Genomic DNA, 51,099 nt, shown 5'->3' with positions numbered 1-51,099 from the left:
CCCCAGACCTCTATGAGAGTCCGGGGCATATATTTAAGATCTATCTGTTTATGTCATTACTGGGCTTTGACTCCTTAACTTACGATATGATCTTGTAGTTCACTCACAAGATGTTCAAATTCTGGATCCGCTGATATCTTGTCTTCTACTCTCCGGCATGCGTGAATAACTGTACTGTGATCGCGGTTTCCAAATTGCAAACCAATCGTCTTGAGAGGAGCACCTGTAAGAGATTTGCTCAAATACATACTCACATGACGGGCTGTTGTCACATCCTGCTTCCGCGTTGTACCAACCAGTTTATCTAAAGGTATTTCAAAAAAGTGGGCTGCTGCTTTTTGAATGCTTTCAATAGTAACAGTCGGTTTGGTCTTTTGAGGCGGGCTTAACAGGGTCTTTCGCGCTGTTTCAATCGTGAGTGGATAGCGTTGTAATTTGGTATAAGCGACCAGGCGTTTTAATGCGCCTTCAAGTTCGCGTATGTTGGTATCGATCTGCTCAGCTAAGAAACTGGCAATTTCGTGGGACAATAAAACACCCATCTCTTCTGCTTTTTGCATTAAAATAGCCACCCGCGTGGACAGATCAGGTGCTTCGATATTTGTAACTAAACCCCATTGAAATCGAGAAATCAACCGATCCTCAAATCCCTTGAGGTGAGATGGTGGGCGATCAGAACTGATGATAATCTGCTTATCTGCTTGAAATAGGGCATTAAATGTATGGATAAACTCTCTTTGGCAACCTTCTGTTTTCACATAATACTGGATATCATCCACCAGCAACACATCCGCTTGGCGATAGGTTTGATGGAAATTAGAGATTGTTCCGCGATTGATTCCTTCTAAATAATCTGTGAGAAACTGTTGTGCAGTAACATAAACCACGCGTTGACCTGTTCCCATTTCGATACAGTGTGCACCAATGGCCTGGAGCAGGTGGGTTTTTCCCAATCCAACGCCGCCATAAAGGACAAGCGGATTAAAAGCCGTTTGTCCAGGCGACTCTGCTGTGGCTTTTGCCGCAGAAAACGACACTTCATTGCTTTCACCAACAACAAAATTATCAAACCTGTAGCGTGGATTGAGGGGAAATACTGGTTGGACAGGTTCTGGATGGATAGATGGCGCAGTAGATACAGAATCGAGAGGTGCTCCCTGCATGAATCCGGGAGCATCTTTTACATGGGATGGCATTTGTTGGTGAGTATCACCAACCGCAAAAGTTATGCGTGGATTCCATGTGAAGACTTCCTGGATGGTCGTTTTGATCAACCCGATGTAATTTTGTTCTAACCAATCGGCATAAATCCTCTCGGGTACCACCAGAATAACTTCTTCGGAGGTAAACTGCCGCGCCTTGATTGGAGCGAACCAGGTTTCAAAACTCTGATCCTGTATTTTTTCCTGGATGGCGTAGAGACACCGGTTCCATAAGTCAGAAGAGCGTTCATCCATAGGGCAATATCCGTCTATGGCTGGCAAACACGCGCCAACTAAGGGAATATCAATAGGATACTTTACGTGCTGGAAACCGTTGTCTGAGAAATCCGAATATAAGGGAGGCCTGATTTCGCTTCAGGAAATGGGGGACTCTCAATTGGAGGAAGGAAAATTGAAAGTATTCTGAAACTTTGAAATCGAAATACTTCGGTTATTTTTAACAGCAGACCACGGTGGGGGAATCCACTTCAAAAGTGGATTTCAAAAGATTCTGAAAGCTAATCGAAAACTAAGCAATGAAATGAGCGATGTCAAGAGGGTTTTCTCAAAGGAAAATATTAGTAAACATTTGAAAAATAGTAAAATAATAGTAAACAGTCAAGATATAGTGTACAAAAAAAATGTACACCATATATAGTAGTATAGTCACAGGAGGCTCCAGTCAAAGGGAAATAGCTTGACAAAGGAGGTATGCACCTCTATATTCCAAAATCTTTGTCGATATAGATAATTGAAATTTTTGTAGATACGAGGTGGTTTGATGAAACGCACGTTTCAACCACATAATCGCAAGCGCAAAAATAAACATGGTTTTCGCGCTCGCATGAGTTCTCCTGGTGGTCGCCATGTGCTGAATCGACGGCGCCGAAAGGGTCGCAAGCAGCTATCGCATTGATATGTAGGTGTGTTATGGGAACACCCAACCTGCGTATTCGACGCGAGATTGCGAAAATTCGACAGCACGGCCAGATCTTTCGTGGGCGTTGGGTTCATGTTCGGATAGGTACTTCCGAGATGGATCTAACGCTCATTTCAATTCGGAAAAAATTTGGAAACGCCGTTCGGCGCAATCGCATCCGCCGGCAAGTACGTGCAGTATGTTCCGAACTAATACCTTCAGGCCATCCTCACCGTCTGGTACTTATCTCCATAGGAGATTACGCCTGCGGTGTCTCTTATACTGAACTCCGCCTTGAACTACACCTCGCATTTCAAAAGCTCGGTCTTATCGACTCCTGATCCGTTTTTGCAATCCCTTCCTTTATTATTTTCTGTGCAGAAAGACTGAATTTATGGATAGACGTACAGTAATTGCGTTTGCGTTAATCGGCCTGATCTTGATACTGATGCCGTATTACATGCAATTCTTTCAAGGTGACGAACCTCAGTCGCCAGATCCTGTAAAAAAAGCCGCCCCTCGCGAGATTGATCCACCCCATATTACTGATACACATCCCGAACCTCAACCTACACAACAACCCAAACCCCAACAACCTCCTGTACAGGACAAAAGTCCAGCCACTACATCGACCTTCCAGGCTCGTGATGTTGTCATAGACGCGGAACTTTACCGCGCTGTCATCTCCACGCGCGGTGGCGTAATTACCAGTTGGCAACTCAAGAGCTATTTTGATCGCAATGGCAATTGGCTGGAATTGATCCCATCTAACGGTGCTGGACTTGGAGCTACTGTTGCAAGTGAGTCTCTCAATGGTCTCGAATTTATCCCCGATCGCGACCGCCTTGACATTTATGGTGATACGCAAGACTTGATTGTATTTCGCGCTCAATCTCCGCGTGGTCCAGTTGAGAAACGTTTCCGTTTTCAGGGCAACCGATATCGCATTCACGTTTCCGTCATAGCTGAGGGGCTTGCTCGAGATGATAAATTGGCGATAACGTGGGATGGTGGTCTCGCTGATACAGAAGATAAGCGCGGGACTTCAGAGAGTTTTTACGAAGGTGTTTACGAACAAATCGTCACCTACATGGGAGGGGAAGTTGAAACATGGGATACGGGTCGCCTTCAGGAGAAAGAGACACCCCCGAGCGGTCAGCTAACCTGGATTGGCATAAGAAATAAATACTTCCTCGCCGCGGTTATCCCCCACGAAGGTCGTTATGACCTCGCGCTATACGGTGATAATAAGACTGATCCTTTTGGCTTTTCTTATCGCGATTTTGCTTTTGATATGTATGCTGATTCTGGACTTAATATTATCAATTACTCCGCATACATTGGTCCAATTTCTTATGACATTTTGCGTGCACAAAACCGCGACCTCGATGGGCTTGAACGAGAACTGGACCTCGATGACTTTGTCGATTACGGTCCTTATTTTGTTCGCTCCATTCTCAAGCCAGTTACAATTTTAATACTCAAAGCCTTCCTCGCCATGCATGCTCTGGTTCCAAATTACGGCGTGGTCATAATTCTTTTTTCTATTCTCGTCAAGGTCGTTGTTTTCCCACTCACGCACAAGAGTCTTGAATCTACTGCCAAGATGCAGACTCTCCAACCCAAAATTGCCGAACTTCGCGAACGTTATGCCAACGACCAGCAAAAAGTAAATCAGGCGATGATGAAACTCTACCGGGACGAGAAGATCAATCCCATCGGTGGATGTTTGCCCATGCTCTTACAGATGCCCATACTGTTTTCTCTTTTTTCTCTGTTTCGCGGTACTATTGAACTCCGGCAAGCTGGATTCGCTCTCTGGATCACCGATCTTTCCCAACCAGATACCATTCCTATTGGTGGTTTTGACCTGCACCTCTTGCCTCTTCTAATGGGCGTGTCGATGTTTATTCAGCAAAAGATGATGATGAAGGATCCCAAACAGGCTATTCTCGTTTATATCATGCCCGTCTTTCTCACCTATATTTTCTGGAGTATGTCCTCTGGCCTCGTCTTTTATTATACGCTCTACAATGTGTTGACTCTCGCCCAGCAGATCATCATGGAAAGAACCAAATCGATGTTGGGCACGTCCTGATTGGTTTATTTCTATGTCTGACAAAGATACCATCGCGGCAATCGCCACTGCGCCAGGCGAAGGGGCAATTGGCATCATTAGACTCAGCGGACCTGATGCCATCTCAATTGGAGAACGTTTCTTCAGAAGCAAAACCCCCCTCAGCCACCTTCCTTCTCACCAACTTTCTTTTGGACATCTCTACATTCAGGACCGAGATTTTGACAAGGTCCTGATCTCGGTCATGCGTGCTCCCAATTCCTTTACCGGTGAAGATACAGTTGAATTTAACTGCCACGGGGGACCATTTCTCCTCAGACGGATTATGGAAGCCGTTTTTCGAGAAGGTGCTCGACCGGCTGGACCTGGAGAATTTACCAGACGAGCTTTTCTCAACGGTAAAATGGACCTCTCACAGGCCGAAGCAGTGTCTGATATGATCACCGCGAAATCCGATCTAAGCCTCCAATCAGCTTTTTTTCAACTCCGCGGTGGGCTTCATCGCCATTTCGTAAAAATGGCAGAGTCTATTCGTCAGGCAGCTATGCTTCTTGAAGCTAATTTAGACTTTTCCGAAGATGTAGAGATAGATTTCGAGATGATTAAGCCACCGCTCTCGCAGGCTTTAGAGCATATTGAAGATCTCATTCTTTCGTATGATCGTGGAAAAATTATTCGGGAAGGTGCTGTCATCACCCTTGCAGGTCAACCCAATGTGGGAAAATCCAGCCTTCTTAACCGGCTCCTTGAAGAAGACCGTGCGATTGTTACAGATATTCCCGGTACAACGCGAGACACAATTGAAGAGCAAATTGATCTCGATGGAATTACTGTTACACTGGTTGACACTGCTGGTATTCGCGACACTGATGACCCGGTGGAAAGAGAGGGTACGCGTCGGTCTCAACGATTCATAGAACGCGCAGCCATTGTTCTCTATATTGTGGATGGATCGCATCCCCCGTCTTGCGCGGATCTGGACAACATCAGTCGTTATGATCACGCATTTCTCGTTCTCAATAAGAGCGATTTGAATATTCATACCGGTTGGCAAAGCATTCAGTCTCTCCACCCCCAGATCGTTCTTTCAGCCAAAACAGGCGATGGTATCTCCTCTTTGCGGGATCGCCTTCGTGAGAGTCTCCTGGGAAAGAGCGACCTGCCCGAAGAAATCGTTACCAGAGAACGGCATGTTCTCGCACTTCAACAGGCTTCAACGGGACTCTCCCAGGCACTTCAAAGCCTTGAATTCGGCAATCCGGGGGAAATTATTGCCATGGATCTCCGCGTTGCACTGGACGCGCTTGCCGCGATTATTGGGGAGACTACCCCGGATGATGTTCTCGATCGAATCTTCAAAACCTTTTGCATAGGCAAATAATGTCGAACTGGTCTGAACCAGTTGTACCCCGTTGAACTGGTCTGAGATACGATCAGTTGTAAAACGTTCCACGTGAAACATGCAAAGAGGGGCTGGTGCGTTGAACTGTGTACTCTCCTCTTGCGTATTACCTCTTACTCCCCCTTCTAAAGGTATATCCAATGCAACCCGATGAAGCAATTGAGCTTGCGGAGAAGTCCTTTGATCTTTCACTTTCCCCTGAACAGGTCGCGTTGCTCGTTCAATACGTCGATTTGCTTACCGATTGGTCGGCTCGCGTTCGATTGGTCTCCCGCAATGACCGCAATTTTATATGGGAACGTCATATTCTCGATTGTCTTTCGCTGGTACCGCACCTTCCAATAGATGGCCCTCTCCTTGATTTGGGTTCCGGGGCAGGTCTGCCGGGTATTGTGATCAAGATTATGAGATCCGACCTCGAAGTTTATCTCCTCGAACCCGCCCGCATGAAAACCCTTTTTCTCAAGGAAACTATCACAACGCTCGACCTTCAAGACGCCTTCGCTATTAGAAGTCGTGCTGAGACACTTGTTGGAGATTCCTCGTTCTCGGGCAAATTTCTAATTGGTACAGCGCGCGCAGTTGCAAGGCTTCCTCAACTCTGGAATTGGGTTGAACCTCTTCTCGCCCCCCCCGGTGTACTTATTGCAATGAAAGGTCCAGGTTCTCTCAGTGAGTTTGCGAACGGTGTTCCAGACCACATCTATGCCGCTGAAACCACTTTGAGATTACCATTTTCACGACGAAAGCGCTCCTTTGTCTTTCTTAAAAGATGTTGAACTGCTCTGGGATACGACCAGTCATGCGCGATTGAACTGCTGGCGCAGTTGTACACCGCTCACTCGCCTTCATACATCGTTCCACGTGAAACGGGGTACAACTGGTCGCCTCTCAGGCCAGTTCAACATAAGTTAGTAAATAGAAGATTATATTAACGAATTATTTATCATATAACCAGAGAGAAAGCCCGCTTCTCTACGCGAGAAACGGGCTTTTTTTCATTTTAAGGTGCTACACAAGGGGAGCGCACCGCCCCAGTCCCCAACCCTCTTTTTTATTTTATATCAGCAAAAGCTTTTGCTGTACTGAGCAATACCTGCCATTGTTGGACGGGGATCTGGGTGATGATCTTAATGAGTTCGGGAATATCCCGGTCTGTGGTTGCTGCACTCGCGCTCAGGGCTTCGCACCATTGCTTGTTCTTGAGCACCTTGCGAATATCGGGACTCTGAAGTGCTTTGACAATGCCTGCATCGAGCATTTTAGGGTTGACAATTACCTGGCTGATGACAGGATCTGTCATCAGCTTTTCCATCTGAGAAAAAAGTCTGCGGCCTTCGGGCGTTTTTTGTGCGCGTTCTTTATATGCTAAAAAAAGAAGCCTTTGAGGATCGAGATCGAGTGCTTTTGCAAGATACGTACACACGTCGTCGGATGGTATGCGTTCGCCTTTTTCTATTTGATAGATATAAGTGCCCCACACCCCAATAGTTTCACCCAAAGCCTGCTGGCTAAATCGCCCATTACGAGCGCGTTTAATTATTTCACCAAACCTCATACACCTCTCCCAATGGTCAGTCGCGTTCAAAAATTTGATGCCCTAATATGAATTGAAAAGTGCCGTGTGGCAAGCTAAATCCTTGAGAAACAGATAGGTTAAATGAATATATTTACTCTTGACAACACAAACTTGAGAGTGTATATTTAGGCAATTGCATTCTGGAACTCCCCACACAGAACGCAATACACACACACTTGTTTGTGTGTATTAAGGACTTAACGTCCTGAAAAATAAAGAGAAACGAGATTCAGTTACATTCTATTTCTCCTGGATTCAAGTCTCTCTTTATTGGGTGGGGAGGGTAAACCGATCTTGCTCTGATTCCCCTTTCTCCCCAGATCGTCAGGCTTATCCTCCCCATTTCCCCACCTTCTCCTCCTTTTTTTCGTTTAAGTATTGCTATTTTTCGGACTCCGTCTGCCTTTTTCAGGAATTCGCCCATGGCCCTTGATGGTGGCGAACTCGACCTTATTCGAGAAGCCGTTCGCGATGCTATTGAGTCTTCGCAAGAAAAATTCGCTCAAATGGTCGTCAAGCAGTTTGTCGATATTCGATCTGATATTCAGAATGTACAGGATGAGATTCGCAAAATAAGCACACGCCAGACTCAGGTCGAGGCCGATATATCTGAAGTCGGCCACATCTGCGAACAGCTCAAGCGCAGGCTTTCGATCATACACGATAGTATGGGTACCGCTGATCGGTTCTTGCACGAGCGTGAAGTTTCACTCAGATTGGATCATCTCGAACGCGAATTGGCAGAATTGCGGAGCCGTTTGCCTTCCGTTTAATATTCCTCCCAAACGCCAAGTCCCTCCAAGAGTCCTCCCATTGACTTTGGGAGATCTCAATCTGAAATAACTGGATTTTCGAGCCGCCCTAACCCATCAATTTCACATATTACATGATCGCCGTGTTTGAGCCAGAGTTGTGGCTCACGTCCCATACCCACACCGTGTGGTGTGCCGGTAAAAATCAAATCTCCGGGGGTAAGCGTGAATACATGTGCGAGATAAGCAATGAGTTTGGGTACGCCGAAAATCAGTTGAGAAGTATTGGACTCCTGTACTGTTTCGCCATTGAGAATGCAACGAATGCCCAGGTTATGAGGATCGGGCACATCGGCGGTTGTGACCAGGTCAGGTCCTATTGGAGCAAATGTGTCAAAGGTCTTGCCCATCATCCATTGTGCACCTGGCTTTTCGAGTTGGTAATCACGAGCACTCACGTCGTGTCCAACCATGTAGCCTGCAACGTGGTCGAGGGCATTTTCTTCCGAGATGTTGCGACCGCGTTTGCCAATAACGACGACAAGCTCGACTTCGTAGTCAACCTGGGAACTCGCGCTGGGAGCCACGATATTCTCATCGGGGCCGATGATGGATGATGCATATTTGGAAAAGACAATGGGTTCGTCGGGAATGGGCATACTGCTCTCGGCGGCATGATCGGCGTAGTTGAGACCTATGCAAATGATTTTTTCTGGATTGTCGATGGGCGCCTGAATGGTGACATCGTTTGCTGAAATAGCATGCGTTCCTCTATCAATCGCTGCTTGAGCCCTGGAAATGGCATTATCGCCCGCTTCGAGAAATTCTTTCATGGTGGATGGAATTGAGGGATCGGCAGCACTGAGGTCAATGATTGAATCGCCTGATCGGGCACCGAGCCGACACTGTCCCCGGTGCGTAAATGTAACGAGTCGCATAATGATGTTGTCCTTGGGAATGTGGAGGTTTATGTTGTTCTGCGCGGCGGTGTTTCAGCCCCGCGATAGGCGCAATGAGATTGACCGGCGTTGTGTTGCGCCTGTATCATCATAGCGCGAACAATAAAGCGTGGAGAAGAACCACTGTCAAGGGAGATTTGGGGGGTATTATTTTTGTAAGGAGAAATGTCTATGAAACGATTTGTTTTTTTGGGATTATGTCTCTCGATAGCGAGCTGTGGAGGTAGCGGAATGGAAGATTTAAAACAAGCCAATGAGAAGTTGAACAATGAGAATCGGTCGTTGAAAAGCTCCTTGAGCAAGGCGCAAAACCAGATTAAGCGAGCCGGTGAGATCGGCGGCCGAATGCTATTTCTGGTAAATCAGATTCGGGGTGTGACGGCGCGTATCGCGACAAATATGGGCGATATCGAATTGAAGTTCCATCCCGAAAAAGCACCTGTTCATTGTTTGGCTTTTATCACCAGAGCAGAAAGCGGGTTTTACGATAATACCAAGTTTCATCGCGTAATTAGAAATTTCATGATTCAAGGGGGCGATCCCAATTCAAAGGACGATGATCCGTCTGATGATGGGATGGGGGGACCGCTCGTGCATATCCCTCATGAATTTAATGATACAAACCATGTACCGGGAATTCTTTCCATGGCTCGCGTTTCGGATGTGTCGGCTGGTGCCGGGTCACAATTTTTTATTATGCATGGGTCTTCGCCCAATTTGGACAATCAATATACTGCTTTTGGAGAAGTGACAAAGGGAATGGATGTGGTTAACAATATTGCAATGGTCGAAACTGCGCCGGGGGATCGACCTCTAAAACCCGTGGTGATCAAGCGCATAGATGTGTTTCGATAGATAGATGAGAAGATATGGACACTCAAAGGGGTGTCGCATTGAATGTGGAAAAGTGGATAATATTATCAACAATTTAAGTAGTTGATTTTATTGAATAAAAGTACTAAATTTATGCGACTTGCCCAAAGTTATCCACATACTTTTCCACATTATCTCTCGGGTTTTCCACCACTGAAATGCAGGCTGTTCAGGCTGTTTTTTCACCTGTTTTGAAGGGATATTTCGCTTGCAACACCTACAGAATTGGCCTATATTTGGATTTGTTCTAACATTAGAAAATTCAACCAAAAACTTCACTCTCTGTGGGTTTACAGTGATTGAAAAAGTTAAAGATGATGTCGCCGAAATTTTGGGACCATCTACAGAATTTCTCGTAGAAAAGCGCTTTACGCCCGATTTGTTGACCATGATCGGGTTTGTTTTCAATATAGGTGCCGCAGTGCTCTTCGGCTTTGCCTCGCCTACTTCGGCACCATTATTGTATATGTGGGCGGGGTTGACGGTGCTTGTCGCGGGTGTTTTTGATTTTCTCGACGGGCAGGTGGCGCGCAAGGGCAAGACAGAGTCCAAATTTGGTGCGCTTCTCGATTCCACTGTTGACCGATATTCCGAAATTTTCATCTGGTTTGGCATTGCGATCAGTTTTATACGGGCGGATGATCTCTGGACAAGCGCGGCGGTCTTTTTTGCACTGGCAGGATCTTTGATGGTGAGTTATGTGCGCGCGCGCATTGAGGGGCTTGGGGCGGAGTGCAAGGTTGGATTTATGCAGCGGCCCGAGCGCGTTATTGCCATTGGCGCTGGCGGGGTGATCGTTCCTTTGATTGGGGATATTGGTCTGATCGTTGTGGTCTGGGCAATTGCTCTGTTGGGAAATTTTACTGCGATGGAGCGGGTAATTCACTTTCGAAAGCTGACAAAATCATAGGGACCGATTGTCCAATGCTGGATGATAAAACCCGGGGGCATATTGCCGGGTTCTTTTTTTCTTTGTAGAAAAACTGGGAACAAATGTCTGGTTTTTTTATTTCATTTGAAGGCATTGATAAAAGCGGGACGAGTACCCTGGCCAGATTGCTGGTTGATCATCTGCGGAGTAGCGATCACGAAGTTGTGTTTACTTATGAGCCGGGCAGCACACAACTTGGTGGAGAGATTCGCCACCTGGTACTCGACTGGAAACCACAAGGCGAGATTGATGCAACTGCCGAGATGTTTTTATTTGCAGCAGATCGCGCACAGCATGTCAACGAAGTGATTCGACCATCGCTGGATGCAGACAAAGTGGTGATTTCGGATCGGTATGTCGATTCTACACTGGCTTATCAGGGCTATGGTCGCGGTTTGAATCTCAATGACCTGAGAATGATTCAAAATGTGGCCACGGGTGGTTTGATGCCAGATATCACGATCTGGTTAGATGTCGATTTACAGACTGCGCGAAAACGCGGTTGGGGAATCGGGGCAGATCGCATTGAGAAGGAAGATGAAGCATTTTTTCAAAGGGTTCGACAGGGTTTTGCCGCGGGATATAAATCGGAACCCGATCGCATTTTCAAAGTTGATGGCTCTCAGCCCATAAGCGATGTGTTTGATGATGTTAAAAAGGTGGTTGTCGATCGAATGTCGGGGACGAAATAATCGCGATATGATTTCATGTGAATTTGCCGTTTATCAAAAATGAACTGCTGATGCAGTTGTACACCGCCTGGAGGCGCCCCATGTTTGTCCGAAGAAGATTCGCCATTTTTACAACTTTAATTGGTGTTTTGTGTGTTTATCTTGTGCTTGATTCCCGGTTGGTGACCGGCGAAGATACTTATGAACAATTGGGGCGCGGCTTTGAGGCGATTAACGAAGCCTACCAGTTGCTCTTCAACGAGTATGTCGATGAGCTAAAGGCAGAGGATTTGAGCAAGGCTGCCATTTCCGGCATGTTGTGGGATCTGGATCCCTATACCACCTTTTTTGATAGCAGAGACCTCAAACAACTCCAGATTGAAACGCAGGGCAAATTTGGTGGGCTGGGGATTATGATCAGCAAGCGGGGGAAGGAAGAAGGCCCTCCAGTTGTGATGAATGTTATTGAAGGCACGCCTGCGGACACCTCGAAGCTCGTTGTAGGAGATCGCATCATCGCCATTGACGGAGATCCGACTTTTGACAAGGATCTGCGCGAAATTGTCGGTACCTTGCGAGGTGATCCAGGTGCTGGCGTGACGATTAAGATTGAACGACCAGGCCTGGAGAAACCATTTGATCAGCCAATTATTCGGGCGCGCATTGACATTTCAAGTGTCCAAATTCCGGGCGAAGTCGATCCCGATATCGGGTATATTTCCATGTCCTGGCTCAGTTCTTCTCGATTTACTGAACGCACGGGTAGGGAGTTGCAACGGGCACTGATCAAATCGCTCAATAATGGTGCTACGGGGATTATCCTGGACCTGCGCGGCAATCCGGGCGGTTTGCTCAACGCAGCGGTTGATGTGGTCGATAAGTTTTTATCATCCAATCATCTGGTGGTGTCAACCAGAGGTCGCCTTGCAGAACAGAGTCGCAGTCACAAGACGCGGTACGACCCCATATTACCCGCCGATATTCCACTTGTGATCCTGGTTGACGAGCGCAGTGCCAGTGCATCAGAAATTGTCGCAGGGGCAATTCAGGATTGGGATCGGGGTTTGATTGTGGGCACACAAACATTTGGGAAAGGCTCTGTACAAACCGTGCGTCCATTGGGACGTGATGGCGATAAAGCTTTGAAGTTGACGACAGCAGCCTATTATACGCCGAGCGGGCGCAGTATTCACAATGCTGAAAAACGCCGATATCGCGGCGGTCCCATTGAGATTACAGTGGGAACTTCAACCAAGGTCTCGGCCTATGAACTCTTTGGCATTATTGGTCAGGCTGAACGGCGAGACGATGTTATTATAGAACTCGAGGAAAGATTTGGTCTGGAAAAGGACCTGGCCGAAGAGGTCCTTGGAATGCGATTGGAAGGGTTGTTGGGTTTGGCTTCCAGCGAGCATAACGGACCCGAAGATATCGATCCTGAAAAGGTATTTACAACGCGCGTGAATAAGCGCAAGGTTTATGGTGGCGGTGGGATTAAACCCGATGTGGTGGTGCAACAAGAGCGCAGGCCGCGGCTGGTGCTGGCGTTATTGCGCGCAGGCCTGATTTTTGATTTTGCGGTTGATTTTGCAACGACGCAAGCGTTCCCCAGTCGATTTGAAGACTACACATTGCCTGAAGATATTGTCGATCAATTCTGGACTTTCATGGCAGATTCAACTAATTCCGGTGGTTTTTCATATCAAACGGATACGGAGATTAAGGTACAGGAGATCAAAGAAGCACTGATAGAGAACGATGTATTTACAGACGATACTATAACCTCACTCACTCAATTGTCACAGGCTGCAGAGCGCGAGCGCGAAGCCGATTATGACAAGGCCAGGCCGTATATCCGGCTGGAGATTGAACGGGCATTGGCCAATCGCGTGTGGGGCACTAATGGCAAAATTTTAGCGACGCTGAAGGGTGATAAGCAGTTTCAGGAGGCTGTTCGCCTGTTAAAGGATCGGGCTGTTTACGCTCAAAAATTGGCGTTGGTGAAAGAGTAAGTCATCGGGAAATATCACATGATGTCATTGCCCAACATTATCTTCATCCTCTGCGATGATATTGGCTATGGCGATCTGGGTTGTTATGGGCAAAAGGTTATTCCCACACCCCGATTGGATCAGCTTGCGTCAGAATCTATGCGGTTCACGCAGTGTTATACCGGGTCTTCTATCTGCGCGCCATCTCGGTCAGTTTTGATGACGGGTTTGCACAGTGGGCACACGAGAGTGCGCGACAATATGGGCATTGTGGGCGGTGTGGGAGAGCAGAAACGGGTGCCGCTCGAGCCGGAGGATTTTACGGTTGCCGAGATGCTCAAGGAGGCGGGATATACCACTGGGATAACCGGCAAATGGGGGTTGGGTGAGCCCGATACGACGGGTATTCCCACCCGCAAGGGATTTGATGAATGGTTTGGCTATCTCAATCAGCGCAATGCGCATTCGTATTATCCGCCTTATTTGTGGCACAACGAAGAGAAGGTTATTCTCAAAGGCAATCTGGATGGCCAGGAAAACGACTATTCTCACGACATGATTTTTGACTTTGCCTGTGACTTTATTCGCAACAATAGCGATGGTCCGTTTTTTTTGTACTTGCCGTGGACATTGCCGCACGGGAGATATGAAATCCCCGATGCGAGTGCCTGGGACGATAAACCCTGGACGGATGATGAGAAAGTTTATGCGGCGATGATTACAAAAATTGATACGCAGGTTGGACAGATTGCGGATTTATTGCGCGAGCTGGAGATAAAGGATAATACGCTTTTGTTTTTTGGTTCTGACCATGGGGCCGCACGCCGGTGGGAACCGTTTGGCAGTTGTGGTGATTTGCGCGGGCAAAAAGGGACGATGTACGAAGGTGGTTTGCGCACGCCTATGATTGTGCATTGGCCGGCGCGCATTCCGGCAGGTACTGTGAGCGATCAGGTGTGGTATTATACCGATTTTATGCCTTCGGTTGCAGACGTGATCGGCACAGATGCGCCGGAGAATATGGATGGCGTGAGCATATTGCCGACGCTTTTGGGTGAGTCACAGGATATTGGAGAGCGCTTTTTGTACTGGGAGCGCTTTGGCGGGGGCTTCAAACAGGCTGTGCGCTGGAAGAATTGGAAGGCCGTGCGCAATCCGTCGCCCCTGTTGCTCGACGAACCGCTTGAGTTATACGATCTGGACAGGGATATTGGCGAGGAAAACGATGTCGCAGCAGATCACCCGGATGTGATCGCTGAAATTGAGAACTTTATGAAGGATGCGCGCACGGACTCCTACAACTGGCCGATTGGTGTCAAAGGGTCTCATGGGTGATTTATAATTATATACCCAAAAATAATTTGACATTGCTGCTTATATAGGACAATTTGTTTATCAACATGACCCATCGAACCGTCGCCCGTATAGGGAATTAACGTGTGTTCGATTATTGCTACCCCAGGGACGCCAGGTGCGTCCCTGTTTTTTTGAGAATACTATGCAGATGACAATATTGGGCTGATTATTTTCCAAAATAAAAAAAGGAGAAAGAGGTGATTACCATATCACATCAATTGAATACTCCTGAAAGGGTTTGTCTCTGCTAACCACTGGTATGTCTTCTACCATAGCCTGTGCAATGATCAAGCGGTCAAACGGGTCGCGGTGATGAAATGGAAGTTCGGTATATCTCGCAAGATGAGGTAATGAGATAGGTAGTACATCTATTTGGTTTATCAGAAGTTGCTCTGGGATGAACTCGCTGAAGGTACGCGACAGGCTCAACTTACCGATACCATACTTAATGGCTATCTCCCACAGACTTCCTATGCTCAGCAGCACCTCATTATCTATATTAGAGATCATTTGCTCTGCTCTCTGGCTGAGCTTGTCATCGTCTTCTATATACCATAAAAAACTGTGCGTATCGAGTAAAAGGCGCATTACATATATTCCCGGAAATCTTCAAGCGGTTCATCGAAATCATCGCTAATATGAACAAGCCCTTTGGCACTTCCGGGTCGCCGTCGCCGCTTCGTTGGAACTGCTGGTGCAGTTGCATCCTGCTCAACAGCCACAAATTTGACTACGGGTTGATTACGTTCCGTAATAATGACATCCTCGCCACGTCTGGCTCGCTCAACGAGTTCAGGGAACCGTTGCTGTGCTTGATCCAACTCAAAACAATTCATTGCAAAATTCTCCATAAATCAGGATATGGTGTCCAGTAACGCCAGGTCCTCGGGATTATGGTTCATAAGCCGCTACTCGATCATACCCGCCAATCAGGTGGGACTTATGCGTCGCAAACACGATTTCTTTGTCTTTGCACGCCTTTCTGTGCTGGGTCTGTTCCCGTAAACTATCAACCATCTTCTGTAACCAGATGGTATATTCATCGGGCAAGCCTCGCACATCGAGTGTATCCATCATTTTCTCCTTTGGAATTGATTGCAAGGGGCATGAACCGCTTATATATCGAAATTACTATACCCAACCATAAAAGTCAACCAACCGCGTTTTTTTATATCAAAATACCGGCAACACAGGCGGTCATCATCATTGCAAGCAGGCTGATTACGCACTCCATAGACCCTTCTTTAACGGTTGTTGATGTCTGTAAATGCCCGTAAATTAATTCGGTGTCTTTTGTTCTCGTCTCCATTTCTATGCGGTCTAAAGGCGCATAAGGAGGTCGCTCATGGCAGCAAAACTCGCTATATATGGTGGTAAAGGGACTGTCCCTGATGGATTAATTCAGCCGTGGCCACAGGTTACCCCATCCGACAAAGACGCGATTGCCGAGGTTATCGCCTCCGAAAAAATTACGGAACAGCAACGGATCCAATCCGAAGGTCTCGCGAAGGAATGGGCGGAATATATGGGTGTCCAGTATTGCATCCCAGTCAACAGCGGAACCGCTGCGTTGCATCTGTGTGTCGCAGGTGTTGGCATTGAGCCGGGTGACGAGGTCATTATCCCTGCCTTCACTTTCTGGGCAACGGCAGCGGCTGTTCTCCATCACAACGCTATTCCCGTCTTTGTTGACATTGACCCAATAACCTACTGTATTGACCCAAACGACATCGAAGCGAAAATCACGGAGCGAACACGTGCGATTATGCCGGTTCATATCCACGGTATGCCCGCCGATATGGATCCGATTTTAGCGATTGCGAAGAAGCATGACCTGAAAGTTATTGAGGATGTCGCTCAGGCACACGGGGCATATTATAACGGCAAGCTTTGTGGGTCATTTGGCGATGCGGCGGGTTACAGCACGCAAGCCTCAAAGACGCTGAGTAGTGGGTGTCAAGGCGGTTTGTTCACAACGGATGATGAGCAAATCTACAAACGCGCAGCGTTATTGCAGTATTTCGGAGAAATCGTCGTGCCGGGTAGGGAACGCGAGGAACAGGAGTACAATGCTTACGGGCTTGGGTGGATGTATCGTGGGGATATGTTCAGTCAAGCGTTCATCCGTAGCCAGCTCAAACGGCTTGATGTGAACAACGCGCTGCGGATCAGGAATTGCCACTATCTTACCGAACATCTGGATGAAATTGATGGCATTGAAACGCCTGTTACGCCAGAAGCGTGTGAACCGGTGTATTACAACTATGTTATCGGTTTCGATCCAGAGGCGTTGGGGTTGGATATTCCCGCACGAACCTTGCGTGAGAAGGTGCAAGCGGCACTACGCGCTGAGGGGGTGCCGACCGGACAGTGGCAACGGCTCCCCGTGCCGTCTCAAAAGATTTTCCAGAATCGGATTGGTTACGGGATGGGCTGTCCGTGGCGATGTAATCAGTCGACGGTTGAATATAAGACAAAGGATTATCCTCGAACTGTTGAATTCATTGATTCTCACTGTTATATCTTCGATGTCAACCCACCCAACGATTTCGAGTTGATGTCCTGTTACGTCGAAGCGTTTCACAAAGTGATGGATCAGCTTGATGCCGTGCTTGATGTACCTGATAATACTTAGGTTTTCAGTACTTCATTTAGGAATGAAAAGCAAAAGGAAATTTGGAAACCAGATCATCCCTTTCTGAGGTGGGGAGCATCCGAAGCTTTTTGAGATTGAGCGTCGGTGCAGGGATAAAGTATGAATACAAAAAGGGCGGAACACTTCGGTGTCCCGCCTTTTACCAATTTCTATTCATCTGACTCGTCAGGATAGTCGATCGACCATTTGCCGCGTCCGTCGCCGGAGGGTTCTTCCTTCCAGAGATCAAGGAACTTCTCAGGCGCATTATGCTCCGTGAGATGCGCCATAAAGAGTTCATGCAATTCCTTGACGAGTTCCATGTTATCCGCAGCGATGTTGTTCTCCGCTATGGGGTCTGCGGGCAGGTCGAACAGTTCCGGTCTACCGTATTCACCGACAGGTGCGTATCCCCAGCGTTCGGTGACGAGGAACGGCGTTGTTGCTCGACGTGGTACACTCCCATCCGGTGCGCCGATATGGCAACCTGTTACGGCGTATTCCCTGTGTTGTGTATCACCGTTAAGGAGAGCCTGTGTGAAGGAATGTCCCTCAAATGGTTTGGGTGGATCCAGGGTAACACCAGCCAATTCACAGAGTGTCGGCATAATATCCATCGGTTGCGCGATAAGATCGAGGCGTTGCCCGCACGGAACATCTCCACCAGCAATCAGGAACATCTCATGGTTAATCTCTGGATACGTGGGCCAGTAGCGTGAATCGTCTGGATCGATGTTGGATTTGCCCGTTCTACTGTGTTCACCGATGGACATGCCGTGGTCGGAAAGCACAACGACGAGGGTATCATCCCATAATTCCAGATCTTCCACTTTCTGCAGAACCCGTCCGATGTGTCGGTCAATGAGTTCTGCCTCTGCTGCGTAGTGTGCCCAGAGGTTGTGCAATTCCGCATCCGTAAAGAGGGACGACAGACCGTAGTTCGGATGTATCATCGGTGGACCGGTATAATCTGGATCGTATCGTTTGACGAGGTATTCAGGTGGGTCCCACGGTTCGTGTGGATCGAAGAAGTCAACCCAGAGGAAAAAGGGACCCGAGCGGTGGTTTTCCTCCAACCATCGAATTGTAGTCTCGGAAGTCCTACTGGAGAACGTTTCCGCCTCGTACTGGTAGTAGCGGTTCGTCCAGCGGTGCGTGTTCGGTAGGGTGTGTCCGCGGTATGATGGGTGTGGTCGCGTCTTTTCATTCGGCATAACGATTTTTATTTCATCGTTGAGGTGGAGAAGCGGTTTGTCTCCTTCCTGTCCACGATGCTGGAAAGCGGCATCGAAACAGTGCTGGAACCGTGTGTTAAACAGGTGCGGGGTGTCACAGATGAGTTGCGTTGCGTATCCCTGCTCACTCAGAAGTTGCGCGGTGATGTTCCGTCCGCTCAGATCGATTGGCTGCCACGGGTAGTGGGGCCACCCGACTGTTCCCGTCATAATATCTGTGCGGTGCGGTACCGTCGGGAAACTACTCATATAGAATTTGTCAACAGCAGTCGCTCGTTCTGTCTCAAATTTATCGAGCATTGGCGTGCGAATCGGACGTCTCGCCCGCGCGCCGAGATTGTCATACCGAAAGGTATCGGTGATAAGTAAAACAATATTTTTCATTTTTTACCTATTAACCTCTCTATGATCGCCCCTTGGACGACCATCGGTTTCTAAGTCGTCGCTTCGTCGGAACTGCCGGTTATGTTCGAAGTTACTATACCCAACCATAAAAGTCAACCAACAGCGTTTTTTTAGATCAAAATACCGGCAACACAGGCGGTCATCATCATCGCAAGCGTGCCGCCGATCATGGCGCGTATGCCGAGGATGGCTAACTCTGTGCGGCGTTCTGGGGCAATGCCGCCGATGCCGCCGATTTGAATGCCCACGCTGCCAAAGTTGGCAAAGCCGCACAATGCATACGTCAGTATCAAGGTGCTCCGTTCGCTCAAGACCACGCCGGAATCGGGCTGGGACCATTCCATCATTTGTGCATAGGCGATAAATTCGTTGAGCACCATCTTTTTGCCCAGTAATTCACCGGCATAGAAGCAATCGGACCACGGAATGCCCAGCAAATAGGCAAATGGTGCAAAGACATAACCGAAAAGTGCGGCAAGGGACCAGTGCCAGTTGTATCCAAGGAGCGCGCCAATCCACCCACCAATCAATCCGAGAATGGCATCGCCCAGCGCGACAAGGGCAAGGAAAGCGATGAGCATTGCGACGACGTTTAGGGTTAGTTTCATGCCGTCTAATGCTCCGTTGGTGGCTGCATCCACGATATTGGCGTGTTTTTCATCCACGCTTAATTCAACGTGTCCCAGAGTCACGGATTGCTCGGTTTCGGGAATCATCAGTTTGGAGATTAGCAATGCTGCAGGTGCGGAGATGACCGACGCGGCTACGAGATGTCCCGCGTCAATGCCCATACCCACATAGGCGACCAGGACGCCACCGGCGATGGTTGCAAAGCCTCCGACCATCAATGCCATGAGTTCCGATTTTGTCATGCTGCTTATGTATGGACGCACCATCAGCGGGGCTTCTGTTTGTCCGACAAAGATATTGGCTGCTGCAGAGAGTGTTTCCGATCCCGATGTTCCCAGTGTGCGTTGCATGACATAGGCAAATGCTTCGACGACTTTTTGAATGATGCCGAGGTAGTAGAGGATGGACATCAGTGATGAAAAGAAGATGATGGTGGGCAATACTTTGAAGGCAAAGAAATGGTGTACGTATTCTTCTCCAAATACCAGGCTTGTGCCCGCATCGACAAAGCCCAATGTGGCGGTGAAAAAATCTCCAATACTCTGAAATATGGCCGCACCTATTGACGTTTTCAAAATGAATACCGCGAGGACAAACTGCAACAACAGCCCGCCCCAGACCACGCGAAGGCTCACTTGCTTTTTATGCTCACTCATAGCCCAGGCCAGGCCCATCATGACGACCAGACCCAGCAGGCTGATTACGCGCTCCATAACCCCTCCTTTAACGGTTGCCGATGTGTATGAATGCCCGTAAATTAATCCATTGCCATCAGTGTCGTTCTGAATTTTAGGCGATCTAAATGAAAACAACCGAATATTTCAAACACACTCGCAAGCGACCTGATCGCATCAATATTACAGACGAATGGATTCAATATACAATCAATAATCCTTTGAGAACAGAGATACAGACCGATGGCAGAATGCGAATGTGGGCTAAAATATCTGAAGCCGACAAATATCTAAGAGTCGTTTTATTAGAAGACGGAGAAACGGTTCACAATGCTTTTTTTGATAGAGATTTTGAAGAGGAGAATGAGATATGAAAGTACGATACTTTTCCGATACCGATACGGCACTGGTTGAATTTGTAGATAAAAAAATTTTTGAGACCAGAGAAATTAATGAAAACATCTATGTCGATCTCGATGAAGAGGGGAATCTGGTAAGTATGACAATTGAGCACGCCAAAGCCAATGCAGGACTCCGGGAATTTTCATTTCAGGAAGTGACCGCATAACCATTTTTTGTTTTTTACCACTTTTTATGAAAGGTTCATACAATGGGTATTGAAGTTATTCGGGACGAGATGTCCGATCTGGTCGATCCCGCGGCAGAACCCGAATTGGTTGCAGATGGGTTTCAGTTCACCGAAGGCCCGGTCTGGGACCCCGCACAAGTCTGTTTGTTTTTTTCGGATATTCCGGCAAATACCATTTTTAAGTGGACGCCAGAAGGGGGGATAGTCGCATATCGTCAGCCGAGTTATCATTCAAATGGATTGACATTGGATGGAGAGGGACGGCTTCTTTCGTGCGAGCATTCTGGCCGGCGGGTGAGCGTTGAGGCAGATGGCGAGTTGAAGACGCTGGCGGATTCCTATCAGGGCAAAAAACTCAATTCGCCCAATGATCTGGTTGTATGTCAGAATGGGGATATCATTTTCACGGATCCTCCGTATGGTCTGTCGAGCAGCCACGGCGTGGTGGCAGAACAGGAATTGCCGTTTCTGGGCGTGTATCGCCTGCCTGTAGGCGAATCAGAGCCCATTCTTTTGATTGACGATTTTGAACGCCCCAATGGGTTGGCGATAACAGCCGATGAAAAGACCCTGTACGTCGATGACACGCATCGGGGACATATCCGCGCATTTGATGTGCAGGATGATGGCTCTCTCGCAAATGGCAGAGTATTGGCGGAATTAAAAGGCGATGAAGATGGTGCACCCGATGGTATGAAGCTGGATCGCAATGGGAATATTTACTGCACGGGACCTGGGGCTGTGTGGGTGTTTAATCCTGCGGGTGATCTCCTTGGGAAAATTAGACTGCCTCTTCCCGCTGCCAATTTGAACTGGGGCGGCGAAGATCGGAAGACGTTGTTTTTTACAGCGCGAACGGATGTTTATCGCGTGGCGTGCAAAGTGGGAGGATAGATATGAAGATTACAGCGATCAAGACGTTTATGGCGAGCATGGGGCAGCGGTCTCGTGCGCTGGTGAAGGTCGAAACTGACGAAGGCATTTACGGATGGGGAGAGTGTTATAGCCCCGGTCCCGATCTGGCAATTGGTCCAACGATGGATTATATTTTTGAGCTGGTTAAAGGCGAAGATCCGCGGCGGATTGAATATATCATGCTCAAGCTGTTTCAGCAGTTCAGATTTCCACCCGGGGCAATAGGTCTTTCCGCTATGTCGGGGCTGGACCACGCGCTGTGGGATATCAGTGGCAAAGCAGCGGGATTGCCGGTTTATATGATGTTGGGCGGTGCTGTGCGCGATCGCATTCAGGTTTATCGGAGTGTTGGTGGAAAAGACGGCAGGGAAGCAGCAAGAGTTGCGCGCCAGCTAAATGAAGAGCACGGCATTACGGCATTTAAGACCAGTCCGTTTCGCCTGGATCCCAGTGCGGATCGGTGGGGTCGGGTATGCGCGGCTGCCGCCGATTATTTCGAGGCATTGCGAAAGTATTCAGATGACAATTGGGAATTTGCATTTGATCCACATGCCAAAATTTTTGAGCCAATTCGCGCATTGCAACTGGCCAACGCCCTTACGCCTTACGATCCGCTTTTTTATGAAGAACCGTTAAGGCCCGAGAACAGCGATGCGTGGGCGCGCTTGCGTTCACAAATGCAGGTGCCGCTGGCAACGGGTGAATCTCTGTACACGAAGTTTGAGTTTTTGGATTTGATGTCGAAAGATGGCGCGGATATTATTCAGCCAGACATTTGTATATGCGGTGGGTTGTTGGAGATGCGGAAGATCGCTGCGATTGCACAGGCGCATTATGTGTCGGTGGCACCGCACAATCCGATGGGACCGTTGGCTACAGCGGTCAATGTCCAATTTGCCGCGGCCACGCCCAATTTCAAAATTCTGGAATATCACCTGCCCGATGAAAACAATGCCCTGAACTGGTTGGACGAACCCTATTGGCCCGTAGATGGATATTTGGAACTGAGGCCAGACCGCCCCGGTTTGGGTGTGGAAGTGAATGAAGAGGTCATCAGGGCTGGTGAATACGTCCACTGGGAACGGGGGAGTACTAAAGCGCCTGATGGTTCGACGAATTATATTTAAAGCGGTTAGCAGTCAGCTATCAGCAGTCAGCAAAACAAGTAGGGAGCTAAAAGCTGACCGCTGATCGCTGATCGCTTGTTTTTAGGAGGGAGCAATGACACCAGAAGAAAGGTTTATGTTTGACCTCGAGGGGTATTTGATAATTAAAAATGTGTTGACGCCCGAGGCAGTCAAACGGCTCAATGAAGTCGCTGATGCGACATTTGTGCGCGATTACGACGACCCGGGCAAGGACTCAAAGGGGCGAGTTGGTCGCCGACAAGTGGGGCGCGTGTCTGCGTGGTCGCCAGAGACACAGGCACTGATTGATCACCCGCGTATTTTGCCGTATTTAATTGAATTGCTCGGTCCAGCTTTTCGGCTCGATCACGATTATTGCATCTTTATGAGGCCGGGGGCTGCATGTGGTCGCCTGCACGGTGCGCCCGGAGGACATACGGGCAGCCAGCGCAAGTACCTGTATCTGGAAGGTGAGATGTTGAATGGGTTGAGTGTGGTGACGTTCTTTTTGGCGGATGCAAAGGCGGGAGATGGCGGCTTTGCCTGTATTCCCGGGAGCCATAAGACCAATTTTGGGCAAAATGTGCCGCACGAGGTGAGAAATTTTGAACGCGTTCCCGATTATATGGTTCAACCAGAAGTGGAAGCAGGCGATGCATTGATTTTTACAGAGGCGCTGATGCACGGTACGATGCCGTGGAGAGCAGGCCATGAACGCCGCGCATTTCTGTATAAATACGCGCCGGGCCATCTGGCGTATTCCAATAAGTTTTACAATGCGGATGACTACACCAACCCATCAGATCAACAGCGGCGTGTCTTAACGCCGCCATCTGCGGGAAGGCGCCCGCCTGTGGTTCAGGAAGTGTGAAGGAGATTCCATGAATATTGTCCTCATTATCATTGATACGATGCGCTATGACTATATTGGCGCAAACGGAAATGACTGGATCGAAACGCCCAATCTCGACCGTCTATCTGCGCAGTCATGGTGTTTTGATCGGGCTTTTGCCGCCAGCTTTCCCACCATTCCCTATCGCACGGATGTTATGACCGGGAAATACGGCAGTCCGTTCCACACCTGGAAACCCTTGCCTTTTGATACTCGGTCTCTTCCCTCTGTTCTGGGGGAAGCCGGATACGCGACACAGCTCATTCACGATACGCCTCATCTCGTCAACGGTGGGCACGCATTTGATTATCCCTTCCACACGTGGACATTTATCCGCGGTGCAGAAGTTGACCGTGCATGGATGGACGATGAAGCGCAGTGGCCCAGCAACTGGTGCAGAGATCCTTTATTCGATGTTTTGGGCGAAGATGCGGATCTGACAAAACACAATTACACGTATGCCCGTACCAATCGGGGACGCACAAATTTAGACGATTGGAATTGCGCGAAGCTGTTCAATACGGCAGCTCAATTCTTGCGGGATAATGCGCGGCGAGAAAATTTCTTTCTTTGGATTGACTGCTTCGACCCTCACGAACCGTGGGACGTGCCCCCGGCCTTTATGCTGAAATACGACAAGACCCCCGGTTATGATGGGCGGCTTGATCCCCGCGCTTTTCAGGGTGGGGGACGCAACAATCCCAATTTGCCTGATGAAGCCAGAGCGCGCCTCAAAGCGAGTTACGCGGCCAAGGTCACCTGGATGGATCATTGCTTCGGGCGGTTTCTCGAGGCTTTTGATGCCACGGGTCTGAGCAAAAATACCGCGATCATTGTCGCTGGGGATCACGGTACCAATGTAGGTGAGCGCGGGCGCTTTGGCAAGTACGCGCCCGTGTACGAGCAGGAAATCCACATCCCGCTCATTATCAAAACGCCCGAGGGCGACGCGGGACGCAGTTCAGCTATTTTCCAACCCCAGGATTTTTTTGCTACTGTCGCCAACCTGGCCGGTGCGCCAATTCCGGGGGATATAGACAGCCAGGATATTATCGCCGCCGCACGGGAAGGGAGTACGGGGATGCGGCAACTCGCGCTGGCTGGCACTGCCCGGGGATGGGCACCACAGCGCGGATTTTTCACTGTGTTTGACCAGGAGGGGTACCTGGAATGGCAACCCAGGACCGAAGATTGTATGCTCACGCCTTATGGGTCGCTGGACAACACGGAACATCCCGACCGCGTCCAGAAGCTGCATGCCGCTGGTCTTTCTGAACTCGAGCGCCGGGGTGCTGATCTACTCTTGATTGACTGGCTCAAGAACGGTGCAGAGGGCCAGGTGCCCGAGAATTGCCGCCTTTTCGATGGCTGGCCCGGTCCAGAAGGGTTTCAGACCTATTTTGCAAGAGCTTATGGCGGTGCTTGATGGTGGGTTTTCACACGCACGGTCACGATATCCGTGTCGTGATATTGCTGGTGGCGAACAGATGACGCGAGGTGCTGCAACAGCCGAAGTGAAATTTCTCGCTCACTGGACAATTCATCCGTCTGTGCATTGAGTAGCGCGAGTCGATCCTGAAGATTTTCCTCTCCGGATGCGGCAATGAACTCGAGGACTGCGTCGCCTTCTTCTTTGTGCGCAGTAAGGCGCAAACGCCGTCGGTCGCGGTTTTCTTCATCTTGTGGGATGAGTGTCAGCAATGTCTCCTCAGCAGCGGCGTCCAGACGGTTCGACATTGCCGTGTCCCAGCCGTTGCGGGATGCAAATGCGCCGAGAAAGTCTCTGATTTTTGGCAGGGCGGAAATATCGAATTCCGTTTCTATCCGACTGCGACGAGGTTCTGTTAGTTCCACGAATATGGTCATGAGGATGGCTGTGAAACCGCCCGCGCTCATTCCATTCTGCAACAGACCGCCTGCAAATTCCGAGATGTATTCGGGAAATATCAGGCCGCTCTGGAAGCCAACCCCTACAAAGAACGCGATGCCGACGATCATGCCGTTGCGATAGTCGATTCCATCCTGAACGACTATCTTCAGGCCGACTACGAAGAGGGCTGATAGCAGTACGGTGAGATAAGCTGCAATGACCGGACCCGGTATCGCCAGGATTGAGGCGAGTACTTTCGGAAGAAACGCCATAGCAATGAACACTGCCCCGGTGGCAACCCCGACGCTGCGGGCACCGACCCCGGTGAGTTCAGTTACCGATACGCCTACCGTATAGGCTGTGTTTGGCATTGTTCCCACGAGGCCGGAAATCAAGGTGCTCATACCATCTACGGTTACCGCACCCTGCACTGCCCGAAAATCCACTGCCCGGCTCTGGCGCCACGATATGCGCTGGATGGCGATGGCACTGCTGATCGTTCGGATGGTATTGATTACGGCGACGAGCAAGAATGCCGGAAGCAGTGCCCAGAATGTCGGTCCAAAATCGAGATCAAAGCCCGGCCATTCGTTCGTGGGTATGCCGATCCACGAAGCCTCGGCGACGCGGCCCGTGTCGTATAGACCGAAGAAGCCGCCAATTACCGAGCCGACGACAACGCCGATGACAGGTGCCCACAGGCGCAGTGCTCCTGTCGCCTTTAGCGCGATGCCGCTGATGATGATTATTGTTGCAAGCGCACTCAGCGGAGCAGATAAGACCAGGGTCCCGGGCGGTGTGGCTGATAGCAGGTTCAAGATGGCTGGCATTACCGTGATTGGTATCAGCATGATGACAGTTCCCGCGACAGTAGGCGTCAAGATCCGCTGGAACAGCGAAAGCCGATAGGAAAGTACAAGGGGGACGAGCGATGTGATGACGACCAGGGTGGCGAGCATTGCCGGGCCGCCTTCGGCAACCGCTGTGATGCAGACCGCGATAAAGGCCGCAGAAGGTCCCATAGCGAGTATGTAACCCATGCCAATTCGGCCGATGCGGACCGCTTGTAGAATTGTGGCTGCGCCGCCGACTGCGACAGCGGTACAAACGGCCCATGACAGATAGGCTTCGGTCGCATCCGCAGCACGCATCACGACTGTTGGGATCAATATGATGCCGGCGATACTGAGAACGGCGATTTGGAAGCCAAGGCCAAGGGAGAGAGTGGCCGAGAGCCTGTCGTCAGGCTGGTAGCGGATGCGTGAAGCACTGCTGGGGTTATTGGTGCTCATTGTGAAGTGTGAAATGGTGTATGAAGGCGAGTAAATCGAGCATGACTGGTCGCAGTCCAGACCAGTTTACAGTGAAAGGTTGAATAAGTGGAATCCCCATAAACCAACAGGCCCCGAATTTCCATCCGGGGCCTGTTCTGTAAGAAGCGTACGTTCTCCGGTTGGAGAAGATTTTAGCTGGCTGCGTCCAGCCGCTCGACCAATTCCTGTACGCTTTTGACATCACCACAATCTTCAAGCGTAAATTCAACGTCGAATTCCTGTGCGACTACTTTCGCGAACGCGACGAGATCTACGGAGGAAATTCCAGCCTCCTGGAGGCTGATGTTCAGATCATCGGGTAATGCAATTGGCTGTCCATCGACTTCCAGATTTTCCGCGATGAGGTTTCTGATACGTTCTGCGGTTGAAGCCATTGTTACGCTCCTTTCGTAAGGTAGATGGTTTGAACCGAAAAGATAGTGCTCGGCAGGCATAAAGTCAAATTTTTTTTGTGGTCGTTTTGGCTATTGAATCCAGTAGTGCTGGTGCTGGAATGGATAGCTCGGCAGCGAGATGCGGCGGCGCGTTTCTCCCGCAAATAGTCCGGGAAATGATACCGAGAGGCCCGCTTCATACGCTTTTGCTACTGCTTGTACAAAACCGCCGTCTTCCAGACTCGACAGCACAACGGGTGGATTCGCGTCGCCTTCTATCGGTCCCGGCGCCGCGTTCGGGCCAATCTCGATGAGTACATCGACCCCCAGATTCACAAGCTTCTTCGCGCATTTGTCCAATACCGCCGGTTCCTGTGCTTGCCGACGCCAATACGCCGCGTCGAGGACTTCGACGCCCCCTGTCACACTGCTCACAAGGACCAGAGATGGCGATGCGATTGTGACGTCTGTGAGGGTGGCTTCCAGATTGTCCGTATCCCATTCCAGCGCAACCCGCAAGCCATCCTCCAGGCTAAAGACGCCCGCCGCCTGTGCCGCTGCAATTTCCCCTATACCGTGCCCGACCACCACGCTGGGCTGAATCCCCATGCTTGACCACAGTGCCGTAAGCGCGGACTCCAGTGCGTAGATGGCAGGCAGGTCAGATAGATCACCGTTCTGGCCGAACATCGCGTCCAGCAACGAGGTGTCCCGCTCTTCCCGAATTACTTTGTCGCAGCGATCCAGAACGGCTCGGACTACCGGCTCGCTTTCGTAGAGGTCTTTCCCCATGCCGATCCACTGGCTGCCCTGTCCGGTGTACGCAAAGGCGATTTTTGTCGCGGTACGCGGTTCTTGCCTTTCACCTGTCTCTGCGAGTGCCTGTAGTTTTTCTCGCAAGGATTCGACGTCCTGGAATACGATGCCTGCGCGGTGGTCGAAATGGCTGCGTCCCACACCCGCTGTCCACGCCATGTCGGCAAGCAGGTCCACATCTTCGGAGGCAAGCTCGTCGAGCCACGACAAATAGCGTTCTGTCAGATCCCGGAGAGCTTCATCGGATTTTCCCGACAAGGGCAGGAGCCGGGTCTGGCGCGGAGCGAACGCTTCTTCCTCGTCTGGGAGTTCCACAACGGATAGGGAAACGGGTTGTGCTGAACCCACAGGCGTTGTATCCGGGCTGTCATATCCCTCTACGACAACATGGGCATTCGTTCCCGATATACCGAAGGCACTTACCCCGGCCCGCGGCGGTCGGTCGGGATGGCTCGGCCAGTCCGTCAATTCGGAAGTCACCTGTACCGGCAACCGATCCCAGTCTATATGCGGACTCGGATTCTCAAAGTTCAGGTGCTTGGGTATCTTTTCCCGCTTCATCGCCAGGACTGCCTTGATTAGAGCCGCAATTCCGGCAGCTGGCTCCAGGTGGCCGATATTGGTCTTCACGGAGCCGATCAAGAGCGGGCGGTCTGCTTCGCGGCCCTTGCCGTAAACAGCAGCCGCTGCCTGAACTTCGATCGGATCGCCCAATTCCGACCCTCCTCCGTGGGCTTCCAGATAATCTACGTCCGATGGTGCAACGCCCGCTCGCGACAGCGCTTCTTCGATCACCCGCTCCTGTGCCGGTCCATTTGGCACGGTGGGTCCCGCGCTGGCTCCGTTCTGGTTGACCGCAGACCCGCGGATCACGCCCCAGATGCGGTCGCCGTCGGCTTCTGCCTCGCTCAGCCGCTTGAGGACGACTATCCCACAGCCCTCGCCGCGCGTGAAGCCGTCTGCAGAGGCATCGAAGGGCCTGCCCTTCCCCTCTCGTGACAACATGCCCAGGTCCGCCATTTCTCTGGTTAAATCAGGTGATAAAACTGCGTGTGTCCCTCCAACCAGAGCCATATCTACTTCGCCCTGCCGCAAACCCATCACTGCCTGGTGTACCGCGACCAGTGACGACGCGCAGTTGAGTTCCACCGGTATCGTCGGTCCCTCCAGACCAAGGAGGAAAGCAATTCGCCCGACCGTCATGCTCGCGGCAGTGCCCAGATAACTGATGCCGTAGTCGCTGGCTGTCATCAGGTCCCGGTATTCGCTGGTGGCGATGCCGGCATATAGCCCGGTGCGGCTACCTCTCAATTCGTCTGGATCCATCCCCGCATCCTCAATCGCTTGCCAGGTCGTCTCCAGCATCATGCGTTGCCGCGGATCCATAATGCGCGCCTCAATCGGCGAAATCCGAAAGAATCTCGCGTCAAATTGATCAATGCCCTCCACAAATCCACCCCGGCGATAAGCTGCGTACTGGGGTGGAAGGTCTTTGGCGAGATTGTTCCATGAACCGGGATCCTGGCGTCCGTCGGTCACTGCGTCCGCACCTGCTTCGAGCAGGTGCCAGAAGGTGGAAAGATCCGGAGCGCCGGGGAAGTGGCACGCCATACCCACGATCGCAATACCGTCATCCTCGCGCTGCACTGTCGGCTGCGGTTCTGGTTCGGGTTGCACCTGAGGCTGAGGGGCGGGCGCATCGCTGACTTCGCCGAGTTCCTCGACCAGATGGCGGGCGAGACTGGCGATGTCCGGGTAGTCAAATACCACGGTGTTGGGGACCACGTACTCATCGGCAAATGCCCGGTTCAGACGATTCCGCAACTCTACCGCCATCAGCGAGTCCATCCCCAAATCGAAAAATCCCACTGTGGGTTCCGGCGCTGTCGGCAACCTCAGCACTGCCTGTACCTCCTGCTGCAGGAAGGATACAAGCAGGTCCTCGGGTGCCGCTGCAGGTGCCTCTCGCAGTTGGGAAAGCAGGTCCTTTGACGAGGCGGAGGCGTCGGCTTCGTCGTCCGCATCGGCGGACAGCAAGTCCTCCAGGAAGGGAGGACGATCTTCGACCGCCTCTTCGAACACTGACCAGTCCATCGACATCACCACGGAAGTCGTGGCGTCCTGACGCACCAGTTGATCGAATGCCCGGATACCCTGTTGCGGGGTAAACCAGCGGCCGCCAAGCGCTGACCGCTGTTGGTCAATCCGCTCCCGCTGTTCCGCTGCTTCGCCGATCTCCGACCACGCTCCCCAGGCTATGGCCTGTCCAGGTAGCCCCATCGCGCGGCGGTGACCGGCGAGTTGATCCAGAAATGCATTGGCTGAGGCGTGGTTCGCCTGGCCCGGATTGCCCATGACGCCAACCCGGCTCGAGAAGAGGACAAACATATCCAGGTCGCGATCCAAAGTCGCCCGATGCAGATGCCATGCGCCCAGTACCTTTGGCCAGAGCACGGTTTCGAATCGCTCCCAACTCTGGTTGGTCAGCGCGCCGTCCGACAGCACGCCCACGCTGTGGATCACGCCTCCGAGCGGCGGTAGCGTCTCATCTATCCGCGCCATCATCTCATCTATTGCGGCGGCATCTGTCACGTCTGCGATCTCTACCTGCACTGTCACGCCGCGTTCTCGCAGCCTGCGGATCACCTCCTCAGCCTCGGGGTCCGGTGCCCGGCGCCCGTTTAGTGCTATTGCGCCCGCACCGCGATCCGCCAGCCAGTCTGCTACGGCGCATCCGATCCCACCCAGACCACCTGTTACCAAATAGGTGCGGTCCTGTCGCAACTTGTCCTTCAGGATCGGTGGCGTCGTTACGACGATCTTTCCTATGTGCCGGGCGGCGCGCATGAAGCTCAGCGCGGCTCCGGCTTCGGCGAGCGGCCACCTGCTGTGGGTGATTGTTTTCAGTTCTCCCGACGAAAGGCGCGCCATGATGTCCCGCAGGACTCTTCCCACCCACGCCGGATCGGTTTTTTTCAGAACATCTAATTCCAGGATGTCGTAGGCCACATCCGGACGTACAGCCGCCATCTCTTCCTCGCTCAAGATGTCCCGCCTGGCCAATTCCACGAACCGACCGCCGTGCTTGAGGCAGGACAGGCTCGCGTCGATGAAGCCCTCTCCTGTGAGGCTGTTCAGCACCACATCGATGCCTTCTCCATTTGTAGCTTCGAGGATCTCTTTCCCGAATGCTGTCTGGCGGCTGTCGAATATGTGTTCCACGCCCAGTGATCGGAGATAGGCCTGCTTCGGCGCGCTCGCGGTGGCAAAGACCTCTGCGCCCGCGGCTTGCACCAACTGAATGGCCGCCAATCCCACGCCGCCCGAACCAGCGTGAATCAGTACCCGATCGCCGGCCTCCAGTCCCGAGAGTTCGAAAGACAGCGCGGCGGATACGAACGCGCTCGGCACTGTGGCAAGTCCAGTGACGGAGAAGTCCGATGGCGCGGGTGCTACCAATTCTTCCCGCGTGACCATTTGCGCCCCGAACGCCCCAAATCCCAATCCAACTATATGGTCGCCGACGGAAATGGTCGAGACATCGGAACCCACCTCGAGAATGTAGCCGCACATCTCCCTGCCCAGATTGCCCTCCTCAATAAAGCCGAGTGAACGAAACACATCCCAGAAGTTGAGCCCGGAGGCCTCGACTGCGACGCGAACTTCGCGCGGTTCGAGAGAAGGTGCCGGTAGTGGCTGGACATACGGTCTTTCGAACACGCCGTCCGGATCCGGAGCCAGCACCCATTCTGGGTCCTCCGGCAAGGTCAGGCGCTCTACCCCGGAACCCATCCGAATCAGGCGGGCTACGCGGCGGGCATCCCCGCGGTACGCGATGTGATTCTCGGGATCGGGATACAGGAGTTCATTGACGAGGTCGGGTGCCGGTGCCATATCGCCGGGGTCCAGATCGATCATCCTCGGCTGCAGATGCGCCGCTTCTCGGGCTACTGCTTTGCCGAAGCCCCAGAGTGCTGCGCCGGCGAGTTCTCCACCGCGCTCTCGCTCCAATACCTGGGCTCCGCGCGTGATAAACCACACGCCCTTTTCTGGTGTCATATCGAAGTCGGCGACGGCCTGCACCAGCGCGAGCGCACTCGCCCCCACTCGTCGTACATCCGCCGCCATTTCCCCGGTCGTTGCCTCTGTCCCATGCCCTTCCAGTGACGCGAGATGTACAATGCCGCTGAGTGGCACGTCGTCCGGTAGCTCCATCAGGAGAGATCCCCACGCCTCGCGTTGCTCCATATCTATGGTTTTTTTAATAATTTTAGAGCCTTCCTCTACCCGCGGGCCATCGCTACATGCCAGCACAACTGTCTGGTTTCGCGCCGCGAGTTCTGCCGCGAGTTCCTCTGCGGCTCTTCCCTGGTCTGCCGCCAGAACCCACGCGCCTCCCTGCTCTGTCACCTTCGCCGGTCCCTGCGCCACGATCACGCCCTTATCCAGCGTCCTGGTGGCGTCGGTCTCATCTACGCCCAGGACTTCTACTTCCTCGAAGCCCACGTTGCCGAGCGCTCGTCGCCATACCGAAGGCTCAGCCAGAGCGTGGTGCGGGCGGTAGCTGTCGGCAAATCGCCACCAGCCATCCAGTTGTCCGAAAGTCAGATCCATCCAACCCAGGCCGCTGAGGTTCTCGAGTGCGATTAACTGCCCCGATGGCGCAAGAAGGTCACGACAGTGTGCGAGTGTTTCTTCAAGGTATCGCGTGGCGTGTAGCACATTGGACGCGATCAGCAAGTCATAACTATGGGCGTCAAAGCCCTGTGCCACGGGATCCTTCTCGATATCCAGCGGACGGTATTCGATAGCCTCGTCTCCGAACCGAGCCTCGGCTTCCGCAAAGAAGCCCGCGGATATATCCGTGTACATATAGTCGAATCGTCCGTCCGGAAGTTCTGGCAATACGGACGCGGTTGCTGAACCCGTACCCGCGCCGACCTCGATGACTCTGAGGCGCCGGTCATCCGGCAATGCGGACACGAGTGCTCGCACCGCATCGCCCAGCATACTGTTCGCCGCTCGTGCCACAGGTGCCTTCAGATACAGATCGGCTGCGGTCGGTTCTCCGCTGCTGAACAGAAGGGTCAGCGGATCTTCGCGACCGCGAAGCACCTCTGCCAGAGCGCGGCCAGAGCGTCGAAACAGGCCGATCTCGGTCAGGCCGTGGGGGTGCAGGTCAGTCATCCGGGAGGCGAATTCCTCAAGATCGCCCGGCATTTCTTCCGGCAGCGGATCTTCGGGTCCTATGACCACGACGAAGCCGTCGCCCGTCTCTTCCAAAACCCCCGATTTGGCGAGCATTTCGAGCATTCGGCGGAAGAGGCGCTTGTGTTCCTCGGTGACTTGCAGGCGTTGCCGCAAGTCTTCGGGATCCACGGTCTCGCCCGTCTTGCGCTGCCAACCCAGCTCTTTCAGGGTCGCGAGTGCGCGGGACCGGGACCACCGTTCCAGATCCGCGAGCAGAGCGTTCCTGCCTTCGGGATCAACGCCTGCATCTATCAGATAGTCGGAGAACAACTGCGAGCGGGCGGCAACAGTTGACGGACCCGGGAAGAAGTCCGCGGGTGTTATTCCAGGTGAAAGGTCGCGCTCGCGCCACACCACCTCGTACAGGAGGTCCTTCACGCCTTCGACTGCCGAGAGCAGTGCTTCCTGTGTTGCCCGCTTCACCGTATACCCGCTCAAGCCACCGAGCGGAACGCCGTTCAGATCGTAGATGTTCAGTTCTCCGCTCAGGACTTCCGGAGGTTCGTCCGTTTCCTGGGAAGCCTCATTCAAGCGCACGTGACAGACGACCCGATCCGGTAGCCGTCCCGTCAGCCACAGCCGCTCCCAGCCAAACGGCAGATATGTGGTTTCGCCCCCGGTTCCCTCCAGGTTGCGCGCTGCGCCCACGACCTGAAAGCAACCGTCCAGGACGAGCGGATGGATGTCCAGCCCGTGCCTGGTCAGAGTTTCTGGCAGAGACACTTCGCCCAATGCCTCGCCCGGGCGGGACCAGACTTTCCCCAGCGTGCGGAAGAATGGACCGAGATCAACCCCGGTACTCGCCCTGTGGCGGTAATAGCCCGCCACATCTACTGGAGAGAGGCCGGCTTTCAGACTTTCCAGATCAACCCTCTCACCCGCTTCCGGCAGAGGGGCACCTGACGACACGCGACCTTCCACGTGTACTGTCCATTCCCCTTCACTTCCCTTGCTGAATATCTGGACTTCGCGCAACGACGCCTGTTCAGAGGCGTCGAGCACGACCTGCATCTTCCTGCCCTCTTCATCCGTCTCGTCTTCGTCCTCGAAGACCATCGCGTTGTGCAACTGGAAATCCTCCACGACTACTGATCCACTCTCTTCGAGGAACGCCGCCGTGCACGCCATGGCCCCGTAGAGCGCGCCAGGTGCTACGATCCGGCCAAACACTTTGTGGTCGTTCAGATAGGACGGATCCGAGGGAAAAACTTCCGTCTCAAAGGTAATTTCTCCACGGGCTGATTCGTGCCGGGCACCCAGTAGCGGATGGTCGGAACTCCGGCGCTGACGCTTCGGTGGCTCAAGCCAGTGGTGTCTGCGCTGGAATGGGTAGCTGGGCAGGGAGATCCGCCGCCGCGTCTCCCCTGCGAAGAGTCCCGCGAAACGAATCGGGAGTCCCGCCTGGTACGCTTCTGCGACCGATCCCGCGAAACCGTCAGTGCTTCCCGATTTCTCTGCGTTGTCCGACGGCGGGGAAAGGCTCGACAGCACTGCCGGTGTCTGCGGCGACTCCGGCCAGGCGGAGGCCGCCATTGGAGCCAGCACGGACCGCGGGCCGATTTCCAGCACCACATCGACCCCGAGATCCGATAGTGTTTTCACCCCCTGGGCGAATGCCACTGGCTCCCGGGCATGCTGCCTCCAGTAGGACCCGTCCTGCGACTGCCCCGGTTCTACGGCTCGGCCCGTCAGGTTGCTGACCACAGTAAGGGAGGGCGGTTGGATCGCCACGCCGTTGAGGGACGCTTCCAGTTCGTCCAGGATGGGTTCAACAAGGGCGCTGTGGAACGCTTTGGCAGTGTTCAGCCGCCTGACCCGTATGCTTTCTTGTTCGAATCGCTTCGAGATCTCTTCAATTTCCGCAATCGGGCCGCTGACCACCTGATGGTTTCCGTTGTATCCCGAGATGCTCAACCCGGCGCCAGAGGAGGCTGCGTTTACCGTCTCCACTTCCACCGCCACGCGATCGGCCGGTGCGAAGACCGCGGCCATGCCGCCCTCTTCCATCTGCGACATCAGCGCGCCGCGCACGGCGGCAAACCGCATCCCGTCTTCAAGGCTGAACACGCCTGCCGCCTGCGATGCCGCGAGTTCTCCAATGCTGTGTCCGACGACCACATCGGGACGGATGCCGACGCTCGACCAGAGCGCTGTCAGTGCGCACTCCAGCGCGTAGAGGGCAGGCTGTTCCCAAGCCGTGTCGCCGAGGTCCTCTCCGCCTTCGGACCGACCGAACATCACGTCCAAAAGCGAGGCCCCTCTTTCCCGAAGAAGGACCGCCTCACAGCGGTCCAGAACTGCCCGCGCCACTGGCTCGCTCTCGTAGAGCACCTGTCCCATGCCGACCCATTGGCTTCCCTGTCCGGTGTAGGCAAACGCCACCCGGGTCGGTGTTCGCGACGCCACGCCCCCATCTGTTTTCGCCAGTTCACGGAGGCGCTCTCGCAGCGATTCCGCGTCGTGGAAGACGATACCCGCGCGGTGATCAAAGTGGCTCCGCCCCACGCCCGCTGTCCACGCCATGTCTGCAAGTATCGCCTCGCCTTCTTCGTCGGCGTGTTCATCGAGCCATGAAAGGTACCGCCCTCCCAGGTCCCGAAGTGCCTCATCGGATTTTCCCGACAGCGGAAGGAGACGGGTCTTTCGCGGCTGGACTTCCTGCTCTGGCAGCGGCAGATCCCCAAGGGTCGCTGGCAGCGAGACTACCACTGGCTTCGCAGAGCCAACAGCAGTAGATGCACCGTCTGAGGCACGGTATTCCTCCATTACGATGTGGGCATTCGTCCCGGATATCCCGAAGGAGTTCACCCCTGCGAGTCGCGGTCGATCGGGACGGTGCGGCAAGTCCATCATCGACGATGTCACCCGCAATGGCAGGCGGTCCCAGTCGAGACTCGGGTTGGGATTATGGAAATGGAGGTGTTTTGGAATCACACCCCGCTTCAGTACCAACGCGGCTTTGATCACTCCGGCTACGCCCGCGGCCGACTCCAGATGGCCGACATTGGTCTTCACGGAACCGATGAGAAGGGGTTGGTCAGAGGAACGTCCCTTGCCATAGACATTGGCCACAGCGTTGATCTCGATGGGATCACCCACCGTCGTTCCAGTCCCGTGCGCCTCCAGGTAATCTACGTCCGATGCGGGGATTTTCGCGTCGGACAGCGCGGTCTCGATCACTTCTTCCAGCGCGGGTGTGTTCGGCACGGTTAGTCCCGTACTGGCTCCGCCGTGGTTCACCGCCGCGCCCCGGATCACTGCCCAGATCCGATCGCCGTCCGCCTCCGCCTCATCGAGCCGTTTGAGGATGACGACCCCACAGCCCTCACCCCGCACGTAACCGTTCGCGGATGCGTCAAAGGTTTTGCACTGTCCATCCGGAGACAGCATCATCGCATCCGCGCGCAGTTCGTAGATGCGACCGTTCAGGATTGCCTGTACGCCGCCCGCGATAGCCAGATCCGCTTTGCCCTGCTGCAGGTCTGCCACCGCGTCGTGGACTGATACCATGGATGACGCGCACGCGGCATCTACTGCCTTTGCCGGTCCCCTTAGCCCCAGCACGAAAGAGACCCGTCCGCTGGTGCCGTTGAGGTTGGTGCCGCTGAGGGCGTAGAGACAACTGGCAGCCTCGGCGGGTTTGCTCGAGTCCACGACCAGCATTCGGTATTCGTCGTTGCTGATCCCGGTGTACACACCGGTGCGGCTCTCTCTCAATCCCTCCGGATCGATTCCCGCGTCCTCAAGAGCCTCCCAACTCGTCTCCAGCATCATTCGCTGCTGTGGATCCAGCAGTTCTGCCTCCACTGGGGAAATCCGGAAGAAGGCGTCGTCGAACTGGTCGATATCGTCAACGAAGGCACCGAAACGGCAACCTTCGCTCTGTACCGCATCGTCGGGAAAGAGCAGGCCCCAGCGCCCTACGCCTGAACCCGGGACGCCTTCGCTGACGGCATTCCCGCCGGCTTCGAGCAGACGCCAGAAGGCAGAGATGCCCGGCGCGCCAGGGAATCGGCAGGCCATACCTATGATCGCTATCGGTTGGTCTGATACGGAAGGACCGAAAGATTTGTCCGGTTTCATGATTTAATCCTCCATGTTCGGACGGGTTTTTCCAGGACGGGCGGGCACGGGGACGCCGCCCCTACAATTTTCCCCTGTTTGCATGGGTTTTACTGCAGGTGATTACTCTCGATAAATTCTCGGACCAATTCAACGCATTCCTCGGGTTTTTCCAGTTGAAGAAAGTGCGTTGTTTCAGGGACAAAATCATAATCTACAGTTAGAATGTCACCGAGGTCAATGGTCGGCAGGAATGTATAAGGCAAGGTGGGATCGGATCCGATGACTTTTGTGGGACAAGGGAGTGTTTCAAAATCCATCAATGCGGAAAAGCTTCTCATATAATCGACGATCTGCGCTTCGTAGTCGCGGGGACATCGAAGCTCATAACCCTGCCCATCGACGGCCTTTCGAAGCGTTGTTTTTGCCATGAGTTCCCGAACCCCGGGAACGAGGCGCGAGAAGCCGGGGAGAAAGCTGAGGAGTTCTGCAAAATCCTCTTCTGTTTGGAACAGATACCCGCGTCGGCGGGTAACGTCGGCTGCGTATTCGGCGGCTTCATCAAATTCTATCTGGCTATTGCCGGGCTTGCACAGGGGGGGATCGAATAGTATCATCGCGGATAAGTGGCTACTTTGGGCAGATGGCCCGAGGTCTGCCATAGTCGTTAGTGATAGGAGTGTTATCAGTGCGGAAGCAGAGTGAAATATACCGATTTTTGGTTTGTTTCCGTAGTGATGGTCGATGGCTTCAAAAATGCAGAGATGGTCGCGGACCAGCGTTGGAACATTGTGATTTGCGCGTGGGCCAACGGTATTCCAGCCGTGGTTTCTGAGGTCGAAGATGATGAGGTCGAAATCCTCGGCGAGCAGTGACCAGAAGGGGTAATAAAGGTCCATTGCGAGACCATTGCCGTGGCCCAGAACGAGGCGGGGTCCTGCAGGGTTTCCATGTCGGCGCAGAATGGTGACGGTATTGTCGTCGAGCTGGACTTCGCATGTCGAAAGTGGCTCGGGTATTTCCCATACATTGTTCATAGCAGGGTTTCCAATAGCATTAGTACTAAAGAATGGCACGCAGCACCACACGACACAAATGCGTCGAGGACGAGCGTGCCATGTTATGCAGTTATAGGAAGTCGTGCAAGAACATTTTTATCTTAACGTTTGACAAAAATAGAAAACAAAACACGGAATAGCCCTTGACAGAATGTTTGGAAAGATGTTGTTTTACAGAGTGTTAGTGGTAAGAATGGATTAATGGTAGGCCCGTTATCGCTTTGCTATGCCTGTAAATAGATTCTTACACGGAGGAGTTTCCATGCGTATCCTCATAATCACCTTTTCGATGATTATGTTTTCAGGCTCTGTTGTCCTGACGGATAGAGGTCTTGCTGCGGACTGGCCGCAGTGGTTTGGTCCCAATCGCGATGGTGTTTCCTCTGAGAAAGGAGTTCTCAAAGATTGGCCTGATTCCGGGCCTGTTGTTCTCTGGCGAACACCACTGGGCGAGGGGTTCTCGAGCATTGCCGTTGCAGGGGGCGCAGCCTATACTATGTTTGCAGAGGGCAAAGATGAGTATGCGGTATGTATGGATGCCGCTACAGGGGAAGAGCGCTGGCGAGTTAAGACGGGACGCAATTTTCCAGACTGGCAAGGGGGGAATGGTCCCAGAGCTACGCCCATTATTGACAAAGAACGGGCGTTCTTTTTAGGTGCATACGGACAGCTTTATGCCCTCGATATTAAAAGCGGAGAAACTGTATGGTCTCACCATTTTCAAACTGAATTTATAAGTGATCCCCCCCATTGGGGCTTTTCTACTTCTCCTTTGATAGAAGGCAATTTGCTGATTGTCGAGGTTGGGGGTTCTTCTGGAAACGCTTTTATTGCTTTTGATAAAACCACTGGCGAGGTTGCCTGGGCTTCTCAAGATGACGCTCCTTCTTATGCTTCGCCTATTGCGATTACTGTGTCTGACGTCCGGCAAATCGTCTTTTTTCCAGTTTCTGGTCTGGTCGGTGTCGCTGCCAGAGATGGCCGATTCCTGTGGCGGCATCCCTGGCAAACGGGTCCCGATGTCAATGCTGCGACGCCTATTTTTCTCCCCCCAGATAGACTTTTTATCTCTTCGGGTTATGGCAAAGGCGCGACGGTTATCCAGCTTATTTCCCAGAACGGTCAGTTTTCGGTAAAAAGAGTATGGTTCAATCGCAGTATGAAAAACCACTTTGCCTCTTCCATACATCACGAGGGGTACCTCTATGGCTTTGACAACGCCATTCTCAAGTGTATTGCCGCAGATACCGGGCAGGAGCAATGGCGCAAACGCGGCTTTCAAAAGGGATCACTCATCTTTGCGGATGGCCATCTGATCGTCCTGGGCGAACAGGGCAAGCTGGCGCTCGTGGAGGCCAAGCCAGAAGCGTACATAGAAAGAGCCAGTGCTCAGGTTTTGTCTGCGCGGTGCTGGACGCCACCCACACTATCTAATGGCAGGCTTTATCTTCGAAATCACAATGAGATGGTCTGTTTGGATTTGAGCCGTTGATCGCTGCTTTATTTCCCTATCTCTATCCAAACATCTTTTGTCGCTGTGGGTATTCCTGGGCGGTTCAGGTCGGTTACGGTTACACCTATCGTGAGTTTTTGTCCGGGTTTTGCCGCTACGTTGAGGGCAACATATACGGGTTCTGTTTCCGTATTGCCCCGGTGTTCATAAGATACCTGAACGCCTTCTTGCTTTTCAGATATGCCCAGCAATGTGCCGATGCCTTTTAGCAGTCGGGCACCGGCATTTTTGCTGCCGCGCACAGCATAATCCACGCGATAATGCGTTTGTCCCGTGTCGTCTCGGAAGAGGTTATACACTTCGTAGTACAGATAGACGGGCTGGTCTGGGGCAAAAGTGTGTGACGGCAGGGGGAGTACTTCGAGGTCGTCTCGGATGAATTTGCCCTCTGCACGGGCTTCCAATGTTGCAATTTTTCCCGCTACGACAATGTCGCTTACCATCAGGGTCGGAGCATTGTATGCTTCTACATCGACGAGTTGCCGGTGAATTTGCAATTTCCCCGAAGCCGGATCGGTCACTCGCACAGCCATGAGATAGTGGCCGGGTTTAACTTCTGTTGTGACCTGATCTACCCATAAAACGCCGGGATCGTCAACGGCTTCGCGCTGTGTTGCCCGCGTATTCAGGCTATCGCGGGCAATTTCTATTCCCTGTGCGTCATAGAGGACCCACATTCGCTTCACAGAAGCCTCTATCTGTGTGCCCCGTTTTTGCGTTTTCAATGCGGTCCAGGGTATGCCGATAAAGGCATCCAGGCGCGTATCGCGTTCATTGCCTTTGAAATCCGCTACGGACATAAGCAGCGGCATTGGGTCTCCGGGATATGGATAGCGGTAAACAGAGGGCGTGCGGTTGACGACCCGTGCGACCACAGTTTCGGGTGCGAGATGTAGCCACAGCAATCGATTGGGCGAGTCAACAGGCGGCTGGGGAAATTGAAAATCAAAATTGCCCAGAGCGTCGAGAAATGTCACTTCGATCCCTTCGCCAATATGGGCGTAAATCCAGGACTCCCACTTGTAGTTTAAAGATGCGCCATCTCGAAACAATGCGCCCTGGTGAGGCAGGGGAAATATCGGCAGTCCTCGAACTTCGGGTGTCACCTTCATTACGGTGCTTGCGCCCAACGACGATTCTACCTGCAGCGATGTCGTCGGAGCGATTTCGTGCAGTGCTCGTCCCGCGAGGTCCATGAGTCGGTTTTTTACCCGAATCACTTTTGGATTGGTTTCGAATACGAGGTGGTCGGACCAGCTTCGATGATCGGGATGACCAAAACGGATATACACATCGCCGCGCGCATCAAAGGGTATTCGACCTTCGGAAAAGTTCTGTATCGCGTAGTTCACGCGCCGGTAGTGTTCTAGCCTGCGCTCGTTAACCGGTGTGGTCGGCGTTGGATCTATCTTGCGCCAGAACAAATTGGTAAATGCGCGTTTTTCATCTCCCCTGATCATGCGAAAGGTCTCAAATTCTGTTGCCGACAGGAGCAAGGTGACATCTTCGTACAGGAGGCGTTCATTTTGCGGTATGATGGATAAAAATTGCGAAAATGACGCTTCTGCCTGCTCGTACGCGCCCGATTCCAGATATTGTGCGCCCAAAAGCGGCAGATAACGCTCGGGGTCTTTTTGGGCGAGGTCGCGCAGTTCTGTGGTGGTGTGCAGTTCTTGTTTTAAATACTTCAATTCCATAGCCACGCGCGCCAGTCTGCCCCTTGCCACGCTGTGCGCTGGATTTACAGCGACTTGCTTTGACAATGCCTTGACGGCTTTTTCAAAATAATAGAGTGATTCGTAAAATACTCCCAGCTTGAAATACGCATCGCGGTGTTGGGGAAACCGCTTGACCACGTTGCTAAAATGATGGTCCATATCCACGCTGCGCATCGCCAGGTGGCACATTGCCAGATTATAATACGCGGCCTCGTATTGCGAATCGAGAGATACGGTGTCCTGGAAAAGGTCCAGTGCACGACGCACCTGTTTTTTCTGGATCAAGCACGCCAGTGCCCGCCCGTGTCGCGCGATGAGAAACCGCCGATCTTTTTCCAGTACGCGCACAAAAATGCGTTCTGCTTCTACGCCTTTGTGTTGCTCTAACAAACAATATCCCAGCGCGCACAAGGCGAGGCGGTCGTTGGCATCGTCCTGTAGCATCCGTTCAAATAGTGCAACAGCGTTGTCGAGCAGGGCGGGATCTGGTGGTGTGGCGCGCGTTTTATAGCGCTGGGGTATCAATCGACCGCGTTCAAAAAAAGCGTCTGATACCGTCAGGTAGCGACGCCCGCTGTGATACCCGTAATAAAATTCCAGTACTACGGGATTGTGTCGTTGCCAGAAGTCGATTAAAAATTGCGCTTTCTCCTCTCGCGGCAATGCCCGATATACGGCTACGCTGTCTGGTCCAGCGCGTTCTGCGACTATAACCGCAGCGAGCGAATCTGCCCGTGCATCGAAGCTTTCCTGCAGGCGGTCTGCCCAGACAGGCACACATATCATGGCAAATGCACACGCGATAAAGATGCGTTCACAGATGGAGCGAATTTTTCTTTTGTCGTTACACATGGCGCAGCCTCTAATACAATGCCAGCGAATGTCCTTGCCCAGGGAACCAGATACAATCTACCAGAAACGACACAAATACGCCCGTGAAATACCCCACCATAAGTCCCAGGAAAAACGGCGATGCTTTGCGGTACAGATCAATGCCGCCCGCCCGCAAGATGACAAATTTGGAAAACCATGCAAAGAAGATCGAGAATACAATGCGGTTGACGGGATACGCTGTTACGGCGGCAAATCCGATCGGATGCAAGGGCCACCAGGGCCATATATAGCGCAAGGATAGCATCAATGCCGTGGTTGCCATTCCAATGAGCGCGATGAGTACGCGCTCGCGCTTCAGGGCAAAGGGGTCCCGAATATGACCGGCTATGGTATCAAAAGTGTTTTGCACATAGGGACCGTAAATTCCGCCGTAATTAAATGCGCCGGTTACATAGCTCGATGATATTTGATAATACGCGCTTGTGGTTATTACCACCAGCATGGCCAGTCCCAGGGCGATGACCAGGCGCGTTCTTTCGTGTCGGATGCTGTCGTAAAGCCGCGTGGCATTGGCCAGGTTGGCCATCAATATGGTTTTGATATCGTGGTGCCATGTTTCTGTGAGGGCAAATGCCGCCATTCCCGATGGGGAAATATTTACGGGACCGAGCAGGTGATATGCGACAAATTGTCCCTGTATCATGCGGCTGCTGATCATGCCGCCTTCCACGCAGACGCGCGTGATGCCCAACCAGATAATGCCGACAAGGCTCAAAAAAGTCAGGGCGACAAAGATCGACATGCCGGAGGCTACGCACCAGCTCAAAATAAATAGTCCGCTCGCCAGCAGTCCGCCAAGTGCTGCGCGGTAGGACAATAATTCGCCCGTGTCTTCAACCTCCCGTGCATTGAGTACGGCTTTGCGAAATACGTTGCTCAAATGTTCTCGCGCCATCCACAAGCTCCACGGCACCAGCACGCATAGGGCACCAAATCCCTGCCAGTTTTCGAATTGCGATGCCGGCCACACATGGGTTGGGCCTATTTCGATTCCCAGGCGGTTGAACAGCCCCATTTCAAGGGTCAATAACAGGTGAAAGGCAATAATGCTAAACAATACATCCAGGTCCATAAAATACGATACGCCAATGATCACTGGATAAAACCGCATGTGAATCGGCGGGAAATACCGACCGAATTCCATCAATCCCAGGTATCGGGGAATGGTTGGAAAATGCGGCTGGAAATATTCAACCATGTTCCAGTATATGGGAAATGAGGCGAGCGCGAATCCCCACCAGAATACGGGGCGATTCATGATGCCCACGGGCCAGAATCCTCGCGGTTCTCTGTTGACGAGTTCCAGTGGCAATGTCATCAATGGAAAGGTGAGGCGTTCGTGTTCTACCCATTGCTTGCGCAGGATTGAGACCGCGCAAAATCCAAATACGCCGATCATAAATACCAGGCTCAATCGCCAGATCATCGGCGTTATCCAGATTTCCCATGGGATTGTTGCGCCGGCTGGCAGTCCTTCAAAAAACCACCGCGCAGCTGTCCTGTCGGTTACGACCGCCCATTCAGCTAAGTACGGATGTATGTCGTCTGCCCATCGGTTTTCCGTGTTGGCAAAGTAAAATGGCGCTGAGACGTTGGCGATTAAGTGTCCCATGAAATAGCTGGGCAATGCCGATGCGACCAGGCCCATGCTGAAGATGACCAGCAATTCCGAAGGGCGCAAGACCCATTGCGGGCGCACCTTTTCCAGGATTTTATTCAATATTACTGCGATCAACAAAAACGGCACTACTGCGCCCCAGGGCAAGTGATCCTGTGCCATTTTTGTCGTGTGTGCAATGTGTCGCGTAAAATGCCCACCCCACCCCAGGAAGCCCGCGCACATGGCACCTATCACAATGGACCGTGCGGTTACGGCTCGTTGAAGTGGTGCTGTCTGTGTTTGTTGTTCGCGAATTGCCATTCGTGCTCCAGATGGATGAAAAACGGTGGGCAATATAAGGATGGTAATATCAGGTGTCTATTTAATTTAACGCGTGCGCGCTATCCCCGCTTTTGCCGAGGGGTGATCGGGTGCTGTTTGCAAGACTTGCTGCCAGGCGTTGCGCGCTTCGTCTATTTTTCCCAGAGACCAGTATGCCCAGCCCATGTTCGCACGCGCATTGTGGGTGTTGGGGTCGCGTTTCAGTGCTTCTCCATAGTTGTTTATCGCTTCGTGAAATTTTTCTTCGAAAAATAAGATGTTGCCCAGGTTGACGTACGCGCGCACCATGTCGGGATCCTGAGATAGTGCCTGTTGATACGCGTTTTTGGCGGCTTCCATTTTTTTTGTGCGTGCGTAGGCCAATCCCAGGTTGTAATACAAGACGGCATCGCCCTGTCCGTATTTTTCCGCTTCTTCCAGATATAATCGCGCCGGTTCATTTTCGTTTGCCCACAAATAAGCCGTGCCCAGATTGAAGGGATCCATGGCCCAGTTGTTTTGGGCGAGTTGTGCGTTTAGTTCTATGCGGTAGCCGGTCCACAGGATGATCAGTGCCGCTGCACTGATGCAGAGGTTTTTCCACTTTTGCGATTGTACACGGGATATCAATGTCCATATTCCCAGGCCTGCAAATATCATGAGGATGGGGATTGCGGGCATGCGATAGCGCGACGATACGTGAAATGCCAATACGCCTGCCGCATATCCAATGAGCCACAGATACAGGATGGCATGGCGGTCACATTGCCGGGCTGCGATGATGAGTCCCACGATGGATAGGGGAAATAATATCCACAGTTCTGCGATTGGAAAGCGCAGGAGGGCGGAGAATTTTCTCTGGTAATAAAAGTTGTAATTGAGCGGGACTTCGTATCCCGATGCAAATAGGCGCATTTTTCGCAAGGTCACGGCTATCGCACCCACGGGATCGTCTATCCAGAATGCGAGGCCCTTATTAAACCAGAAGGCAGAGACTTCAGATGCTTTCAGAGATCGCCCCAGAGCATTTTCGGCCACGCGGCGCGGGCCTTCCAAATTGCCCTGTGCCCCATCCGGGGTGATCTGTGCATCCACACCAGGAGGTGCGGAGAACCAGCCCGGCGCATCCGGGTGGTTGCCCATGTAAAAGTTGATGCCGCCGTGCGCGGTCATCAGTACCCAGTCGTCTGCGACCAGGCCATTGCGCAGTCCGCACATGAGGAGTGGGAGGATGAGTCCCCCGAGGAAGTAACCGCCCAGTCGTATTGAACGTTTTGCCGGCGTTGCTTTGTGATAGGCCCACCACGCGCCGAATAGCAAGAATGGGATTGCGGATAAGATGTTGGGGCGCATGAGTGTTGCCAGTCCAAAGACCAATCCGGCCAGTCCCAGGTGCCAGTGGGTTTTATTATTGCCCGAGATTAGCGTCAATCCTATCAGGCTGAGAAATACGGCACCCGATGTGCCCAGTAGCATGCCTTCGTAAAATAGTTGCGGTCCATAGCTCGCAAATAATAATCCCGCAAATAACCCCGCGTATGCGCCAAAGTGCCGCGCGCCCAATCGATAGACCAGTATCGCACTGGCACATCCGGCAGCAGCCTGTAAGCCTATGATCAGTTTGGGCGCGTGTCCGAAGGTCGTATATACAACCGCCATGAGGTATGGATACAGGGAGGGTAGAATGAAGACTTCAGGGGCACCGAGCCAGTCTCCCGAGGCGATGCGCTGTGCCCAGTCGTCGAATATCCGCGCGTCTGAGATGAGTTTCTGGGAAAACGGATGAGTGGCCCAGAATGACCAGAGATAAAAAAAACGGATCACGACCGCAGTCCCGCCCACAATATAAGGGAAGTAGCGCGAGATCCGATCTTTCGCGTTGTTTGTTTTCGATGTCATGTTTTGTAATATCTAATCCGCGATACCAGAATGCAACCCAAATTAGGAGAGGAAAATAAGAAAGCCCATTGATCACTACCGATCAATGGGCTTTCTTTACTTTTGACTTAATCCTGGAGGTTTGGGTTGTCATCGCGGCATGATGAGAAGTGCATATTTTTCACCATACCACTCATCCATCGCTCAAAATTTACACTTTTGCCGCCAATGCTTGTGCTCCACTATCTTCGCTTCAACAGACAATTCACAAATTCAAGTTGTGAACAAGAGCACAATACTGCATATTGAAAGCATAACGAGGTGCCTGCGTTTCTGTCGAGCCTCCTTTTGTTGCGTAATTTTGTGATGATTTCATTTTTTGGCCTGATATTTGCTTGAGTTCTGACTGTTGCGTTTGTCCAAAATACGACCAACCCTCAGACCAAGCATCTCACATGGCCGAATTTGATACGATTTCCAAACATCTGATTCAGAAATACCCCAGTGACTTTGCTGGCTTTACTCTCGGACGCGAGGACGTTGAAGTTCTTGCAGTCATTGACACAGAGCAACTCACTGTTGAAGCACGCCAAACCGATAGCCTGATTCGCGTGCATATCGATGGTGAGGAGGTATTAGTCCATAACGAGTTTCAAACCACGGACAGCACCAATCCGCCTATGCCACGCCGCATGGCGGGCTATATTGGACATGCTATTCGGCAACACGGCCTGCCGATATATTCCAATGTGATCTACCTGCGTCCCAATGCTGGGCAGCACGATCCCGGGCACTATATCCAGGAGCATCTCGGCTACGAAATCACGATTCGGTATCGCGTGATCAGACTGATTGAGATAGAAGGCGAGCGCGTTCTCAATTCGGGAGATTCAGGGCTAATCCCTTTTACGCCGTTGATGAAGCCACCTGAAGGGATGGCCTCGGATGTATGGTTGCATCAGTGTATTCATACGGCTCGGACGCGCCCCATCGCTCGGTCATATAGGGCGGATTATCTGGCAGGGATGGTGGCGTTGAGCGAGTTGGTATATGCGTCTGAAACGATTTCTGATATTATTTTCAAGGAGGGCATCATGGATCTGATCCGCGAATCATCACTTTTTCAATCCCTTACCCAACAAAGTAGAGAGGAAAGTTTTGAGCAAGGCGAAAGAAAAAGCACGCTTGAAGATATCCTCGAAGTGTTAGAGATTCGATTTGATATGTCTGAGTCACACCCTATATCTGCTCACATTGCCGCTATCAACGATTTGCAACGTCTCAAGCAGTTGCACCGCTCGGCGATACAGGTGGTCAGTCTTGAAGCATTTCAACATCTGTTAGATGAGTAACGCGATTTCCAAAAAGGGGAGCGAGACGAGTTAAGTTGCGATAACAAGGATGTTGGTGCTGGAAAGGAGCGAAAAAATGGCTCAAAATGAACGAGGAACGATAAGGGATATTGTCAAAGTGATCTATCATTCCAGGGGTGATTGGCGCACACCTGGAGGCATTGCAAGAGCTCTCCAAATTCCTTCAGAAACGGTAACCCAAATCGTCAAAAGCCATCCTGAATTTTTTATTTTAGCAGGTGACGAACGTGCGAAATTTGCTCTCCGTCCCGGTGGTCTCGATGCCGTGTCACTCACTGATAGTGCGCGAAATTTATATCTTCAGGAGCTAAGCTGAGTTCATAGCGAGGCATTCGGGTCTGATTCCTTTCACGCCGTTGATGAAGCCACCTGAAGGGGTGGCTTCGGATGTGTGGTTGCATCAATTCACACGGCTTGGATGCGGCCAATTCCCAATCTTGCGCCTTAAACATCATTCAGAAAAACAAAAAAGCCCGACCTGTTCTAATCAAGTCGGGCTTTTGCAATATTGCATCCGGGCATAAGTACATCTTATTCCGAACAAGTTGGGCCATTGGCGTCTTCAATGCCCTGTAGCCACGTCTGAAAGGCTGCATCAGATGGCGCACATAGCCCTGTGTTTTGAAAGCGAAACTTCGTCAGCTTCGTCAGCATTGTCAGGCTCTGAGGAAGTGTACCACTTAACTGAGTATTCCAAAGCTCCATGCGCTCAAGATTGGTCAGATTGCCCAATTCAGCGGGAATACCACCGCTTAACTGAGTATTCCAAATATTCAGTGCCTTAAGACTGGCCAGGTTGCCCAATTGTGATGGGATCTCCCCGCTTAACTGATTATCGTGAAGATTCATTTCCTCAAGGCTGGACAGGTTGCCCAATTCTATTGGAATCGAACCACTCAACGCATTGTTGTTAAGAGCCAGGTGCTTGAGATTGGTGAGGTTACCCAATTCCGCGGGGATCTCCCCACTCAACGCATTCCTGTCAAACTCCAGCCGCTCAAGGTTGGACAGGTTACCCAATTCCGCGGGAATCGTGCCATTCAACTGATTATCGTGAAGCCACAGCCCCGTAAGATTGGACAAGTTCCCCAATTCCATGGGGATCTCCCCACTCAACTGATTATGGTTAAGACTCAGTTCAGTGAGGTTAGTCAAGTTGCTCAATTCTGTTGGAATCGAGCCACTCAATGAATTGTCCCAGAGCCACAGGTAAGTAAGATTTGTCAGGTTACCCAATTCTGTTGAAATCTCTCCAGTCAAATCATTATCGTGAAGACCCAGTTCAGTGAGGTTAGTCAGGTTACCCAATTCTGTTGGTATCTCTCCACTCAACTGATTGCCTTCAAGAGTCAGGTTCGAAAGGTTAGTCAAATTGCCCAATTCTGTTGGAATCTCTCCAGTCAACTGATTCCTACCAAGTCTCAGATGAGTGAGGTTAGTCAGGTTACCCAATTCTGCTGGTATCTCTCCAGTCAACGCATTATCCCAAAGGCCCAGGTACCCAAGGTTAGTCAGGTTACCTAATTCTGTTGGTATTTCTCCACTCAACTGATTACCCCAAAGACTTAACCCTCCAAGGTTGGTCAGGTTGCCCAATTCTACCGGAAGCTCTCCTGTCAGATTATTCTCCCTCAGTTCCAATTCTGTCACCGAACCGTCAGAGACCTCGACACCATACCATGTGGAAATGTCGTTGTCGGTGAGCCAATTGGTGTTATTTGTCCAATTGGGTCCATCTGTTGCATTATACAGTGCTACCAATGCCTCGCGCTGGCCTGGTGGAGCACAAGTCGGACCGTGGGCATTTTCTATGCCGTCAAGCCACATCTGAATGGTCGGATCAGATGGCGCACATAGACCTCCTTCACCTCCAAATGAAAAACGCTCCAGCATTGTCAGTCCTGTCAGACTCTGAGGAATCTCCCCGCTCAACTGATTGCCGCCAAGCTCCAATATCTTCAGATTGGATAGGTTGCCCAATTCAACAGGTATTCCACCACTCAATCGATTGCCGCTAAGCTTCAGCTCTGTAAGATTGGTCAAATTGCTCAATTCTGCTGGAATCTCCCCACTCAACATATTGGCGAGAAGGTACAGTCTCTCAAGGTTTGACAAATTGCCCAATTCAGGAGGTATCTCTCCAGTCAACTGATTGTCCCAAAGCTCCAGGACCCCAAGGTTAGTCAGGTTGCTCAATTCTGTTGGAATTGGACCAGTCAACTGATTCCTGTAAAGCCACAGGTACTGAAGGTTGGATAGGTTGCCCAATTCTGTTGGGATCTGTCCACTCAATGCATTGTTGGGAAGATGCAGGGTTTCAAGATTGGTCAGGTTGCCCAATTCTGCGGGAAGTTCACCCGTCAGATTATTATCCCTCATGTCCAGGCTCTTCACCGAACCGTCAGAAACGTGGACGCCATACCAGGAGGAGATGTCATTGTCCGTGAGCCAATTGTCGTTATTTGTCCAATTGGGTCCATCCGTCGCATTGTATAACGCCACTAATGCCTCGCGCTGGCCTGGTAGAGCACAAGTCGGGCCATGAGCATTTTCAATGCCGTCAAGCCACATCTGAATGGTCGGATCAGAGGATGCACATAGCCCTCCCTCGCCTCCAAATGAAAATGTCTCCAGCTTCGTCAGCATTGTCAGGCTCTGAGGTATCTCACCACTCAACTGATTATCGCCAAGGTTCAGATAAGTGAGGTTGATCAGATTACCCAATTCTGTTGGAATCTCACCAATCAATTGATTGTTCCAAAACGTCATATAAGTGAGGTTGGTCAGGTTGCCCAATTCCACGGGAATCGGACCACTTAATTGATTGCCGCCAAAACTCAGATGCACGAGGTTTGTCAGGTTGCCGAATTCTGTTGGTATCGGACCGCTCAAATCATTATCCCAAATTGCCAGCAACCCAAGATTGGTCAGGTTGCCCAATTCTATTGGAATCCCTCCACTCAATTGATTCACGCCGAGATTCAGGTAAGTGAGATTAAATAAGTTGCCCAATTCTATTGGAATCCCTCCACTCAACTGATTGCGGCTAAGATTCAGCCGCTGAAGGTTGGATAGGTTGCTCAATTCAGTTGGGATTTCCCCACTCAACTGATTGCGGTCAAGATGCAGCCGCTGAAGGCTGGTCAGATTGCCCAATTCAGGGGGAATCTCACCAGTCAACTGATTACTATTAAGATACAGGTACTGAAGGTTGGTCAAGTTGT

The 51,099-nt window shown here is 51.9% G+C and carries 38 protein-coding genes; 21 read left to right on the top strand and 17 right to left on the bottom strand.

The annotated features are described in order from the left end of the window. Positions 1 to 74: 74 nt before the first annotated feature. Entirely contained in the window at positions 75 to 1,457 is a 1,383-nt protein-coding gene (dnaA, locus tag F4Y39_18365; GenBank protein ID MYC15693.1) for a chromosomal replication initiator protein DnaA, read from the bottom strand. Positions 1,458 to 1,983: 526 nt separating this feature from the next. Here dnaA and F4Y39_18360 point away from each other — a divergent pair. From F4Y39_18360 to rsmG, 5 genes are all read left to right on the top strand, one after another. Then, entirely contained in the window at positions 1,984 to 2,118 is a 135-nt protein-coding gene (locus tag F4Y39_18360) for a 50S ribosomal protein L34 (protein ID MYC15692.1), read from the top strand. 14 nt (positions 2,119 to 2,132) lie between these two features. Next, positions 2,133 to 2,462, top strand: a complete 330-nt coding sequence (gene rnpA, locus F4Y39_18355; GenBank protein MYC15691.1) for a ribonuclease P protein component — start codon at positions 2,133 to 2,135, stop codon at positions 2,460 to 2,462. A 53-nt stretch (positions 2,463 to 2,515) separates the two neighbouring features. Next, positions 2,516 to 4,219 (top strand): membrane protein insertase YidC, encoded by a 1,704-nt coding sequence (gene yidC / locus F4Y39_18350; protein ID MYC15690.1) that lies wholly within the window; start codon positions 2,516 to 2,518, stop codon positions 4,217 to 4,219. Between the two features lie 13 nt (positions 4,220 to 4,232). After that, positions 4,233 to 5,579, top strand: a complete 1,347-nt coding sequence (mnmE, locus tag F4Y39_18345) for a tRNA uridine-5-carboxymethylaminomethyl(34) synthesis GTPase MnmE (GenBank protein ID MYC15689.1) — start codon at positions 4,233 to 4,235, stop codon at positions 5,577 to 5,579. 161 nt (positions 5,580 to 5,740) lie between these two features. After that, a complete protein-coding gene (rsmG, locus tag F4Y39_18340; protein ID MYC15688.1) occupies positions 5,741 to 6,379 on the top strand; it encodes a 16S rRNA (guanine(527)-N(7))-methyltransferase RsmG in 639 nt (212 codons plus the stop codon). Between the two features lie 275 nt (positions 6,380 to 6,654). On the opposite strand, the gene F4Y39_18335 is transcribed toward rsmG, so the two are convergent. Further along, positions 6,655 to 7,158 carry a helix-turn-helix transcriptional regulator gene (locus F4Y39_18335; GenBank protein MYC15687.1) on the bottom strand — a complete coding sequence of 168 codons (504 nt, stop codon included), beginning with the start codon at positions 7,156 to 7,158 and terminating at the stop codon, positions 6,655 to 6,657. 250 nt (positions 7,159 to 7,408) lie between these two features. Next, on the bottom strand, positions 7,409 to 7,603 hold the full coding sequence (locus F4Y39_18330; GenBank protein MYC15686.1) for a hypothetical protein: 195 nt from the start codon (positions 7,601 to 7,603) through the stop codon (positions 7,409 to 7,411). Here F4Y39_18330 and F4Y39_18325 point away from each other — a divergent pair. After that, positions 7,602 to 7,952, top strand: coding sequence for a hypothetical protein (locus F4Y39_18325; GenBank protein MYC15685.1), 351 nt, complete (start codon positions 7,602 to 7,604; stop codon positions 7,950 to 7,952). The two genes, F4Y39_18330 and F4Y39_18325, sit on opposite strands and share 2 nt — an antisense overlap. A 56-nt stretch (positions 7,953 to 8,008) precedes the next feature. On the opposite strand, the gene F4Y39_18320 is transcribed toward F4Y39_18325, so the two are convergent. Beyond that, positions 8,009 to 8,869 carry a fumarylacetoacetate hydrolase family protein gene (locus tag F4Y39_18320; protein MYC15684.1) on the bottom strand — a complete coding sequence of 287 codons (861 nt, stop codon included), beginning with the start codon at positions 8,867 to 8,869 and terminating at the stop codon, positions 8,009 to 8,011. A gap of 252 nt (positions 8,870 to 9,121) precedes the next feature. On the opposite strand from F4Y39_18320, the gene F4Y39_18315 reads away from it, so the two are divergent. From F4Y39_18315 to F4Y39_18295, 5 genes are all read left to right on the top strand, one after another. Next, positions 9,122 to 9,745 carry a peptidylprolyl isomerase gene (locus F4Y39_18315; GenBank protein ID MYC15683.1) on the top strand — a complete coding sequence of 208 codons (624 nt, stop codon included), beginning with the start codon at positions 9,122 to 9,124 and terminating at the stop codon, positions 9,743 to 9,745. A gap of 313 nt (positions 9,746 to 10,058) precedes the next feature. Beyond that, complete coding sequence (locus tag F4Y39_18310; GenBank protein ID MYC15682.1) at positions 10,059 to 10,673, top strand: CDP-alcohol phosphatidyltransferase family protein; 615 nt, start codon at positions 10,059 to 10,061, stop codon at positions 10,671 to 10,673. A gap of 83 nt (positions 10,674 to 10,756) precedes the next feature. After that, complete coding sequence (tmk, locus tag F4Y39_18305; protein ID MYC15681.1) at positions 10,757 to 11,386, top strand: dTMP kinase; 630 nt, start codon at positions 10,757 to 10,759, stop codon at positions 11,384 to 11,386. Positions 11,387 to 11,409: 23 nt separating this feature from the next. Continuing rightward, positions 11,410 to 13,377, top strand: coding sequence for a S41 family peptidase (locus F4Y39_18300; protein ID MYC15680.1), 1,968 nt, complete (start codon positions 11,410 to 11,412; stop codon positions 13,375 to 13,377). A 21-nt stretch (positions 13,378 to 13,398) separates the two neighbouring features. Next, positions 13,399 to 14,691 carry an arylsulfatase gene (locus F4Y39_18295; GenBank protein MYC15679.1) on the top strand — a complete coding sequence of 431 codons (1,293 nt, stop codon included), beginning with the start codon at positions 13,399 to 13,401 and terminating at the stop codon, positions 14,689 to 14,691. Between the two features lie 222 nt (positions 14,692 to 14,913). On the opposite strand, the gene F4Y39_18290 is transcribed toward F4Y39_18295, so the two are convergent. Genes F4Y39_18290 through F4Y39_18280 form a run of 3 tightly spaced genes read right to left on the bottom strand, consistent with a single transcriptional unit; the run spans position 14,914 to position 15,786 of the window. After that, positions 14,914 to 15,300 carry a type II toxin-antitoxin system VapC family toxin gene (locus tag F4Y39_18290; GenBank protein ID MYC15678.1) on the bottom strand — a complete coding sequence of 129 codons (387 nt, stop codon included), beginning with the start codon at positions 15,298 to 15,300 and terminating at the stop codon, positions 14,914 to 14,916. Continuing rightward, positions 15,300 to 15,548, bottom strand: coding sequence for a type II toxin-antitoxin system Phd/YefM family antitoxin (locus F4Y39_18285; protein MYC15677.1), 249 nt, complete (start codon positions 15,546 to 15,548; stop codon positions 15,300 to 15,302). Before F4Y39_18285 ends, F4Y39_18290 begins: the two co-directional genes overlap by 1 nt. Positions 15,549 to 15,603: 55 nt before the next feature. Continuing rightward, positions 15,604 to 15,786, bottom strand: coding sequence for a hypothetical protein (locus F4Y39_18280; GenBank protein ID MYC15676.1), 183 nt, complete (start codon positions 15,784 to 15,786; stop codon positions 15,604 to 15,606). A gap of 271 nt (positions 15,787 to 16,057) precedes the next feature. Between F4Y39_18280 and F4Y39_18275 the strand changes: the two genes are divergently transcribed. Further along, positions 16,058 to 17,347, top strand: a complete 1,290-nt coding sequence (locus tag F4Y39_18275) for a DegT/DnrJ/EryC1/StrS family aminotransferase (protein ID MYC15675.1) — start codon at positions 16,058 to 16,060, stop codon at positions 17,345 to 17,347. A gap of 170 nt (positions 17,348 to 17,517) precedes the next feature. Here F4Y39_18275 and F4Y39_18270 read toward each other — a convergent pair whose 3' ends face one another. After that, positions 17,518 to 18,966 (bottom strand): sulfatase-like hydrolase/transferase, encoded by a 1,449-nt coding sequence (locus tag F4Y39_18270; GenBank protein MYC15674.1) that lies wholly within the window; start codon positions 18,964 to 18,966, stop codon positions 17,518 to 17,520. 131 nt (positions 18,967 to 19,097) lie between these two features. Then, positions 19,098 to 20,330, bottom strand: coding sequence for a NupC/NupG family nucleoside CNT transporter (locus F4Y39_18265; GenBank protein MYC15673.1), 1,233 nt, complete (start codon positions 20,328 to 20,330; stop codon positions 19,098 to 19,100). 89 nt (positions 20,331 to 20,419) lie between these two features. Between F4Y39_18265 and F4Y39_18260 the strand changes: the two genes are divergently transcribed. The 6 genes from F4Y39_18260 (at position 20,420) to F4Y39_18235 (ending at position 25,240) form a co-directional block, all read left to right on the top strand. Then, positions 20,420 to 20,665 carry a hypothetical protein gene (locus F4Y39_18260; GenBank protein ID MYC15672.1) on the top strand — a complete coding sequence of 82 codons (246 nt, stop codon included), beginning with the start codon at positions 20,420 to 20,422 and terminating at the stop codon, positions 20,663 to 20,665. Next, entirely contained in the window at positions 20,662 to 20,859 is a 198-nt protein-coding gene (locus F4Y39_18255; protein ID MYC15671.1) for a DUF2283 domain-containing protein, read from the top strand. The genes F4Y39_18260 and F4Y39_18255 overlap by 4 nt, the downstream gene beginning before the upstream one ends. 42 nt (positions 20,860 to 20,901) lie before the next feature. Continuing rightward, positions 20,902 to 21,774, top strand: coding sequence for an SMP-30/gluconolactonase/LRE family protein (locus F4Y39_18250; protein MYC15670.1), 873 nt, complete (start codon positions 20,902 to 20,904; stop codon positions 21,772 to 21,774). A gap of 2 nt (positions 21,775 to 21,776) precedes the next feature. Continuing rightward, positions 21,777 to 22,922, top strand: a complete 1,146-nt coding sequence (locus tag F4Y39_18245; GenBank protein MYC15669.1) for a mandelate racemase/muconate lactonizing enzyme family protein — start codon at positions 21,777 to 21,779, stop codon at positions 22,920 to 22,922. A gap of 94 nt (positions 22,923 to 23,016) precedes the next feature. Next, positions 23,017 to 23,793 carry a phytanoyl-CoA dioxygenase family protein gene (locus tag F4Y39_18240; protein ID MYC15668.1) on the top strand — a complete coding sequence of 259 codons (777 nt, stop codon included), beginning with the start codon at positions 23,017 to 23,019 and terminating at the stop codon, positions 23,791 to 23,793. A 10-nt stretch (positions 23,794 to 23,803) separates the two neighbouring features. After that, the gene (locus tag F4Y39_18235; protein ID MYC15667.1) at positions 23,804 to 25,240 is read left to right on the top strand and encodes a sulfatase; all 1,437 of its coding nucleotides are present in this window, start codon (positions 23,804 to 23,806) and stop codon (positions 25,238 to 25,240) included. Here the strand turns inward: F4Y39_18235 and F4Y39_18230 are convergent. The 4 genes from F4Y39_18230 to F4Y39_18215 all read right to left on the bottom strand — a co-directional run bounded on the left by F4Y39_18230 (position 25,225) and on the right by F4Y39_18215 (position 38,557). Next, positions 25,225 to 26,976 (bottom strand): hypothetical protein, encoded by a 1,752-nt coding sequence (locus F4Y39_18230; GenBank protein ID MYC15666.1) that lies wholly within the window; start codon positions 26,974 to 26,976, stop codon positions 25,225 to 25,227. The genes F4Y39_18235 and F4Y39_18230 overlap by 16 nt on opposite strands. A 173-nt stretch (positions 26,977 to 27,149) precedes the next feature. Further along, the gene (locus F4Y39_18225; GenBank protein MYC15665.1) at positions 27,150 to 27,452 is read right to left on the bottom strand and encodes an acyl carrier protein; all 303 of its coding nucleotides are present in this window, start codon (positions 27,450 to 27,452) and stop codon (positions 27,150 to 27,152) included. A 30-nt stretch (positions 27,453 to 27,482) separates the two neighbouring features. Further along, positions 27,483 to 37,541: an SDR family NAD(P)-dependent oxidoreductase gene (locus tag F4Y39_18220; protein MYC15664.1), complete on the bottom strand. Its 10,059-nt coding sequence runs from the start codon at positions 37,539 to 37,541 to the stop codon at positions 27,483 to 27,485. Positions 37,542 to 37,630: 89 nt separating this feature from the next. Further along, entirely contained in the window at positions 37,631 to 38,557 is a 927-nt protein-coding gene (locus F4Y39_18215) for an alpha/beta hydrolase (protein MYC15663.1), read from the bottom strand. A 247-nt stretch (positions 38,558 to 38,804) separates the two neighbouring features. Here F4Y39_18215 and F4Y39_18210 point away from each other — a divergent pair, with 247 nt between their 5' ends. Then, positions 38,805 to 40,070 carry a PQQ-binding-like beta-propeller repeat protein gene (locus tag F4Y39_18210; GenBank protein ID MYC15662.1) on the top strand — a complete coding sequence of 422 codons (1,266 nt, stop codon included), beginning with the start codon at positions 38,805 to 38,807 and terminating at the stop codon, positions 40,068 to 40,070. Between the two features lie 8 nt (positions 40,071 to 40,078). Here the strand turns inward: F4Y39_18210 and F4Y39_18205 are convergent, their stop codons facing one another. The 3 genes from F4Y39_18205 to F4Y39_18195 form a co-directional block, all read right to left on the bottom strand. Beyond that, entirely contained in the window at positions 40,079 to 42,661 is a 2,583-nt protein-coding gene (locus tag F4Y39_18205; GenBank protein ID MYC15661.1) for a GWxTD domain-containing protein, read from the bottom strand. 10 nt (positions 42,662 to 42,671) lie between these two features. Then, positions 42,672 to 44,624, bottom strand: a complete 1,953-nt coding sequence (locus F4Y39_18200; GenBank protein MYC15660.1) for a hypothetical protein — start codon at positions 44,622 to 44,624, stop codon at positions 42,672 to 42,674. 66 nt (positions 44,625 to 44,690) lie between these two features. Next, on the bottom strand, positions 44,691 to 46,523 hold the full coding sequence (locus tag F4Y39_18195; protein MYC15659.1) for a tetratricopeptide repeat protein: 1,833 nt from the start codon (positions 46,521 to 46,523) through the stop codon (positions 44,691 to 44,693). Positions 46,524 to 46,957: 434 nt separating this feature from the next. Here F4Y39_18195 and F4Y39_18190 point away from each other — a divergent pair, with 434 nt between their 5' ends. Together F4Y39_18190 and F4Y39_18185 are read left to right on the top strand one after the other, a co-directional pair. After that, positions 46,958 to 47,854, top strand: coding sequence for an Rpn family recombination-promoting nuclease/putative transposase (locus F4Y39_18190; protein ID MYC15658.1), 897 nt, complete (start codon positions 46,958 to 46,960; stop codon positions 47,852 to 47,854). 76 nt (positions 47,855 to 47,930) lie between these two features. Beyond that, a complete protein-coding gene (locus F4Y39_18185) occupies positions 47,931 to 48,191 on the top strand; it encodes a hypothetical protein (GenBank protein ID MYC15657.1) in 261 nt (86 codons plus the stop codon). A 215-nt stretch (positions 48,192 to 48,406) separates the two neighbouring features. Here the strand turns inward: F4Y39_18185 and F4Y39_18180 are convergent. Further along, positions 48,407 to 51,099 (bottom strand): hypothetical protein (locus F4Y39_18180; GenBank protein ID MYC15656.1); only part of this gene is annotated, 2,693 nt, incomplete at its 5' end.

This window comes from Gemmatimonadota bacterium (assembly GCA_009838845.1).
Taxonomy (GTDB): Bacteria; Latescibacterota; UBA2968; order UBA2968; family UBA2968; genus VXRD01.
Note: the sequence above shows the minus strand (reverse complement) of the source record. Positions and strands in the feature narration are given on the sequence as shown.

Bases quoted from the DNA above. Each gene is read 5' to 3' on its own strand.
- dnaA (MYC15693.1), bottom strand. From the start codon at position 1,457: ATGGATGAACGCTCTTCTGACTTATGGAACCGGTGTCTCTACGCCATC.
- F4Y39_18360 (MYC15692.1), top strand. From the start codon at position 1,984: ATGAAACGCACGTTTCAACCACATAATCGCAAGCGCAAAAATAAACAT.
- rnpA (MYC15691.1), top strand. From the start codon at position 2,133: ATGGGAACACCCAACCTGCGTATTCGACGCGAGATTGCGAAAATTCGA.
- yidC (MYC15690.1), top strand. From the start codon at position 2,516: ATGGATAGACGTACAGTAATTGCGTTTGCGTTAATCGGCCTGATCTTG.
- mnmE (MYC15689.1), top strand. From the start codon at position 4,233: ATGTCTGACAAAGATACCATCGCGGCAATCGCCACTGCGCCAGGCGAA.
- rsmG (MYC15688.1), top strand. From the start codon at position 5,741: ATGCAACCCGATGAAGCAATTGAGCTTGCGGAGAAGTCCTTTGATCTT.
- F4Y39_18335 (MYC15687.1), bottom strand. From the start codon at position 7,158: ATGAGGTTTGGTGAAATAATTAAACGCGCTCGTAATGGGCGATTTAGC.
- F4Y39_18325 (MYC15685.1), top strand. From the start codon at position 7,602: ATGGCCCTTGATGGTGGCGAACTCGACCTTATTCGAGAAGCCGTTCGC.
- F4Y39_18330 (MYC15686.1), bottom strand. From the start codon at position 7,603: ATGGGCGAATTCCTGAAAAAGGCAGACGGAGTCCGAAAAATAGCAATA.
- F4Y39_18320 (MYC15684.1), bottom strand. From the start codon at position 8,869: ATGCGACTCGTTACATTTACGCACCGGGGACAGTGTCGGCTCGGTGCC.
- F4Y39_18315 (MYC15683.1), top strand. From the start codon at position 9,122: ATGGAAGATTTAAAACAAGCCAATGAGAAGTTGAACAATGAGAATCGG.
- tmk (MYC15681.1), top strand. From the start codon at position 10,757: ATGTCTGGTTTTTTTATTTCATTTGAAGGCATTGATAAAAGCGGGACG.
- F4Y39_18295 (MYC15679.1), top strand. From the start codon at position 13,399: ATGTCATTGCCCAACATTATCTTCATCCTCTGCGATGATATTGGCTAT.
- F4Y39_18290 (MYC15678.1), bottom strand. From the start codon at position 15,300: ATGCGCCTTTTACTCGATACGCACAGTTTTTTATGGTATATAGAAGAC.
- F4Y39_18285 (MYC15677.1), bottom strand. From the start codon at position 15,548: ATGAATTGTTTTGAGTTGGATCAAGCACAGCAACGGTTCCCTGAACTC.
- F4Y39_18280 (MYC15676.1), bottom strand. From the start codon at position 15,786: ATGGATACACTCGATGTGCGAGGCTTGCCCGATGAATATACCATCTGG.
- F4Y39_18275 (MYC15675.1), top strand. From the start codon at position 16,058: ATGGCAGCAAAACTCGCTATATATGGTGGTAAAGGGACTGTCCCTGAT.
- F4Y39_18270 (MYC15674.1), bottom strand. From the start codon at position 18,966: ATGAAAAATATTGTTTTACTTATCACCGATACCTTTCGGTATGACAAT.
- F4Y39_18265 (MYC15673.1), bottom strand. From the start codon at position 20,330: ATGGAGCGCGTAATCAGCCTGCTGGGTCTGGTCGTCATGATGGGCCTG.
- F4Y39_18260 (MYC15672.1), top strand. From the start codon at position 20,420: ATGAAAACAACCGAATATTTCAAACACACTCGCAAGCGACCTGATCGC.
- F4Y39_18255 (MYC15671.1), top strand. From the start codon at position 20,662: ATGAAAGTACGATACTTTTCCGATACCGATACGGCACTGGTTGAATTT.
- F4Y39_18250 (MYC15670.1), top strand. From the start codon at position 20,902: ATGGGTATTGAAGTTATTCGGGACGAGATGTCCGATCTGGTCGATCCC.
- F4Y39_18245 (MYC15669.1), top strand. From the start codon at position 21,777: ATGAAGATTACAGCGATCAAGACGTTTATGGCGAGCATGGGGCAGCGG.
- F4Y39_18240 (MYC15668.1), top strand. From the start codon at position 23,017: ATGACACCAGAAGAAAGGTTTATGTTTGACCTCGAGGGGTATTTGATA.
- F4Y39_18235 (MYC15667.1), top strand. From the start codon at position 23,804: ATGAATATTGTCCTCATTATCATTGATACGATGCGCTATGACTATATT.
- F4Y39_18230 (MYC15666.1), bottom strand. From the start codon at position 26,976: ATGAGCACCAATAACCCCAGCAGTGCTTCACGCATCCGCTACCAGCCT.
- F4Y39_18225 (MYC15665.1), bottom strand. From the start codon at position 27,452: ATGCCTGCCGAGCACTATCTTTTCGGTTCAAACCATCTACCTTACGAA.
- F4Y39_18220 (MYC15664.1), bottom strand. From the start codon at position 37,541: ATGAAACCGGACAAATCTTTCGGTCCTTCCGTATCAGACCAACCGATA.
- F4Y39_18215 (MYC15663.1), bottom strand. From the start codon at position 38,557: ATGAACAATGTATGGGAAATACCCGAGCCACTTTCGACATGCGAAGTC.
- F4Y39_18210 (MYC15662.1), top strand. From the start codon at position 38,805: ATGCCTGTAAATAGATTCTTACACGGAGGAGTTTCCATGCGTATCCTC.
- F4Y39_18205 (MYC15661.1), bottom strand. From the start codon at position 42,661: ATGTGTAACGACAAAAGAAAAATTCGCTCCATCTGTGAACGCATCTTT.
- F4Y39_18200 (MYC15660.1), bottom strand. From the start codon at position 44,624: ATGGCAATTCGCGAACAACAAACACAGACAGCACCACTTCAACGAGCC.
- F4Y39_18195 (MYC15659.1), bottom strand. From the start codon at position 46,523: ATGACATCGAAAACAAACAACGCGAAAGATCGGATCTCGCGCTACTTC.
- F4Y39_18190 (MYC15658.1), top strand. From the start codon at position 46,958: ATGGCCGAATTTGATACGATTTCCAAACATCTGATTCAGAAATACCCC.
- F4Y39_18185 (MYC15657.1), top strand. From the start codon at position 47,931: ATGGCTCAAAATGAACGAGGAACGATAAGGGATATTGTCAAAGTGATC.